The following is a 42,160-nucleotide window of genomic DNA, read 5'->3' as shown; positions in this document are numbered from 1 at the left end:
GCCGACCTGTTTGCGGCCGTGCCGGAACTGGTCAAGGCCCTGTAAACCCCGCCGCCACCCCCAGGGCATCCTTCGCGATGCCCTTTTTTGTATCTGGACAAGCCACGCACCCCGCAGGAGAGACCCATGAGCTATACCGCCCCCACCAAGGACATGCTGTTTGCCATCGAGCACCTGGCCCATATCGACCAGGTCGCGCAGATGCCCGGCTTTGAAGACGCGGGCCTCGACACCGCCCAGGCCGTGCTCGAAGAATGCGCCAAGTTCAACGAGGGCGTGCTCTCGCCGCTGAACTGGGAGGGGGACCAGAACCCGTCGAGCTTCCAGGCCGGCGCCGTCACCACCACGCCCGGTTTCAAGGACGCGTTCCGCCAGTACGCCGAAGCCGGCTGGCAAGGCCTGCAGCACCCGTCCGAGTTTGGCGGCCAGGGCCTGCCCAAGACCATCGGTGCGGCCTGCATCGAGATGTGCAACAGCGCCAACCTGAGCTTTGCACTGTGCCCGCTGCTGACCGACGGCGCCATCGAGGCCCTGCTTACGGCCGGCAGCGATGAACTCAAGGCCACCTACCTCGAAAAGCTGGTGACCGGCCAATGGACCGGCACCATGAACCTCACCGAGCCCCAGGCCGGCTCGGACCTGGCGCTGGTGCGCACGCGCGCCGAGCCGCAGCCCGATGGCCGCTACAAGGTCTTCGGCACCAAGATCTTCATCACCTACGGTGAGCACGACATGGCCGAGAACATCGTGCACCTGGTGCTGGCCCGCGTGCAGGGCGCCCCCGAGGGCGTCAAGGGCATCAGCCTGTTCGTCGTACCCAAGTTCCTGGTGAACCCCGATGGCAGCCTGGGCGCGCGCAACGATGCGCACTGCGTCAGCATCGAGCACAAGCTGGGCATCAAGGCCAGTCCCACGGCGGTGCTGCAGTTCGGCGACCACGGCGGCGCCGTGGGCTACCTGGTCGGCGAGGAGAACCGCGGGCTCGAATACATGTTCATCATGATGAACGCCGCGCGCTACGCCGTCGGTGTCCAGGGCATCGCGATTGCCGAGCGCGCGTACCAGAAGGCCGTGCAGTACGCGCGCGACCGCGTGCAAAGCCGCCCCGTCGACGGCAGCGTGCAGGGCAGCGCGACCATCATCCACCACCCCGACGTGCGCCGCATGCTCATGACCATGCGCGCCTACACCGAGGGCTGCCGCGCCATGGCCACCACGGCGGCGGCCGCCTACGACGCGGCGCACCACCACCCTGATGCCGAGGTGCGCAAGCAGAACGCCACGTTCTACGAATTCATGGTGCCGCTGGTCAAGGGCTACAGCACCGAGATGAGTATCGAAGTGACCAGCCTGGGCGTGCAGGTGCACGGCGGCATGGGCTTCATCGAGGAGACCGGCGCAGCGCAGTACTACCGCGACGCGCGCATCCTGACCATCTACGAAGGCACCACGGCCATCCAGGCCAACGATCTCGTGGGCCGCAAAACCGCGCGCGACGGCGGCCAGGCCGCGCGCGCCATTGCCGCGCAGATCGAGCAGACCGAAAGCCAGCTGGCCGCCAGCGGCACGGCCGCGGCCCAAGCCGTGGCCCAGCGCCTGCAGGCCGCGCGCCTGGCGTTTGTCGATGTGGTGGACTTCGTCGCCCGCCAGACCAAGACCGCGCCGAACGCCGTGTTCGCCGGCAGCGTGCCCTACCTCCTGCTGGCCGGCAACCTGGCGGCCGGCTGGCAGATGGCGCGTGCGCTGCTGGTGGCGCAGCAGCTGTTGCCCCAGGGACAGGACGAGGCCTTCCTGCGCGCCAAAATCGCCACGGCACAGTTCTATGCCGAGCACATCCTGGTCAAGGCCGGTGGCCTGCGCGACAGCATCGTGGACGGTGCCGGCAGCGTGGTGGCGCTGGAGCTGGACGCGTTTTGACGCCCAGGGCAGCCCGCATACGCGGGTTGTTGTGCTATTAATATATGAGCTTGCAGTGCTTGACCAGCAAGCGTTATAGGCCGATTTCATTCAAAATCATAAGGATCCGGAGACGCCATGTCCAAGCTGCCCCCCGTTTTGCAAAAGCTGTCGCTGCCCGTCATCGGCTCGCCGCTGTTCATCATCAGCAACCCGCAGCTCGTGATCGCGCAGTGCCAGGCGGGCATCGTCGGCGCGATGCCTTCACTCAACGCGCGACCGGCCGCGCAGCTCGACGACTGGCTGGCCGAGATCACCGAAACGCTGGCCGCCTACGACCGCGCGCACCCCGACGCGCCTGCGGCGCCGTTCGCCATCAACCAGATCGTGCACAAGAGCAATGACCGGCTCGACCACGACATGGAAGTCTGCGCCAAGTACAAGGTGCCGATCGTCATCACGTCCTTGGGCGCGCGCGAAGACGTGAATCAGGCCGTGCACAGCTGGGGCGGCATCGTGCTGCACGACATCATCAACAACAAGTTCGCGCGCAAGGCGATCGAGAAAGGCGCCGATGGCCTGATTGCTGTCGCCGCCGGCGCCGGCGGCCACGCGGGCGTGAAGAGCCCGTTCGCGCTGATCCAGGAAATCCGCCAGTGGTTCGACGGCCCGATCGCGCTCAGCGGCGCCATCGCCAGCGGCAACGCGATCCTGGCCGCGCAGGCCATGGGCGCCGACTTCGCCTACATCGGCTCGGCCTTCATCGCCACGCAAGAAGCGCGCGCCAGCGAGGCCTACAAGCAGGCCATCGTCAGCGGCAGTTCGGACGACATCGTCTACAGCAACCTGTTCACTGGCGTGCACGGCAACTACCTGGCGCCCTCGATCCGCGCCGCCGGCATGGACCCCGACAACCTGCCCGAGTCCGACCCGAGCAAAATGAACTTCGGCGGCGACGCCAAGAAGGCCTGGAAGGACATCTGGGGCTGCGGCCAGGGCATTGGCGCCGTGACCGAGGTCACCAGCGCTGCCGCGCTGGTCGAGCGGCTGCGCCGCGAGTACCTGGCCGCGCGCGCGCGCCTGGCGCTCTAGCGCGGCTGTGCCCGGCGCTGAAAAAGGCGCCACCCTGGCCTGCCCGACACAAAGGAACGGAACGCGGCACGGCGCTGCTTGATAAGCTCCATGCCCGTCAGTGGTATGTAAGTGGCTGCGCCGAAAGTATGGGCAGCCTTTATCGATCTTCAGGAGACACCACCATGAGTGCGCAACCGTCCGCCATCCAGTCCACATTGGTTGAAAACCGGGTTTTTCCGCCGTCTGAGGCCACCGTGAAGGCCGCCCGGATCTCGGGCATGGCGGCTTATGAGGCCTTGTGTGCGGAGGCCGAGCGCGACTTTGAAGGCTATTGGGCACGCCTCGCCCGCGAACAGCTGCAATGGAGCAAGCCGTTCACCCGCACGCTCGACGAGTCCAATGCACCGTTCTACCGCTGGTTTGACGACGGCGAGCTCAACGCTTCGGCCAACTGCCTCGACCGCCACATGGGCACGCCCACCGAGAACCAGACCGCCATCATCTTCGAAGGCGACGACGGCCAGGTCACGCGTGTGACCTACAAGGAGCTGCTGGCGCGCGTGGCGCAGTTTGCCAATGCGCTCAAGGCCCATGGCATTGCCAAGGGTGACCGCGTCCTGCTCTACATGCCCATGACCGTGGAAGGCGTGGTCGCCATGCAGGCCTGCGCCCGCATTGGCGCGACGCACAGCGTGGTGTTCGGCGGCTTCAGTGCCAAGGCCGTGCACGAGCGCATCCTGGACGTGGGGGCCGTGGCCGTCATCACGGCGAACTACCAGATGCGGGGCGGCAAGGAACTGCCGCTCAAGGCGATCATCGACGACGCGCTCGCCATGGGCGGCTGCGAAGCGGTGCGCAACGTGTTCGTCTATGAGCGCACACCCACCGCGTGCGCGATGCAGGCCGGCCGCGACAAGACTTTCGCGGAAGCACTGGCGGGCCAGAGCAGCGAGTGCGCGCCCGAGCCCGTGGGGGCCGAGCACCCGCTGTTCATCCTCTATACCTCGGGCTCCACCGGCAAGCCCAAGGGTGTACAGCACAGCACGGGCGGTTACCTGCTGTGGGCGAAGACCACGATGGAGTGGACTTTCGATATTCGCCCCAGCGACGTGTTCTGGTGCACTGCCGACATCGGCTGGATCACCGGCCACACCTATGTGGCCTACGGGCCGCTGGCCGCAGGCGCCACCCAGATCATCTTTGAAGGCATTCCGACGTTCCCCAACGCGGGCCGCTTCTGGCAAATGATCGAACGCCACCAGTGCACCGTGTTCTATACCGCGCCCACGGCCATCCGCTCGCTCATCAAGGCGGCCGAAGCCGACCCGGCCGTGCACCCGGCGAGCTCCGACTTGTCGAGCCTGCGCATTCTGGGCAGCGTGGGCGAACCCATCAACCCCGAAGCCTGGATGTGGTACTACAAAAACGTCGGCGGTGAGCGCTGCCCGGTGATCGATACCTTCTGGCAAACCGAGAACGGCGGCCATGTGATCACGCCGCTGCCGGGCGCCACGCCGCTGGTGCCGGGCAGCTGCACCCTGCCACTGCCCGGCATCATGGCCGCGGTGGTCGATGAAACCGGCAACGATCTGCCCAACGGCGCGGGCGGTATGCTCGTCATCAAGCGCCCCTGGCCGAGCATGATCCGCACGATCTGGGGCGACCCGGAGCGATTCAAGAAGAGCTACTTCCCCGAAGAGATGGGCGGCACCGTCTACCTGGCGGGCGACGGCGCCGTGCGCAGTCCCGACCGCGGCTACTTCCGCATCACGGGCCGCATCGACGACGTGCTCAATGTCTCGGGCCACCGCATGGGCACGATGGAGATCGAGTCCGCCCTGGTCGCCAAGACCGATCTGGTGGCCGAAGCCGCCGTGGTGGGGCGCCCCGACGACCTCACGGGCGAAGCGATCTGTGCCTTCGTGGTGCTCAAGCGCAGCCGCCCCACAGGCGAGGAGGCCAAGGCGATTGCGAAAGAACTGCGCGATTGGGTGGCCAAGGAAATCGGTCCCATTGCCAAGCCCAAGGACATCCGCTTTGGCGACAACCTGCCCAAGACGCGCAGCGGCAAGATCATGCGCCGGCTGCTGCGCAGCATTGCCAAGGGCGAGCAGATCACGCAAGACACTTCGACGCTGGAGAACCCGGCGATCCTGGAGCAGTTGTCGCAGGCCAATTGAGCCGTCGCACCCCACCAGGAGGCCGCCCTGCCGCAAGACAGGGCGGCTTTTTGTTGTGGGGAGCACAAGCGCGCTGGTGTAGGAGAGGGGCGGAAATCGCCGAGCTGCGTGCCGCGAGCCCGGCAAGTTGGGGTACAAGGGCGCTTGACCCCGAACACCCCGCGCGCCAAGCGCGCCCACCGCTGGAGCCCCGCCATGAACCTCAGAACCTTTTTCTTGCTGCTGACTGTGGCGGCCATTGCGCTGCTGGCGGCATTGAACTGGAACACGCTGGCGGCACCGTCGCCCGTGTCGCTGGGGCTGGTGTCGTTCACTGCACCATTGGGCTTGCTGATGCTGGGGTTGACCGTTTTGCTGGGCGTGTTCTTTGTGGCCTACGTGCTGTCGCTGCAAGGCACGGTGCTCATGGATGCACGCCGCCATGCCAAGGAGATGCAGGTGCAGCGCGAATTGGCGGACAAGGCGGAGGCTTCGCGTTTCACGGAATTGCGCCAGTACCTCGAAACGCACCACAGCCAAGCGCAATCGGCTTTGTGGGCCCGGCTCGATGCGCTCGACGCACGGATCGCAGCGCGCATGCTGGAATCCGACAACTCCACGGCTGCTTACGTGGGGCAGCTGGAGCAGCAGCTGCGCGCAAGGCGCGACCTCGGCTGAGCCCGGTGGAGTATCGGATGGCATAGCCACGCACCAAAAAAAGGGCCGCGTCCACACAAACTTGCGTGGACGCGGCCCGATGCGCCTTGGCACCCGCAGGGCGCCAAGTGCGGCTGGCAGCCTTACTTCTGTGCCAGCACCCAGTCGGCCAGCTTCTTGGCATCGGCTTCATTGACCTGGGGGTTCGCAGGCATGGGCACCGGGCCCCACACGCCCGAACCGCCCTTCATGATCTTGGCGGCCAGCTTGTCGGTGGCATCCTTCTGGCCGGCGTACTTGGCGGCCACGTCCTTGAAAGAAGGACCGACCAGCTTCTTGTCGACTGCATGGCAGGCCATGCAGTTTTTGGACGTTGCGAGGGCTTGGTCGGCCATGGCCGGGGCGGCCACCGACAGCGTCATGGCAAGAGTGATCAGGGTGCGTTTCATCATGGTTCTTTCCTGTGGTTGGGTTACAGTGCCTTGGACTTTAACGCGATTCGCACGGCTCCAGTTGACGAAGAGCAGAGGACGCAGAGACTGGCGAGGGCAAAGATATGTATATGTTGGGACTGGGGATCATTCTGGTGCTGCTGAAGTCGCTGCACATCGGCCCCCCCGCGGACTGGTCGTGGTGGTGGGTCGTGGCGCCGTTTGCACTGGCGGCCGCATGGTGGGCCTGGGCCGATGCCACTGGCTACACCAAGCGGCGCGCCATGGAAAAAATGGACAAGCGCAAGCGGGACCGCATTGACCGGCACAAGGATGCCCTGGGCATGCGGCCCCGCAAGCCGCGTTGACCGGCAAGATAGCGCCTTCGCCGGCCTCTCTGCAAAAGCGCCTGCGGCATGTTTGCCGCAGGCGCTTTCAGCCCACGCCCTGCGTCAATAGTTGTCCAGCACCGCACCCTTGCTGGCGCTGGCGGCGTTGAACGCGAACTTGGCCTGTACGCCGCGCGTATAGCGCGGGGCGGGGGCCTTCCAACCTGCCCGGCGTTGGGCGATCTCGGCCTCGGGAACGTTGAGCTCCAACACCAGCTGGTGTGCGTCGATGGTGATCGAGTCACCTTCCTCCACGAAGGCAATCGTGCCGCCGGCCGCCGCTTCGGGAGCGACGTGGCCCACCACCATGCCCCAGGTGCCGCCCGAGAACCGCCCGTCGGTGATCAGGCCGACGCTCTCGCCGAGGCCGGCGCCGATCAGCGCGCCCGTGGGTGCCAGCATCTCGGGCATGCCCGGGCCGCCCTTGGGGCCCAGGTAGCGCAGCACCATCACATCGCCGGCCACGATCTTGCCGTCGAGGATGGCTTGCAGGGCCGACTGTTCGTCGTCAAACACGCGCGCCGGGCCGGTGATCACCGGGTTCTTCAGCCCGGTGATCTTGGCGACCGCGCCTTCGGGGCTCAGGTTGCCCTTGAGGATGGCCAAGTGCCCTTGCGCGTACATGGGCTTGTCGATCGGACGGATCACGTTCTGGTCGGCGCGCGGCTGGTCGGGCACGTCTTTCAGCACTTCGGCGATGGTCTTGCCTTCGATGGTCAGGCAGTCGCCGTGCAGCAGGCCGGCGTTGAGCAGTACCTTCATGACCTGCGGAATGCCGCCGGCCTGGTGCAGGTCCACCGCGAGGTACTGGCCGCTGGGCTTCAAATCGCAGAGCACGGGCGTCTTCTGGCGCACGCGCTCGAAGTCGTCGATGCTCCATTCGACGCCCGCTGCGTGGGCAATGGCCAGGAAGTGCAGCACCGCGTTGGTCGAGCCTCCTGTGGCCATGATCACGGCGACGGCGTTTTCGATGCTCTTGCGCGTCACGATGTCGCGCGGCTTGATGTCTTTCTTGATCGCCTCGATCAGCACCTTGGCCGATTCCTTGGCCGAGTTCTGCTTCTCGTCGTGCGGGTTGGCCATGGTGCTGGAGTAGGGCAGGCTGATGCCCAGCGCCTCGAAGGCGCTCGACATGGTGTTGGCCGTGTACATGCCGCCGCAGCTGCCGGTGCCGGGAATGGCGCGCTTTTCGATCTCGTGCAGGTCGAAGTCGCTGAGCTTGCCGGCGGCGTTCTCGCCCACGGCCTCGAACACGCTGACGATGTTCAGGTCCTTGCCTTGGTAGCGGCCAGGCAGGATGGTGCCGCCGTACACGTAGATGGCGGGCACATTGGCGCGCAGCATGCCCATCAGGCCACCGGGCATGTTCTTGTCGCAGCCGCCGACCACCAGCACGCCGTCCATCCACTGGCCTTGTACGCAGGTCTCGATGCAGTCGCTGATGACCTCGCGGCTGACCAGGCTGTATTTCATGCCCTCGGTGCCCATGGCCATGCCGTCCGAAATGGTCGGCGTGCCGAACACCTGGGCGTTGCCGCCGGCTTCCTCGATGCCCTCGATGGCCGCGTCGGCGAGCCTTTGCAGGCCCGAGTTGCAGGGCGTGATGGTGCTGTGGCCGTTGGCCACGCCGACCATGGGCTTGGAGAAATCCGATTCCTCGTAACCCATGGCGTAGTACATGGAGCGGTTGGGCGCACGCGACTTGCCCTGGGTGATGTGGGCGCTGCGCTCGTTGATGGGCCGGATCGGGATGACTGTGCTGTCTGCCATGGGGTTTCCTGTCGGGGGTGGTTTTTCCAGCCACCAGTATGCGGTCATTGGCGCGGGCGATCCAATCCGTTCGAAGGTGCACATTAATATGCAGTGCATATGAGTGAGCCTCTGATTGATATGCGCGCCTGGAAGCAGTTTGCCGCTGTGGCGCAGGAGTTGCACTTTGGCCGTGCGGCCCAGCGCCTGCACATAACGCAGCCTCCGCTCACCCAGGCCATTGCCGGGCTGGAAAAAAAACTGGGCCTGCGCCTGTTCGACCGCAACAAGCGCAGCGTGCAGCTCACGGCCGCGGGCAGGGCGCTGCTGCCCCAGGTGCTGGACCTGCTGGAGCGTGCACAGCTGCTGCCCGGCCATGCGCGCGCCGCCGCCGCGGGCGAACTGGGGCGCCTGCGGCTGGCGTTTGTCTCGACCGTGGGCTTTGGTCCGCTGCCGCAGTGGGTGCGCGCCTTTCGCGCCGAACTGCCGGGGGTGCAGCTGGAATTGATCGAGGCCACGGGCGACGTGCAGCTCGAAGCCCTGCAGCGCGGTGACATCGATGCCGGGCTGCTGCTGCACGCGCCTGGGCAGGCGCCGCCCGCCCTGGAGCGCCTGCGCGTGGCCAGCGAACCCCTGGTGCTGGCGCTGCCCGAGCACCATGCGCTGGCCACGGGCGCGGCGCTGGACTGGCCCATGCTGCTGGACGAGCCCCTGGTGATCTTTCCGCGCCGCATCTTGGTCTCGCTGTACGACGCCATCGCTGCGCTCTACCATGCGGCAGGCCGCGAGCCCCGCGTCGCGCAGGAAGCCATCCAGATGCAGACCATCGTCAACCTGGTGTCGGCCGAGCTCGGCGTGGCCTGGGTGCCGGCCAGCGTGCGCCAGTTCCAGCGGCCCGGCGTGGTGTACCGCGAGGTGCCGGCTGATGCCGGCGTGCCGCATTGCGAAACCAGCCTGGTGTGGCGCGATGCGGCCCCCAGCGTGCCGGCTCTGGCGCGCTGGATCGACTTCGTGCGCGCAGCCCTCCCGGTTCCCTGACCCGCGCAGGGGCGGCTCAAGCCCGCGGGACGCTGCGTGCACAATCGCCCGCATGCTGATGTACCCCCATATCGATCCCGTTGCGCTGCAAATCGGCCCCCTGGCCATCCACTGGTATGGCCTGACCTACCTGGCTGCTTTTGGCCTCTTCATGTTTCTGGGGACGCGGCGCCTGCGCCACGCGCCCTTCGCCTCCCTCACCGGGCCGGGCGCCTGGACGCGCAAGGATGTGGAAGACATCCTGTTCCTTGGCGTGATGGGCGTGGTGGTCGGTGGCCGGCTGGGCTACTGCCTGTTCTACAAGCCCGGTTACTACGCCACGCACCCGCTGGAGATTTTTGCTATCTGGCAAGGCGGCATGAGTTTCCATGGGGGCCTGTTGGGCGTGATCGCTTCCATGGTCTGGTTTGCGCGCTCGCGCCAGCGGCCCTGGCTGCAGGTGGCCGACTTCGTGGCGCCCTGTGTGCCCACGGGCCTCGCGGCAGGGCGGGTGGGCAACTTCATCAACGGCGAGCTGTGGGGCCGCTTTGCAAGCCCCGACCTGCCCTGGGGCATGGTGTTTCCACAAAGCGGCTCGATGCTGCCGCGCCATCCCTCGCAGGTCTACCAGTTTCTGCTGGAAGGCCTGCTGCTGTTCGTGCTGCTGTGGCTGTATGCGCGGCGCGAGCGGCGCCAGGGCCAGGTGGCGGCGGCGTTTCTGTTCGGTTATGGCATCTTCCGTTTCATTGCCGAGTTCTTCCGCGAGCCCGACAGCTTCCTGGGCCTGTTGCCGCTGGGCATGAGCATGGGCCAGTGGCTGTGCCTGCCGATGATCGTCGCCGGGGTGGCCCTGTGGCTGTGGGCGCAGCGCCAGCCCGTGCGCTGAACTGAGGTCAAATAGGCCTCTGGCGCTTGCGTGGCAAGCGCTGACAGCTATCAAATGAGTAGTGGTCTGGCGGCGCAGGCCTGGCGTGGGGACGCAACCGCAGCCCACCCGGCGCCGCGCGGCGCGGTGGAGGCAGTGCTTTCCCCTATGGCGAGGGCCGTGCGGGCTTCCATAATTATGGGAAATTACAACGGAATCCATCCCGATAGCTCTCCCATCGCCCGCCTTTTCACCCTCATGCCCGTCCCGCCCGCCCCTCCTGTCGATTTCCGCTGCAACGCCCGCGCCCCCGCGGCCCGCTGACCTGGGCCATGCGCACCGTTCCCAACTCCCTGCACGACGAAGCCGCTGCACAGTTGCGGGAACAGATTTTTGCCGGTGCGCTGGTGCCGGGCAGCTTTCTGGACGAGGGCGCGCTGTGCGAGCGCCTGGCCATTTCGCGCACGCCGCTGCGCGAGGCGCTCAAGGTGCTGGTGGCCGAGGGCCTGCTGCGCCACGAGCCGCGCCGCGGCTGTTTTGTGGCCGAGGTGACCGAGCGCGACCTCGACGAAATCTTCCCCGTCATCGCCCTGCTCGAAGGGCGCGCCGCGCACGAGGCCACGCGCAATGCGGGCGAGGCCGACATGGCCGCGCTGCAGCTGCTGCACGAGCGCCTGCAGCAGCATGCGGCGGCGGGGCACATCGCGGGTTATTACGAGACCAACTTCGCCATCCACGAGGCCTTCATCGCGCTGGCCGGCAACCGCTGGCTGGCCCAGGTGATTGGCGACCTGCGCAAGATCCTCAAGCTCGCGCGCCTGCAGCAGCTGAGGGCCCCCGGCCGCCTCGAGCAAAGCCTGGCCGAGCACCTGGACATTTTTGCCGCGCTGCAGCGGCGCGACTGCGAGGGCGCTGAGGCCGCCATGCGCACCCACCTGCTGCGCCAGCGCGAGGCGCTGCGCAGCGTTGCCCGCCACCACTCGATACTGCTGCCATGAAAAACGCCCCCGACTGGCTTGCCCGCGGCATGGCCCGCCTTCTGCCTGCGCCGCCCGCAGACGCCACCCAGAGCGCAGCGCCAACCCAGCGTGCCAAGGCCGCCCCCGCGCCGCGCACCACGCACGAGCGCCTGCAGGCCACGCTGCGGCGCGCCCACGAAGCCCTGGCGCCGCGCGCGCTGCGCCGCGTGCTGGCCGATTTGCAGGCAGTCATCGGGCCGCGCACCAGCGAGCTCGAAGGAGGTCGCCGCGCACAGGCCGTGGCCGAGTGGTACGCGCAGGCCCAGCCCGAGGGACGCCGTGACCTGTGGCTGCTGATGTGCGAGCAGTTTGCCCCGGACGCCACGCGCTTTGCCTCGGCGCACGAGCGCTACGAGGCCGCCGCCGGCACCGCCGAAGAGGGCCAGGCCGAAATCGGCCTGCGCCGCGCGCTGGTGTCGCCGCGCACGCGGCTGCTGCAGCGCTTTGCGGTGTTTCCCGAAGGCATGCGCTTTCTGGTCGACCTGCGAGCCGAGCTGCTGCCCCACCTCAAGGGCGACAAGCGCCTGCTGGCGCTCGATGCGGAGCTGGAGCACCTGTTTTCGACCTGGTTCGACGTCGCCTTTCTGGAGCTGCGGCGCCTGTCCTGGGACTCACCGGCCTCGCTGCTCGAGAAGCTCATCAAGTACGAGGCCGTGCACGACATCCGCAGCTGGGCCGACCTGAAGAACCGCCTCGACAGCGACCGCCGCTGCTATGGCTTCTTCCATCCGCGCCTGCCGAGCGAACCGCTGATCTTTGTCGAGGTGGCGCTGGGGGACGGCATCTCCGGCAGCATCACGCCGCTGTTGGACGAAGCGGCGGCGCCCACCGACATCGCGCGCGCCACCACGGCCATCTTCTATTCGATCAGCAACACCCAGGCCGGGCTGCGCGGCGTGAGCTTTGGCGACTCGCTCATCAAGCACGTGGTCGATACCCTGCGCGCCGAGTTCCCGCGCCTGCGCACCTTCGCCACGCTCTCGCCGATCCCGGGCTTTCGCGCCTGGTTGGCCAAGAACGCCGGCGCCATGGTCGAGCGGCTGGGCGACAAGCCGCGTGCCGAACTGGGCCGCGCCGTGGGCGAGCCGCTGCAGGTCGCGCCCTTGCTGGCCGCGGCCGACCAAGCGGCGCAGCTGGACGCCAAATCGCCGGTGCGCCATTGGCTGATGCAGTGCGCCGCCCATTACCTGGCGCGCGAGCTGCCGGGCGGCAAGCCGGCCGACGCGGTGGCGCGCTTCCATTTGGGCAATGGCGCGCGCGTCGAGCGCCTGAACTGGGCGGGCGACCCGTCCGCCAAGGGCCACAAGCAGTCGTATGGCCTGATGGTCAATTACCTTTACGACCTCAAACGCACCGACAAGCACCGCGGCCTGCTCGCGCAGGGCCGCATCGCGGCCTCCAAGGACATCGAGAATCTGTGTGCCGATTGACCTGCGGCCCGACCATTTTTACAACGAGAGGAGACAAGCGATGGCAGAGCATTTGAATCGGCGTGGCATCTTGCGCAGTAGCGCCGCAGCGGGGCTGGCGCTGGCAACGGCCGGCAGTTGGGCGCAGGCCAGCGCCTGGCCGAGCAAACCGGTGACCCTGGTGGTGCCGTTTCCTGCCGGCGGCGGCACGGATGCGTTTGCGCGCCCGCTGGCAGCGCAATTTGCCAAGTCCACCGGCAAGACCCTGATCATCGACAACCGGGGGGGCGCCGGTGGCACCGTGGGCGCGAGCTTCGCCGCCAAGGGCGCGCCCGATGGCTACACGCTGTTCATGGGCGCCGTGCACCACGCCATTGCGCCCTCGATGTATCCCCGGCTCGACTACGACATCGAAAAGGACTTCGTTCCGCTGGCGCTGCTGGCCAACGTGCCCCAGGTCGTGGTGGTCAACCCCAAGGCCGTGCCGGTCGCCAACTTCCAGCAGTTCCTGGCCCACGTCAAGCGCAACCCCGCCAAGCTCAACTACGGCTCGGCCGGCGCCGGCACCTCGCACCACCTCGCGGGCGAGCTGTTCAAGCAGCAAAGCGGCACCTTCATCACGCACATTCCGTACCGCGGCGCGGGCCCGGCGCTGCAGGACCTGATTGCCGGCAACGTCGACATGATGTTCGACGGCCTGGGTTCGTCGGCCGCGCACATCAAGAGCGGGCGCATCAAGGCGCTGATGGTGTCGGGCGCCAAGCGCAACCCGGCCTTCCCCGACGTGCCCTGTGCCGCCGAGGTGGGCCTGCCCGACTACACCGTCACCACTTGGTACGGCCTGTGGGCGCCCAAGGGCACGCCCGCCGACGTGCAGGCGCGCATCGTCGAGGAAATCAAGCGCCTGGGCGCGTCCGACGAGCTCAAGGCCGTGTGGGCCAGCAACGGCGCCGACTACGGCGGCATGATGCAGCAGCAGTTTGCCGCCATGGTCAGCGGCGAAGTCAAGCGCTGGGCCCAGGTGGTCCAGGCCTCGGGCGCGAAACTCGAATAAGGCCCAGAGCAGAGAAAGGCATTGCATGTCCGGGGAAGTTGTCGCGGCGCGGGCCGCAGGGGCGGCGGGCGAGGCCGGGGTGGTGCGGGTCACGCTGCGCCACGAAGGCCGGCTCAATGCCATGTCGCGCGCCATGTGGCGCGAGCTGCGCGCGGTTTTCGAGCGCATCCAATGCAGCACCGAGGTGCGCTGCGTGCTGGTGGCAGGCGAGGGCGGGGCGTTCTGCGCGGGCGGCGACATCTCCGAGTACCCGGCCTTCCGCTTTGACGCAGCCGAGCTGCGCGATTTCCACGAAAACGACGTCTGGGGCGGCCTTGCGGCCATGCTCGACTGCGACGTGCCCATCGTCGCCGAGATTGCCGGTGCCTGCATGGGCGCGGGCGTCGAGATGGCCAGCTGCTGCGACCTCCGCATCGCGGCCCGCACGGCACGCTTTGGCGCGCCCATCGCCAAGCTGGGTTTTCCCATGGCGCCGCGCGAAGCGCAGCTGGTGGCCGGCGCGGTCGGCGAGCTCACCGCGCGTCAGATTCTGCTGGAAGCCGCGACCTTCAGCGCGGGCGACATGCTGGCGCGCGGGTTCCTCAGCCGGGTGGTGGACGGCGACCTGCTGGCCGCCGACGCGCTCGGCACGGCCTGCCGCATCGCCGCGCTGGCGCCCGGTGCGGCGCGCCTGAACAAGCAGACGCTTCGGGCACTGAAAACGCCTCAAACGCCCGTCGGGTCTGCGCAATCAGCTATTGAAAGCATAGTAAATTCCGCGGCGATCGATCCCTATGCCTACGCCGACGGTGCCGAGCACCGTGAAGGCATCACCGCATTCCTGGCCAAACGTTCCCCTGTCTTTTGAATCCCATGACTTTCCAGAACCTGTTCACGGCCCTGCGCGCCGCTTTCCCATCCGACCTGGACCAGACCGCCGTGGAGACCACGGCGCCCGATGGCCAGACCCTGCGGTACAGCTGGCGCGACCTCGAACATGCCAGCGCGCGCATCGCCAACCTGCTGGCGTCGCTGCAGCTGCCCGAAGGCAGCCGCGTGGCCGTGCAGGTCGAGAAATCGGTCGAGGCCATGGTGCTGTACTTGGCGACGCTGCGCGCGGGCTATGTCTTCCTGCCGCTCAACACGGCCTACCAGAGCGGCGAGATCGAATACTTCGTCGGCAACGCCGAGCCCGCCGTGGTGGTGTGCACGCCAGGCAACTTCGGCTGGGTGTCGAAAATCGCGTTCAGGGCCGGCACGCAGCAGGTGTTCACGCTCGGCGATGACCGCACGGGCAGCCTGCTCGAACGCGCGGCGCACCACGGCGACACGCATGAGCCCGCCGCCAAGGGCGCAGACGACCTGGCCGCCATCCTCTACACCAGCGGCACCACCGGCCGCAGCAAGGGCGCCATGCTCACGCACGGCAACCTGCTCTCGAACGCCCTGGTGCTCAAGGACTACTGGGGCTGGACGGCTACCGGAGGGCCTGAAGGTCGTGGCGATGTGCTCATCCACGCGCTGCCGATCTTCCACGTGCATGGCCTGTTCGTGGCGATCCACGCCGCGCTGCTCAATGGCAGCAAGATGATCTGGATGGCGAAGTTCGATCCCAAGGCCGTGCTCGCCGCGATGCCGCGCGCCACCGTGTTCATGGGCGTGCCGACGCTGTACGTGCGCCTGCTGGCCGAGCCGGGGCTCACCAAAGAAGCCGCGAAGAACATGCGCCTGTTCATCGCGGGCTCGGCCCCGCTGCTGATCGAGACTTTCACCGCATGGCAGCAGCGCACGGGCCACACCATCCTTGAGCGCTACGGCATGAGCGAGACCATCATGCTCACCTCCAACCCCTACCGCGCCGATGCACGCCACGGCGGCCAGAGCGAGCGGCGCGGCAGCACCGTGGGCTTTCCGCTGCCCGGCGTCGGCCTGCGCGTGGTGGACGACGCGAACCGGGCGCTGCCCGTGGGCGAGATCGGCAACATCCAGGTCCAGGGCCCCAACGTGTTCAAGGGCTACTGGCGCATGCCGGAGAAGACGGCCGAAGAGTTCACGGCCGATGGCTGGTTCAAGACCGGCGACGTGGGCCAGGTGGATGAGCGCGGCTACGTGAGCATCGTCGGTCGCAGCAAGGACCTGATCATCAGCGGCGGCTACAACGTCTACCCGGCCGAGATCGAGTCCGCCATCAACGAGCTGCCCGGCGTGGCCGAAAGCGCGGTGGTGGGCGTGCCCCACCCGGATTTTGGCGAGGTCGGCGTGGCGGTGGTGATCGCCCGGCCGGGCGCGCAGCCCGAGGGCGAGGCCATCCTGGCCGCCCTCAAGGCGCAGCTGGCCAACTTCAAGATTCCCAAGCGCTGCTTCGTCGCCACCGAGCTGCCGCGCAACGCCATGGGCAAGGTGCAGAAGAACCTGCTGCGCGCGCAGTACGAGAAACTGTTCGCCTGACACCGCACCCACAAAAAAGCACGCACCGACCTTGTTCCGGTGCGTGCTTCACTATTTATAGCTTCTAGCGCTTGCTGTGCAAGCGCTAGGGCCTTGGCTCTTAACGGAGAACCAGCACAGGAATGTGCGAATGGGTCAGCACATGCTGCGTCTCGCTGCCCAGCAGCAGGCGCTTGAGGCCCTTGCGGCCATGCGAGGCCATCACGATCAAGTCGCAATTGTGCTTTTTGGCGGCAGAGATCACGGCCTCGGCCACCAGGTCGGATTTTGCCACCACGGGCTTCACCACCACACCCTGGGCGCCGCCCTCGGCCTTGACGCCATTGACCAGCGTCTGGGCCGCATCGCCCCACTGTTTTTCAATCCGCTTGATATCGTCTGCATCCGTGGGCAGGCCGCCTTCGAAATAGCTGCGCGGGTAGCGTGGCACGACTTTGAGGGCAACAACGGTGGCGCCGGAAAGTGCCGCCAGAGACAGGCCGCTTTCCACGGCTTTCTCGGACAGGGGGGATCCGTCGGTGGCGATCAAAATGCGCTTGTACATGCTTGGCTCCTTTTTTGCAAAATGTAAGCTTACGGCAGCGGGGTGTATTTCAGGATTGATACATATCAAGCAGTATGGCATGCAGAAGCGGTAAGCTTGAGCCATGTCAACGATTTCCAACGCTCTGCTTTCCTCGGCAGACAGCGTTTCTGACACCGCGCAAGAAGCTTCCAGCGCCCGTGTGACCGACGCGCTTTTGGACGATCCGCAGGAGTGGGCGTCCTTCGGGCGGCCGTGTTCCGAGGCGCGCCCGCAGAGCCTGCATGCCGGTGCGTGGGAATCGCACTTGGTGATTGGCGGCATGCACTGCGCCGCCTGCGCCCTGACCATTGAAGAGGCCCTGCGTGCCGTGCCCGGCGTGGCCCAGGCCGACGTCAGCGCCGCCACACAGCGCGCGCGCGTGGTCTGGCAGCCCGGACAGGTGCTGCCGTCGCATTGGCTGGCGGCGGTGCGCCGCGCCGGCTACAGCGCTCTGCCGGCCATGGATGCACTCGCGCGCGAGCAGCGCCTGCGCGAGCACCGCCGCGCGCTGTGGCGCTGGCTGGTGTCGGGTTTTTGCATGATGCAGGTCATGATGTACGCGTGGCCGGCCTATGTGGCCTTGCCTGGTGACCTGACGCTGGAGATGGAAACCTTGCTGCGCTGGGCTTCCTGGGTGATCTCGCTGCCGGTGGTGTTGTTCGCCTGCGGCCCGTTCTTCTCCAGTGCCCTGCGCGACATCCGCCAGCGCCGCGTCAGCATGGACCTGCCCGTGGCCCTGGGCATGGGCATCACGTTCGTGGTCAGCACGATCGGGACGTTCGACCCGGCAGGCCTCTTTGGCCGCGAAGTCTTCTACGACTCGCTGACCATGTTTGTCTTCTTCCTGCTCACCGGGCGCTGGTTGGAGTTGCGCCTGCGCGACCGCACGGCGGGCTCGCTGGAGGCGCTCATGAACCGCCTTCCCGACAGCGTGGAGCGGCGTGCCACCGGCGGGCATTTCGAGCGCGTGTCGGTGCGCCGTCTGGTGGTGGGCGACACCGTGCGCGTGCTGCCCGGCGAGGCATTTCCGGCCGACGGCTGCATCACCCGAGGCCACACCCTGGCCGACGAGGCCTTGCTCACGGGCGAGTCGACGCCCGTGGCGCGTCCCGAAGGCAGCAGCGTGATCGCGGGCAGCTACAACCTGCAGGCGGCCGTGGAGGTGCGCGTGCAGGGCACAGGCCAGAGCACGCGTTTTGCCCAGATCGTGGCGCTGATGGAGAGCGCGTCGCTGCAAAAGCCGCGCCTGGCCCAGCTGGCCGACCGCGTCGCGCGCCCCTTCCTGGTGCTGGTGCTGCTGGCGGCCCTGCTGGCGGCCGTGTGGTGGTGGCCCACCGATCCGGGCCATGCGCTCATGGTGGCCGTGTCGGTGCTGATCGTGACCTGCCCGTGTGCCCTGTCACTGGCCACGCCGGTCGCCATGCTGTCTGCTGCCGGAACGCTGGCGCGCCACGGTGTGCTGGTGCGCAATTTGCAAGGCCTGGAGGCGCTGGCCGAAGTCGACACCCTGGTGTTCGACAAGACCGGCACGCTCACGCGCGACGGCATGGTGGTGCGCGGCGTGCAGGCGCCGGGCCTGTTGTCTGCCGCCGATGCCACGGCCTTGGCGGCCACGCTGGCAGGCCAGTCCTTGCACCCTGTCTCGCGTGCCCTGGTGGCCGCCGCACAGGGCCAGGCCGGGGCTGCGGTGGCGCGCTGGCGCATTGCGCAGCTGCAGGAAACCGCAGGCCATGGGCTTACTGCCTGGCTGCAGGACGGGGACGGCGTTCTGCCCCCGGGGCGTCTGCTGCTGGGGTCGCCCCGCCATACCCGGCAGCGTGCCGCGCAGCACGCCACGGCGCAGCAGGTGGTGCTGGCCTGGCAAGGCGAGGGTGCCGAGCCTGTGGAGCTGGCGCGCTTCGATTTGAGCGAAGACCTGCGCCCCGAGGCCGCGGCTGCGGTGCAGGCGCTGCGCCAGGCAGGCGTCGCGGTGCAGCTGCTGTCGGGTGACCGTCCCCTGGCCGCCGCGCGCATTGCCACCCAGGCCGGCATCGACCAATGGCAGGGCGACTGCACGCCGCAGGACAAGCTCGAGACGCTGCAGGCATTGCAGGCACGCGGGCAGCGCGTGGCGATGGTGGGCGATGGCCTCAACGACGGTCCGGTGCTGGCGGGCGCGCATGTGTCGTTTGCCTTTGGCCGTTCCGTGCCCTTGGCCCAGTCGCGCTCCGATTTTGTCGTACTCGGTGGCGATCTGGCGCTGATTGCACAGTCGCTGCTGCTGGCACGGAACACCCTGCGCGTGGTGCGCCAGAATTTGTGGTGGGCTGCGGGTTACAACGCGCTGGGCGTGCCCCTGGCGATTGCCGGGTACATGCCGGCTTGGTTGGCGGGCCTGGGCATGGCGCTCAGTTCGCTGCTGGTCGTGCTCAATGCGGCGCGGCTGTCGCGGGCCCTTCCCGCATTGAGCCAAGGCGCGGGCAGCATCGTGGCGTCCGCTGCGCCGGCGCCTGTCGCTGCTGTGGCGGCCTGAGGTCTGGAGCTTCCCGATGGACATTCTTTATCTTCTGATCCCGCTGTCGGTGGTGCTCGTGTTGCTGATCATCCTCGGCCTCTGGTGGGCCGTGTACCGGGGACAGTTTGAGAACGTAGAGCAAGAAGGCGAACGCATTCTTCGGGACAATTGACCTCGGTCAAATCCCCTGCAGTCAATCCGGTTAATACTTTCGCTGAAATCAAGAGGTGCCCGATGGATATTCCAAAAAAAGCAGATGCTGCGCACTACAACGACACGGTCGTGCGGCAGTTTTCGATCATGGCCGTGGTATGGGGGGTGGTGGGGATGCTGGTGGGCGTGTTCATCGCTGCCCAACTGGCCTGGCCTGAACTCAACTTCGGCATACCCTGGCTGAGCTACGGTCGCCTGCGGCCCCTGCACACCAACGCGGTGATTTTTGCGTTCGGGGGCAGTGCGCTCATCGGAACGAGCTACTACGTGGTGCAGCGCACCTGCCAGGTGCGACTGTTTGCGGGCCCGCTGGCGGCCTTCACGTTCTGGGGCTGGCAATTGGTCATCGTGGCCGCCGCGATCAGCCTGCCGCTGGGCTACACCAGCGGCAAGGAATACGCCGAACTCGAATGGCCGATCGACATCCTGATCGCGTTGGTCTGGGTGGCCTATGCCATCGTCTTCTTCGGCACGGTGGGCATGCGCAAGGTGCGCCACATCTATGTGGCCAACTGGTTTTATGGCGCCTTCATCTTGGCGATTGCGCTGCTGCATATCGTCAACAGCGCGGCCATTCCCGCAGGCTTCATGAAGAGCTACTCGGCCTATGCCGGTGTGCAGGACGCCATGGTGCAGTGGTGGTACGGCCACAACGCCGTGGGCTTCTTCCTGACCGCAGGCTTCCTGGGCATGATGTACTACTTCATCCCGAAGCAGGCAGGCCGTCCGGTCTACAGCTACCGCCTGTCCATCGTCCACTTCTGGGCGCTGATCTTCACTTACATGTGGGCTGGCCCGCACCACCTGCACTACACCGCGCTGCCCGACTGGACGCAATCGGTGGGCATGGTGTTCTCGCTGGTGCTGCTGGCGCCCAGCTGGGGCGGCATGATCAACGGCGTCATGACGCTGTCGGGGGCCTGGCACAAGCTGCGCGACGACCCCATCCTGCGCTTCCTGATCGTGTCGCTGTCGTTCTACGGCATGGCCACGTTCGAGGGCCCGATGATGTCCATCAAGACCGTCAACGCGCTGAGCCACTACACCGACTGGACCGTGGGCCACGTGCACGCCGGTGCGCTGGGCTGGGTGGGCCTGATCACCATGGGTTCGCTCTACTACCTCGTGCCGCGCCTGTTCGGCAAGGAAAAAATGCATTCCATCAAGGCCATCGAACTGCATTTCTGGCTGGCGACCATCGGCATCGTGCTGTACATCGCCGCGATGTGGATCGCCGGCGTGATGCAGGGCCTGATGTGGCGCGCAGTGAATGCCGACGGCACGCTCACCTACACCTTCGTCGAAAGCGTGAAGGCCACTTATCCGTTCTACGTGATCCGCTTTGCGGGCGGCATTCTCTACCTGGCGGGCATGTTGATCATGGCCTGGAACGTCTGGGTGACTGCCATTTCGGGCCGTTCGGTCACCGTGGCCATTCCCGCCATCAAGCCGGCGCACGCCTGAGATCCGAGGAATTCCTTCATGTCACAACACAACAACAAACCCTCGACCGGTTTCACCCACGAGAAGGTGGAAACCAACAACTTCCTGATGATCGTGCTGATCATTCTGGTGATTGCCGTGGGCGGCCTGGTCGAGATCGTGCCGCTGTTCTTCCAGAAATCCACCACCGAGGCGGTCAAGGGCGTCGAGCCCTACGCGCCGCTGCAGCTGGTGGGGCGCGACATCTATTTGCGCGAGGGTTGCTACAACTGCCATTCGCAAATGATCCGCCCGTTCCGTGCCGAAACGCTGCGCTATGGCCACTATTCGGTGGCCGGTGAATTCGTCTACGACCACCCGTTCCAGTGGGGCAGCAAGCGCACCGGGCCCGATCTGCACCGTGTGGGCGGCAAGTACAGCGACGAGTGGCATCGCATCCACCTGAACAACCCCCGCGACGTGGTGCCAGAGTCGAACATGCCGGCTTATCCATGGCTTGAAAAGAACGCGGTGGACGCCGCCGACGTGGCGCCGCGCATGCGGGCCTTGCGCACCGTGGGCGTTCCTTACACCGACGCACAGATCACGGCCGCCGCCGACGAGGTCAAGGGCAAGACGGAAATGGACGCACTGGTGGCCTACCTGCAGGTCATGGGCCGCGCGCTCAAGTAACGGAGGGTCTGAACATGGACATCACCACCATGCGCGTGGTTGTCACGCTGGCATCGTTTGCCTGCTTCGCCGGCATCTGGGTGTGGGCGTATTCACGGCGCAACCGCGACCGGTTTGACGAGGCCGCCCAGCTTCCCTTCGAACAAGATTGATCCTCACCAGAACGAGAACATCCAATGAGTGACTTCACCAGCAATTTCTGGTCGGTTTATGTGGCCGGGCTGACGCTTCTGAGCATCCTGGCCTGCCTGCTCCTGCTCTGGCTGACGGCCCGCAAGAAAATCGTCTCCGCCAGCGACAACACGACAGGCCACGTCTGGGACGAGGACCTGACCGAGATGAACAACCCCATGCCACGTTGGTGGATGTGGATGTTTGTCCTGACCATCGTCTTTGCGTTTGGCTATCTGGCCGCATACCCCGGGTTGGGCAAGTTTGCCGGCCAGCTGGGCTGGTCCACACAGTCCGAATACAACGCCGAAGTGGCCAAGGCCAATGCCGAGCTCGAGCCGCTGTATGCCCGCTTTGCCTCTATGAAGCCCGAAGACAGGGCGCGCGATCCGCAGGCCATGGCCATCGGCGAGCGTCTGTTCATGAACAACTGTGCGCAGTGCCACGGCTCGGATGCACGCGGCAGCAAGGGCTTTCCCAACCTGGCCGACACGGACTGGCTGCACGGTGGCTCGCCCGAGAAGATCCGCGAAACCCTCGAAAAGGGCCGTGTCGGCAACATGCCGCCCATGGCCGCCGCGGTGGGCACACCCGAAGACGTGCGCAACCTCTCGCACTATGTGCTGAGCCTGTCTGGCAGCCCGCACGATTCGTTGCGTGCGTCGCTGGGCAAGCCCAAGTTTGCTGCCTGCGCGGCCTGCCATGGTATGGACGGCAAGGGCAACCAGGCGCTAGGTGCCCCTAACCTGACCGATGATGTCTGGCTGCACGGCTGGGGCGAAGCCGCCATCACGGCCATCATCAACAACGGCAAGGTCAACGAAATGCCGGCCCAGGCAGGCAAGCTGACCGAAGCGCAGCTGGACGTGCTCACCTCGTATGTGTGGGGTTTGTCAAACCAGCCTGGAGCCGCAGTCCGGTAACCTGGCCGTGTGTCGAGGATGGCGCTGTGCGCCATCCGCTTGGCGCTCACGCGCCATTACCTTTTTGAAGATCGCTGCCCCATGAATGCCCCTCACGGGAAACCACGCAAGGTTATCCCGATTGCCCCAGTCGCCTCCGAACCCTTGGCCGAAGGCGAAATCGTGTCGCTTTATGAGGCGCAGAAGAAGATTTACCCGCGCTCCATCAGCGGGTTTTTTGCGCGCTGGCGCTGGGTCATGGTGTTTGTCACGCAGCTCGTGTTCTACGGACTGCCGTGGCTTGAATGGGGACAGCGCCAGATGGTGCTGTTTGACCTTGGGGCGCGGCGTTTCTATATCTTCGGGTTGGTCCTGTACCCGCAGGACTTCATCTACCTGACAGGGCTGTTGATTATCTCGGCCCTGTCGCTGTTCCTGTTCACGGCGGTGGCGGGGCGGCTGTGGTGCGGTTTTGCTTGTCCGCAGACGGTCTACACCGAAATCTTCATGTGGATCGAGCACAAGGTCGAGGGAGACCGCAGCGCACGCCTGCGCCTCGACGCCAGCGGTTGGACGTTCGAAAAGATCTGGAAAAAGACGGTCAAGCAAAGCCTGTGGATTGCCGTGTCCGCCTGGACAGGCTTCACCTTCGTCGGCTACTTCGTTCCCATCCGCGAGCTGGGTGCCGAACTGATGGCTTGGCAAGGGACATGGCAGATCTTCTGGGTCATCTTCTACGGCTTTGCCACCTACGGCAACGCCGGCTTCCTGCGCGAACAGGTCTGCAAGTACATGTGTCCGTATGCGCGCTTCCAGAGCGCCATGTTCGACAAGGACACGCTCATCGTCACCTACGATGAGGCCCGCGGCGAACCCCGAGGTCCCCGCACCAAAGCCGTAGATTACAAGGCCAAGGGCTTGGGCGACTGCATCGATTGCACGCTGTGCGTGCAGGTGTGTCCTGTCGGCATCGACATCCGCGACGGGCTACAGTACGAATGCATTGGCTGCGGCCTGTGCGTGGACGCCTGCAACACGGTGATGGACAAGATGCACTACCCACGCGGCTTGATTCGTTTTTCGACCCAGAATGGCGTTGCCAGGGGCTGGGGGCAGTCGCAGATCCTGCGCCGCGTGATGCGCCCGCGCGTGCTTCTCTACACGGGGGTGCTGGTGGCCCTGTGCGTGGGCATGCTCGCCAGCCTCGTGATGCGCACGCCCCTGAAGGTCGACGTGGTGCGTGACCGCGCCGCGCTGTCGCGCATCGTGGCAGGCGGCAAGCTGGAGAACATTTACCGGTTGCAGATCATGAATGCCACCGAGCAGCCGCAGCGTTACCGCGTGGGCGCCCGGGGCCTGGAAGGGCTGGAGGTGGTGTCTGATCCGGAGCTGGAGATCGATGCGGCGCAGTCGCGCTGGGTCGCCGTGCGATTGCAGATTCCTTACGGCTCGGCGCAGCCTGGGTCGCACCCGGTGCAGTTTGACATCGAAGCGCTGGGAACTGCAGCGCTGGTGACCGAAAAATCGGTTTTCCTGGTGCCCCGTTGAGCTGCCCATGGGGCCGTTCTGTTCTCTACACAGGAGTATTTTGATGAGCTCACCAAGCGAAAAAGCTTCGGCGCCTCAGCCTCGGCCATGGTGGAAATATGGTTTCGTCTGGCTGGTGATTGCAGGCCCGGCGGTGGTCGTGGTCGCAGGTTTTTACACCCTCTGGCTGGCAGTGCGTTCGCCCGACCCGGTGCTCAGCGAGGACTACTACCGCCAGGGCATAGAGATCAACAAGACGCTCGAAGCGCCGCACAAGAGCCTCGCACCGGCCTTGAAAGGCCGCAACCATGCGGCCACGCCGCCCCAAGACCAGCCTCTGCATTGAAAGGCAACGGCGGCCCCATTTTTTGGTGACAATGGTTGCGGTAAGTCAGTTGTCCAAAAAATATACCAAGGAGATATCGCTGATGTGGAGCCAACGCCTGATGTGGATTGCATGGCCCGCCTTTTTGCTGGCGGGCGTGACTGAAATGCTGGTTTTTGCGATGGTCGATCCCGAGGATTTGCACTGGTTTGGCCAGCCACTGGCACTCTCACGCCAGGGTGTTTACACCCTGGCGTTTTTTGTCTTCTGGCTCATCACGATGGCTTCCAGCGCGCTGACGACCTTGCTCGCCATATCGCCGTTCGAGCTCAACCGATGCCCTGTGCTTCCTGGCGATCGGCCGGAAGACTGCCGCAAAACCCCGGGCTGCGCTTGAGCCACCGGTTGTCGCAGAGGCTGCGGCGGCATCACCGCAGGCCTGTGGCGCGCCGGAGTTCCGGGTGGGGCTGCTGGGTCTGGGATTTTTGGAAAAGTTGTCAAACATGATTGCTCATGCCTCCACGGCGTTCAGCACCTGCGATTTCTGCGATGCCCACAAGGCCGATGACAGTGGCGGATTCCGCGTGCTGCCACCGGTTTTCAAAGCTTTCGGGGGCATGGCTGCATTTGCTGGACCGGTGACCACCGTGAAATGCTATGAAGACAACACCGTTGTGAAGGCGGCAGTGGAGTCTGCGGGCGAAGGCCGTGTCCTGGTCGTCGATGGGGCAGGGTCCCTGCGCCGCGCACTGGTCGGCGGCAACCTGGCCGCTGCGGCGGCCCGCAACGGGTGGGCCGGTCTGGTGGTCGACGGCTGCGTGCGCGATGTGGCCGAACTCAATGCCTGCGCTGTGGGCATCCGCGCCTTGGGACTGGTGCCTTTGCCCACGGACCGGCGCGGCCAGGGCCAGCGCGACGTGGCGGTGCAAATTCAGGGCGTTTGGGTGCACCCCGGAGATTGGCTGTATGCCGACGCCGACGGCATGGTTGTGGCCACACGCGCGCTGAACTGAGCGCGCAGGGCCGGCAGGCCGGCGCTCGCGAGGCGGCGCGTGGCCGCATTGTCCAATGCAGCCCATTGCCCAGAAGTTCCTAGAAATTCTGTGCCGTGTCCGTTTCCACGTGGCGGGTCGGCCCCGTGGGAAGGGTGGCCAGCAGCACGCTGACCAAGGCAACGCAAAACGCCAGCCACTGCATGGGCAAGAGGGTTTCGCCCAGCACCACCACGCCGACCAGCGTGGCACTGACGGGGAGCAGCACTGTGAACACGCCACCTTGCGCCGCGGGCACCGACCGCAGTCCGGTCATCCAGAGCCAGACCGTCCACATGCAGGCCGCCAGCGCATAGAAAAGCAGCAAAAGCCAGGTGCTCCAACCCACGCCGGCAAAGTCGAAATCCCAGGCGATATACAGCCCCAGGGGGGTTGACAGCGCCAGCCCCCACAGGTTGATGAGCGAGGTGATGCGCCGGGGCCCCAGCGATCCCGTGAGCTTCTTGCCAATCACCGAATACGCCGCTTCGCACACCACGGCGCCGACCAGAAGCCATTGGCCCAGCCAGACCTGGTTTGGGGTGTTTTCTGCCCCCAGCCCTTGACTGGTAATCGCTAAATGCTCTTGTTTTGAGAGTGAAAACAAGGCGATGCCTGCCACGGCGCAGGCGACAGCGGACCATGTTCTGGGGGGCACCCTTTCGCGCAGGAAGAGCCAGCTCATGAGCGCGACCGCCGCCGGGATGGCGGACATGATGACGCCCGCCGACACGGCGCTGGTCAGCTTGACGCCGTAGATCATGCACACGGTGAACAAGAAGTTGCCCAGAAAGGATTCAAGGAAAAGCAGCCACCGTGTGCGCGGTGCCATCGGCGGCTCATGGTGCGGTTTCTTGAGCCAATGCAGCATCGCCAGCGCCCCGATGCCAAAGCGCATCCATGCCAGCAGGAACACCGGCAGCACGGCTGCCAGCGGCTTGGACAGTGCAACATAGCTGCCCACCAGCGCCATGCTCAAGGCCAGACAGGCATAGGCCACGGGGCGGCTCGGTGGGGCGGTGCTGGGCATCGGGAAAATCCAAAGGGGGTGGCGCATCATGCCCGATGGCAGGGGGGGTGAGCAGAGCAGTTTTGCATCGCGTCATAAAGATTTTGCAATATGAAAATATGGCGCGTTGCAGTGCGCCATATTTTCGCGACATGAGAATTTTTTCCCCCCATTCAGACGATTTCTCTCCTAAGTCATTGATTTTCAATGGTTAAAAATATGTCTTCTATAAGATATAAGAGATTGCGTATGTCTTATAGAAGACTGTAAAGTGAAGCCATGGGCAACACCTTGTAGCCCGGCAATTTCAACAACCAATGGAGTGATCTGATGCCGCAATCCCTCAACGAACAACTCAGCCGCGAACAGCAAATTGCCGCCCTGGAAAAAGACTGGGCCCAAAATCCCCGGTGGAAGGGCGTCAAGCGCGGTTACAGCGCGGCCGACGTGGTGCGCCTGCGCGGCAGCCTGCAGCCTGAGCACACGCTGGCCAAGCGCGGTGCGGAAAAGCTGTGGGACAAGATCAACGGCGGCGCCAAGAAGGGCTATGTGAACGCGTTTGGCGCGATCTCCGCCGGTCAGGCCATGCAGCAGGCCAAGGCCGGGCTGGAGGCGGTGTACCTGTCGGGCTGGCAGGTGGCGGCCGATGGCAATACCTCCGAAACCATGTACCCCGACCAGTCGCTGTATGCCTACGACTCGGTGCCCACCATGGTGCGCCGCATCAACAACACCTTCAAGCGCGCCGATGAAATCCAGTGGGGCCGCGGCGTCAACCCCGGCGACAAGGAGTTCATCGACTACTTCCTGCCCATCGTGGCCGACGCGGAAGCCGGTTTTGGCGGCGTGCTCAATGCGTTCGAGCTGATGAAGAACATGATCCAGTCGGGCGCGGCCGGCGTTCACTTTGAAGACCAGCTGGCGGCCGTCAAGAAGTGCGGCCACATGGGTGGCAAGGTGCTGGTGCCGACGCAGGAAGCCTGCGAAAAGCTGATCGCCGCGCGCTTTGCTGCCGACGTGATGGGCGTGCCGACCATTGTGCTGGCCCGCACCGATGCCGAAGCCGCCAACCTCATCACCAGCGACCACGATGCCAACGACAAGCCGTTCCTGACCGGCGAGCGCACGCCAGAAGGCTTCTACCGCGTCAAGAACGGCCTCGAGCAGGCCATCAGCCGTGGCGTGGCCTACGCGCCCTACGCCGATCTGGTGTGGTGTGAAACCGGCGTGCCGGACATCGGCTTCGCCCGCGAGTTCGCGCAGGCCGTGCATGCCGCCTGCCCTGGCAAGTTGCTGTCGTACAACTGCTCGCCGTCCTTCAACTGGAAAAAGAACCTCAACGATGCGCAGATCGCTTCGTTCCAGGACGAGCTCTCGGCGCTGGGCTACAAGTACCAGTTCATCACGCTGGCCGGTATCCACATCAACTGGTACAACACGTTCCAGTTCGCCCACGCCTACGCCAATGGCGAAGGCATGAAGCACTACGTGAACATGGTGCAGGAGCCCGAGTTCGCCGCGCGCGAGAAGGGCTACACCTTCGTGTCGCACCAGCAGGAAGTGGGCGCAGGCTACTTCGACGACGTGACCACCGTGATCCAGGGTGGCTCTTCCAGCGTCAAGGCACTGACCGGTTCGACCGAAGAAGAGCAGTTCCACTGATTTGCTGCCCTGTTTTTTGGGCGCCCGAAGCCCGAAGCGAGAGCTTCGGGCTTTTTTGTCGGCGCCATGGGTAAAATGCATGTCAAATCAATGCACAAGAGCGAGAAAGGCAATCTGGTTATGACACCGCGAACTCCCTCGGAGACATCCGCCGGCCGTTGAGGCCGGCCGTTCGCGCCTGCACGAGATCCCAGCCTTTTCCTCTCCAAGCGCGGACCTGTTCCGCGCTTTTTTGCTTTCAGAGCACCGGGCGCGCCGCACCCACCGACACGATTTGACAAGGACTCTTTCCATGATCCACATCACGCTTCCCGACGGTTCCCAGCGCGAATACCCCGGCCCCGTCACGGTCGGCGAAGTAGCCGCTTCGATTGGCACAGGCTTGGCCAAGGCGGCCCTGGCCGGCAAGATCGGTGACCAGGTCGTGGACACCAGCTACCAGATCACACAGGACAGCCCGCTGTCCATCGTCACCGCCAAGGACGCCGACGGCCTGGAGGTGATCCGCCATTCCACGGCGCACTTGCTGGCGTATGCGGTCAAGGAGCTGTTTCCCGAGGCGCAGGTCACCATCGGCCCCGTGATCGAGAACGGCTTCTATTACGACTTCGCCTACAAGCGCCCCTTCACACCCGAAGACCTGGCCGCCATTGAAAAGCGCATGGCGGAACTCGCTGCCAAGGACGAGCCCGTGGTGCGCCGCGTGCTGCCGCGCGACGAGGCCGTGGCGTACTTCAAGGGCTTGGGGGAGCACTACAAGGCCGAGATCATCGCCAGCATCCCGAGCAACGAAGATGTCTCGCTCTACCGCGAAGGCGCCTTCGAAGACCTGTGCCGTGGCCCGCACGTGCCCAGCACCGGGAAGCTCAAGTTCTTCAAGCTCATGAAGGTGGCGGGCGCGTACTGGCGCGGTGACCACCGCAATGAAATGCTGCAGCGTGTCTATGGCACGGCCTGGGCCACGAAGGACGAACTCCAGCAGTACCTGACCATGTTGGAGGAGGCCGAAAAGCGCGACCACCGCAAGCTCGGCCGCGAACTCGACCTGTTCCATATCGACGACCATGCGCCGGGTCTGGTGTTCTGGCATCCCAAGGGCTGGACGCTCTGGCAGGAAGTGGAGCAGTACATGCGCCGCGTGTACCGCGACAACGGCTACCAGGAAGTCAAGGGCCCGCAACTGCTGGACAAGACGCTGTGGGAAAAGACCGGCCACTGGGACAAGTACCGCGACAACATGTTCACGACCGAGTCGGAAAAGCGCGATTACGCGCTCAAGCCGATGAACTGCCCGGGCCATATTCTGATTTTCAAGCAGGGCATCAAGAGCTACCGCGACCTTCCGCTGCGCTACGGCGAGTTCGGCCAATGCCACCGCAACGAGCCCACGGGAGGGCTGCACGGCATCATGCGCGTGCGCGGTTTCACGCAGGACGACGGGCACATCTTCTGTACCGAGGACCAGATCCAGCCCGAAGTGCTGGCGTTCACCCACCTGCTGCAAAAGGTCTACAAGGATTTCGGATTCACCGACATCATCTACAAGGTGGCCACGCGTCCCGACGCGCGCATTGGCTCGGACGAGATCTGGGACAAGGCCGAAGCTGCACTCATCCACAGCCTCGATGCATCGGGTTGTGCGTATGAGCTGTCCCCGGGCGAAGGGGCGTTTTACGGACCCAAGATTGAGTACACGCTCAAGGACGCGATTGGTCGCCAGTGGCAGTGCGGCACCATCCAGGTGGATTTTTCGATGCCCGAACGCCTGGATGCCGAGTTCGTGGGTGAAGACGGGAATCGCCATCGCCCTGTGATGCTGCACCGCGCCATCGTCGGCAGCCTGGAGCGCTTCATCGGCATCCTGATCGAGCAGCATGCAGGTGCCTTGCCGGCCTGGCTTGCGCCCACCCAGGTGGCCGTACTCAACATCACCGATGCGCAGTCGGACTACTGTCGCGAAATTGCCGAAAAACTCGAAAAAGCACTGCCCCAGCATCCGCTGCGCGTGGCCCTGGATCTGCGCAACGAAAAGATTACGTATAAAATACGCGAGCATTCCATGCAAAAGCTGCCATTTATCCTCGTCGCAGGCGACAAGGAGCGTGCAGCTGGTGCCGTCGCAGTGCGCGCCAGGGGAAACAAAGACCTCGGTGCAATGTCCATCGAGTCGTTCATCGACCTCCTCGTTCAGGACATTGCCTCTAAAGCTTGATTGAGAAACCATGCTTTAAAGCGCACCGGTTGTGCCAAGGCAGCTACGCTTTTTGTAGCATTTTGATTTAAGGGTGATAGCCATAGCTACTGAATTTCGTGATCGTCGCCACCGCGAGGAGCGCAAGCACCGTCTGAACCGTGAAATCATGGCGCCTGAAGTGCGCCTTTCGGGTCCGGACAACGAGCCGCTCGGTGTGGTCAGCTTGATGGAGGCCCTGCGCATGGCCGGCGAGTTGGATGTGGACTTGGTGGAAATCGCCGCCACGGCCAGCCCGCCTGTGTGCCGTTTGATGGACTACGGCAAGTTCAAATACCTTGAGCAAAAGCGTGCTGCGGAAGCCAAGGCCAAGCAGACGGTCATCGAGATCAAGGAAGTCAAGTTCCGTCCGGGCACGGACGATGGCGACTACAACATCAAGATGCGCAACATCCGCCGCTTTCTGGCGGACGGAGACAAGTGCAAGATCACGCTGCGGTTTCGCGGTCGCGAGATCACGCACCAGGAACTGGGCCTGGCCCTGCTCAACCGCATTCGCGACGACTTGGCCGACACCATTCTGGTCGAGCAGTTCCCGCGTCTGGAAGGCCGCCAGATGATCATGATGATCGCTCCGGCCCGCAAGAAGCCAGCCGCAGCCAAGTCCGTGGCGGATGCGGCAGGCGCCGCGACCGCTGATTGAGCGGCGCCCGCAACAACTTGCAGGTTTTGAATTGACTGGCGTGGCCCCGCAAGGGGCCATGCTATTCATGGGAAGGGGTGTTGTGCCTCTCCCGGGTGGGCGTTAAGCCCGCCGCTAAAAGTGGCTCGGGGCCAACAAGTTTGCAAATCGGTTTGCAAACGCCTCACGAGCACAATCAAAGGAGCATTCACATGCCCAAAATGAAGACCAAGAGCAGCGCCAAGAAGCGCTTCCGCGTTCGTCCGGGTGGTACCGTCAAGCGCGGCCACGCCTTCAAGCGTCACATCCTGACCAAGAAGACCACCAAGAACAAGCGCCAACTGCGTGGTATCACGTCTGTTCATGAGACCAACATGGGTCACATGGCACAGATGCTGCCATTCGCTGGCCTTTAATAACGACGAACAAGGAGTACACACATGCCTCGCGTCAAACGTGGTGTAACGGCTCACGCCCGTCACAAAAAGGTTCTGGCCCTCGCCAAGGGTTTTCGCGGTCGCCGCGGTAATGTCTATCGCATCGCCAAACAGGCGGTGATGAAGGCTGGGCAATATGCCTACCGTGACCGTCGTAACCGCAAGCGCGTGTTCCGCCAGCTGTGGATCGCCCGTATCAATGCCGGTGCGCGTGAATTGGGCCTGACCTACAGCCAGTTCACCAACGGCCTGAAGAAGGCTTCCATCGAGATCGACCGCAAGATGCTGGCCGACCTCGCAGTGCACGACAAGGCTGCCTTCGGCAGCATCGTGGAGCAGGTCAAGGCCAAGCTGGCTGCCTGAGTTCACGGCGGGTAACTATCATTTCGATAGCTGCCAGCGCACAAACAGAAAGGGCTAGCGCTTGAAAAGGCACTAGCCCTTGTTTCTTTTGAAGAGCGAATATGAACGAGTTGGACTCTCTGGTCGAAAGCGCGCAGCAGCTGTTTGCGCAAAGCGCCACCCCCGCCGATCTGGAAAATGCCAAGGCCCAGTTCCTGGGCAAGTCCGGTCGCGTGACCGAGCTCATGAAGGGCATGGCGCAGCTTTCCGTCGAGGAAAAGAAGTCGCGTGGCGCCGCCATCAACGTCGCCAAGCAGGCCATCGAGGCAGCGCTCACGGCGCGCCGGCAGGCCCTGGCGGACGCCGAACTGCAGCTGCAGCTCCAGGCCGAGGCGCTCGATGTGAGCCTGCCCGGACGCCAGCGCGGCCAGGGCGGCTTGCACCCGGTGTCGCTGACCCTCGAGCGCATCGAAGCCATTTTTGGCTCCATGGGCTTCGACGTGGCCGAAGGTCCCGAGATCGAAACCGACTGGTTCAACTTCACCGCGCTCAACACCCCGGAAGACCACCCTGCGCGCTCAATGCACGACACTTTCTATGTCGAAGGCGGTACTGCGCGGGCACCCAACCTGCTGCGCACGCACACCAGCCCCATGCAGGTGCGACACGCCGTGCAGCACGTGAAGAAATACCGTGCGCTGATCGATGCCGGCCAGGCCATGCCCGAGATCCGCGTGATCGCGCCGGGCCGCACCTACCGCGTGGACAGCGACGCCACCCACTCGCCCATGTTCCACCAGTGCGAAGGCCTGTGGATCGGCGAGAACGTCAGTTTCAAGGACCTGAAGGTCACGTTCACCGAGTTTTGCCGCACCTTCTTCGAGTCGGACGACCTGGTACTGCGCTTCCGCCCCAGTTTCTTTCCGTTCACCGAGCCCAGCGCCGAGATCGATATCCAGTTCCAGACCGGCCCGCTGGCCGGCAAGTGGCTGGAGGTTGCGGGCTCGGGCCAGGTGCACCCGAATGTGGTGCGCAACATGGGGCTGGATCCCGAAAAGTACATCGGCTTTGCCTTTGGCATGGGGCCCGACCGCCTGACGATGCTGCGCTACGGCGTCAACGATCTGCGCCTGTTCTTCGACGGCGACATCCGCTTCCTGTCGCAGTTCCAATAATCAAAAAAGTGAGCTGTCAGCGCTTGCTGTGATTGGATTTCAGATACTTTTATATCTGAAATTAAGCATTGATCAGCGCGAGTAGCTCATCTTTTGAAAGCACGCATGCCCAGCCGGCTGTAGGCCTTGAAGGTACAGCCAGCCATGAACGCCAAAGAGTCTGACTATGCAATTTCCTGAATCCTGGTTGCGCGAATTCTGTAACCCGCCTCTGACGACCGCCGAATTGGCCGAGACCCTGACCATGGGCGGCCTGGAGGTCGAAGAACTGCAGCCCGTAGCGCCGCCGTTCACGCGCATCGTGGTCGGCGAGATCAAGGACGCCCAGCAGCACCCCAATGCCGACCGCTTGCGCGTGTGCCAGGTGGATGTAGGCCAGGCCGAGTTGCTGACCATCGTCTGCGGTGCGCCCAATGCGCGCGTGGGCATCAGGGTGCCGTGCGCCCTGGTGGGCGCCGAGCTGCCGCCCGGTGAGGAAGGCAAGCCTTTCCTGATCAAGGTGGGTAAGCTGCGCGGCGTGGAGAGCCAGGGCATGCTGTGCTCGGCGCGCGAGCTCAAGCTGTCGGAAGACCATGGCGGCCTGCTCGAGTTGGCAGCCGACGCGCCCCTGGGCGAGGACATCCGCGTGCACCTGGACCTGGACGACACCTTGTTCACGCTCAAGCTCACGCCCAACCTGGCCCACGCGCTGAGCGTGTACGGTGTGGCGCGCGAGCTGGCGGCCCTGACGGGCGCGCCGCTGCAGGCGCCGGCCTTCGCGCCCGTGCCGCAGGCCCATGCCGACCGCCTGCCGGTCAAGGTCAGCGCCCCCGACCTGTGCGGCCGCTTTTCGGGCCGCATCGTGCGCGGCGTGAACCCGAAGGCTGCCACTCCGCAGTGGATGGTCGATCGGCTTGCGCGCTGTGGCCAGCGCAGCGTGGCGCCGCTGGTCGATATCTCGAACTACGTGATGTTCGAACTGGGGCGGCCTTCGCATATTTTCGACCTCGACAAGATCCATGGCGGCCTCGAGGTGCGCTGGGGTTTGCCGGGCGAGCAGCTCAAGCTGCTCAATGGCAGCACCGTCGCGGTCGATGGGCAGGTCGGCGTGATTGCCGACGGGCGCCAGGTCGAGTCGCTGGCTGGCATCATGGGTGGCGACGCCACGGCCGTCTCGGACGACACGCAAAACGTCTACATTGAAGCCGCATTCTGGTGGCCCAAGGCGATTGCAGGCCGTTCGCGCCGCTACAACTTCTCCACCGACGCCGGCCACCGTTTCGAGCGCGGCGTGGATCCGAGCCACACGGTGGAGCACATCGAGCGCATCACGGCGCTCGTGCAGCAGATCTGCGGCGGAGCTGCTGGTCCGATCGACGACGTGCAGGTCAATCTGCCGGTGGCGCGGCCCGTCACCCTGCGCATTGCGCGCGCCGCGCGCGTGATCGGCATGCCGCTCACCCAGGCGCAGTGCGCCGATGCGCTGGCCCGCCTGGGTTTGCCGCTGGAGCAGGGCGAGGGCACCGTGACCGTCACGCCGCCGTCGTACCGCTTCGACCTCACGCTGGAGGAAGACCTGATCGAGGAGGTCGCCCGCATGGTGGGCTACAACCACCTGCCGACCACGCCGCCGCTGGCGCCCATCACCCCGAAGCTGCGGGCCGAAAGCCGGCGCAGCGCCTTTGCCGTGCGCCGCCACCTGGCTGCGCTGGGCTACCAGGAAACCATCAATTTCAGTTTTGTCGACGAGCGCTGGGAGCACGGCCTCGCGGGCAACCCGCAGCCCATCAAGCTGCTCAACCCGATTGCAAGCCAGATGGGCGTCATGCGCTCATCCCTGCTGGGTTCTTTGCTGCAGGTTTTGAAGTTCAACCTGGACCGCAGGGCCGAGCGCGTGCGCGTGTTCGAGCTCGGGCGGGTGTTCCTGCGCGATGCATCGGTGGCCGATACCGACACCACCGTGGAAGGCTTCGACCAACCGATGCGCGTCGCAGGCCTGGCCTGCGGGCCGGCCGACATGCTGCAATGGGGCCGCAAGGACCAGGCGGTGGACTTTTTTGATGCCAAGGGCGATGTCGAGGCCTTGCTGGCGCCACGGCAGGCGCGGTTCGAGCCTGCGACCCATCCGGCCATGCACCCGGGGCGCTGCGCGCGCGTGGTGCTGGACGGCCGTGCGATCGGTTACGTTGGCGAGCTGCACCCGCAGTGGCGCCAGTCGTGGGAGCTGGCCCAGGCGCCTGTGATGTTCGAGCTGGAGCTCGACGCCGTGCTGGAGCGCAGCGTGCCGCAGTTCAAGGCGGTGCCCAAGCACCAGAGCGCGCAGCGCGATCTGGCCGTGGTGGTGGCCGAGCGCACTACGCATGCCCGGCTCCAGGCCGCCATCGCGTCGGCCGTGCCGGCCACGCTGCTGCGCAGTGCCATACTGTTCGACGTGTACCGGGCCAAGCCGGTCAAGGCGGGCGATGCCGCGCCGGCGACCGCCATGGCGGCGGGGGAAAAGAGCCTGGCGGTGCGCCTGACGCTGGGCAGCGGCGACGCCACGCTGACCGAGACGGACATCGACGCTGCGGTACAGGCCGTGGTGGCGCAGCTGGTGGCGCAGTGCGGCGCAAGGCTGCGCGTGTAATGAGCAACCGGAGCAACGACGTGATCGAATTTGCCGTAGAAAGCCTGGACACGCCGACGCTGACCAAGGCGCAGCTGGCCGACCTGTTGTTTGACCACATCGGGTTGAACAAGCGCGAGTCCAAGGACATGGTCGATGCGTTCTTTGACCTGATCGCCCAGCGCCTGGTCGAAGGCGCGGATGTGAAGCTGTCCGGATTTGGCAATTTCCAGATCCGCACCAAGGCGCCGCGCCCCGGACGCAACCCGCGCACGGGCGAAGCCATTCCGATCGGGGCCCGCCGCGTGGTCACCTTCCACGCCAGCAGCAAGCTCAAAGAGCAGATCCAGAGCCCCGCAGGTGCGTGACTGCCAGGGGGCGGCCGGGCGCGCAATGGTTGCAACCCCATGGCTGCCGCGGCGCGGCTGCGCTACCCTTGGCCACTGCCTGCTTCTTTCGCACTGACTTTCCCCTACCTCGCTCCCCCGGTATGCCGCTTCCTTCCATCCCTGCCAAGCGCTATTTCACGATCGGTGAAGTCGCCGAGCTGTGCGGCGTGAAGCCGCACGTGCTGCGCTATTGGGAACAGGAGTTCACCCAGCTGCGGCCCATGAAGCGGCGCGGCAACCGGCGCTATTACCAACACCACGAGGTGCTGATGATCCGCCGCATCCGCGACCTGCTGTACGAACAGGGCTTCACCATCAGCGGGGCGCGCAACCAACTGCAGGACACCTCCCCCACGCGCATGCACGAGGCCCTGCAGCCTGCGTTGGCAGAGCACGATGTGCCGGTGATCCAGTTGGCACCACCGGACAACGCAGGCTACAGCGCGCCGGTGTGGGGCGACATGGGCAGGGTACGGCAGGAATTGTTTGAAATCCGTTCACTTCTTTCCGATCAGTGAATATTTTCAGCATATAATCTAAAGCTTGTCGGCGTGTGGCGCAGCCTGGTAGCGCACTTGCATGGGGTGCAAGGGGTCGAAGGTTCGAATCCTTTCACGCCGACCATTGATCTAAAGAAACCAACGGGTTAGCTCTTCCAAGAGCTAGCCCGTTTTTCTTTCTGCCGACCGGGGCGAAGCCCCTGCACTTTGCTTCGCGATTGTTCAAGCCAGATTTTGCGGGTTGCCACCCAGTGGCCCAGTCCAGCCACCCGCCTGTTGCATGCCGGGGAGATGGCGCCACACCATCCCATCCGGCGCCTGTTTGAGTCCTGCGCACACCCTGTGGGCTGCGCGGCAGCCCACCGCCGCAGGTCTGGCGCCGGCCCACGCCCCCTCCCTTTGTCCTCCCACCGGTGTCCCCGCAATGCGGGGCGCCGCGTGTTCGCTTGGTGAAAGAGTTTTCCGAATCCGTGCCGTCCGCCAAAACAAGTAAAACGCGCAAAACGTCCCAGCGCATCCGCCGTCCCTCCAAACACCGCCGAATTTTTGCGCTGCTGCTCGCGGCAGTGGGGCTGTCGGTGAGTTCCTGTGCCGACCGCCTGCTGCAGGAAGGCCGCGAGCTGGAGCAACTGGTCAGAGAACTCGGCACGCCAAAGCAGAACCACCAGCGTGTGTCCCGCGTTGGCTCCGGCCATCAGCGCAACGCGTCAGGAGATTTTGCGGCGTGCCGGCAGTTTTTTGCGAACGGAAGGCCGCCCGTGCTCGCGCCTCAGCCCACGCAGCGGGCACTGTGCTACGACGCCTTTGCCATCCTCCATTCGGGCGCCAGCAAAACACCGGTGTATGTCGCAGAAAAGCTCAATCGGGCCGCGGTCGCGGATGCCGACGAGGTGCGCACCAACCGGTTTTTCGCCGATGCCCGGCTGCGCCCTGCAGAGCGGGCCACGCTCGGCGATTACAAGGGCAGCGGCTTCGATCGCGGCCACATGGCCCCGGCCGGCAACATGCCCACGGCGCAGGCGATGGCGCAGAGCTTTTCGCTGGCCAACATAGTGCCCCAGGCGCCCCAACACAACCAGGGCGCCTGGAGGGTGTCGGTCGAGGCCGCCACCCGAAAATATGCGGCCAAGGCAAGCGGGGATGTGTACGTCATCACCGGCCCGGTCTTCCTGCCCAGCATTGATGAAAGCCAGGGCATCGGCCCGGGGAATGTGCGCGTGCCACGCTATTTGTTCAAGCTCGTCTACGACGAAGACCGGAACCGTGCCTGGGTGCACTGGCATCGCAACGACAACGCCACGCGGGCTGCGCAGCCGATCAGCTATGAAGAGCTGGTGCGGCGCACGGGGATCGAGTTTTTGCCAGGGGTGTACCCGCGCGGATGACGCCTGCGGGGGACGCCCAGGCAGCACCGTGCCGCCCTGTGCGGCACGGGCGTTGGGCTTGGGTGGGCGCCGCCATGCACCATGTTTTGGCGTTGCAGGAGTGCAGGCCGCATTCCACGGAGTGCGGGTGCCGCGTTGCACACGGCTGCGGTAACCCATCTGGACGCCGCACCCAATTTGGGAGGATCATGCGTGCGGGGCAGATCCCCGCGGTGCAAGCGTTTGGGAAGTCTGCTCACAACCCGGTTCACTTTGCCAAGGGAGGTTTGCCATGGGGTTCCGTTTCTTTGAGCACCGCCGCGACACCCACCTGCGTCGCTCGCGTGAATACCTGGAAGAGGCCAACGTCGCTCGGGTCGAGCACCAGGCCGCGGCAGAGCACCATGCGGCATTGGCCAAGATGTACGCGCAGCGCATCGTGCGCATCGAGGAAGAAATCCTCAGCGCACTGCATTCGCCCTCCATGGTGGTTCCCGCTTCCGCGGATGCGCTGAGCGAGGACGGGAACCGGGGCAAGGGCGAGTCGGTGCTGGCCTACCCGTCCCGCGCATTTCGCACGTGAACCAGTACGCCGGCTGAGGCGCGCCGGGGGAGGGTGCGCCCCCGGCGGCTGTGCCAGCGTGGCGATGTCGCCTGCGGCGGTCGGGGCATACGCATAATGGTCTCCAGGCCGGTCACCGGCCCGGAGACCCGCATGAAGAAAACCCTCACTTTGACCGCTGCCATCCTGTGGCTCGGCCTGGCGGCACCCGCCGCCCACGCCGCCTGCTACCTGGTTTACGGACCGGGGCAGCAGCTCGTCTACCGCGCGCCCGAACCGCCCGTGGATCTGTCGCGCCCGCTGCACGAAACCCTGCCGGCCGTTGCACCCGGCGGCACGCTGGTGTTCTCGCTGGATTCGCATGGCTGTGAGCGTGAAATACGCCAGTTGCCGCCGCGCAGCGGGGCGAGCGCGGTGCCGGCACGCCCTGGGCGCGGGGCGGCACCGGTGCGCCGCAACGGCGCCTGAACTCCCGCTGCGCGGGCCTTTCGGGCCTGAGACAATCGGGGCATGAGCGATGATCTGAACGACAAACAAACCCCTTACCCGAGCGACTGGCTGCAGGTGGAATCCGTGGACCTGGACGCGCAGGGCGTGGCGCACAGGCCGGACGGCAAGGTGGTCTTCATCGACGGCGCACTGCCGTTCGAGTGGATCACGGCCCACACCCACAAGCGCAAGAACAATTGGGAGCAGGCCAGCCTGACGGCCGTCCACCGCGAGTCGCCCCAGCGCGTGCGCCCGGGGTGCCCGCACTTTGGCCTGCACGCGGGCGCCTGCGGCGGCTGCAAGATGCAGCACCTGCACGTGGGCGCCCAGGTGGCGGTCAAGCAGCGCGCCCTGGAAGACAACCTGTGGCACCTGGGCAAGGTCAAGCCCGAGATGCTGCTGCGCCCCATCGAAGGCCCCGCCTGGGGATACCGCTACCGGGCACGCCTGTCGGTGCGCCACGTGGTCAAGAAGGGCACGGTGCTCGTCGGTTTCCACGAGCGCAAGAGCCGCTATGTGGCCGACATGCAGGTCTGCCCGGTGCTGCCGCCGCACGTGAGCCGCATGCTGATGCCGCTGCGGGCGCTGATCGCTTCCATGGACGCGCGCGACACCTGCCCGCAGATCGAGCTGGCCTGCGGCGACAGCGTCACCGCCCTGGTGCTGCGCCACCTCGAACCCCTGTCGGCCGACGATCTGGCGCGCCTGCGCACGTTTGCCGCCGCGCACGGCGTGCAGTGGTGGCTGCAGTCCAAGGGGCCGGAGACGGTGAAGCTGCTCGACGAGGGCGGGGCGCAGCTGTCGTATGCGCTGCCCGAGTTCGGCATCACGATGCCGTTCAAGCCGACCGATTTCACCCAGGTCAACCCACAGATCAACCGCGTGCTGGTGTCGCGCGCACTGCGCCTGCTCGACGTGCAAAAAACCGAGCGCGTGATCGACTGGTTCTGCGGCCTGGGCAACTTCACGCTGCCGCTGGCGACGCAGGCGCGCGAGGTGCTGGGCATCGAGGGCAGCGAGACCCTGGTGGCGCGCTCGCGCGAGAACTATGCCTCCAATCAGGCCCAAACGCACGGTGGTAAAGCGCTGGCAGCTACTGATTTTGTAGCTCGCAACCTGTTCGAGATGACGCCCGAAATGCTGGTCGCCGATGGCGCGGCCGACAAGTGGCTGGTCGATCCGCCGCGCGAGGGTGCTTTTGCGCTGGCCAAGGCGCTGGCCGACCTGGAGCAGTCGCGCATCGGCGCCGAAGGGGCGGCCCCGCTGCCCGTGGGCTTTGATGGCTGGACGCCGCCGAAGCGCATTGTCTACGTCAGCTGCAACCCCGCCACGCTGGCGCGCGATGCCGGCCTGCTGGTGCACCTAGGCGGTTACCGCTGCACGGCGGCGGGTATGGTCAACATGTTCCCGCACACGGCGCATGTGGAGAGCATGGCGGTGTTCGAGCGCGCCTGAGCGCGGGGGCGGAGGGCAGAGCGGGCACCCGCGCCGCCGCCCGCTGGCGCGCTTCAGCTGCGGCGGGCGCTGTTCGCGCTGCGCAGATCGCGCGGTTCGGTTTCGATGGCGTCTTCGCGCGCCGCCTTGCCAGGCTTGTCGGCCTGGCCCAGCATCGACGGCGTGCCCTCGATCTTGTTCTCGCGCATGTAGCCGTCCATGTCTTTCCAGCCGGCAAACACCGCCGCCTTGGACGACTTGGGGTTGAGCGTGTAGCAGTCTTCGAGCCCGCGCAGCGCGTGGCGGCAGGCGCCGCCAATGGCCTTGGCTTCGGCCTCGCGCTGGACGATGCGCGGATCGGGGCCCAGCCCCGGAATATCGCAGCCGGCGAGCAAGAGGACCAGCACAGCGGCAGCGCTGCGTTGCGGCAGGGAGGGGGCTTTCTGGAACATGTCCTTCCATTATCGGCAGGCGGGCGCGCCGGTTGAGCCCTATTCGCTTGGGTTCGGTCATGAAAAAGGCCCCTTGCGGGGCCTTCTTGGCGGGACTGCAGTCCGGATTTTACTCGCGCTCGCCGCCCATGATGCCGAGCAGGGCCAGCAGGCTCTGGAACACGTTGAAGATGTCCAGGTACAGGGCCAGCGTGGCGCTGATGTAGTTGGTCTCGCCGCCGTCGAGGATCTGCTTGAGGTCGTACAGCATGTAGGCGCTGAAGATGCCAATGGCGGCAACCGAGATCGCCATCATGCCGGCCGACGAGCCGACAAATACGTTGACGACCGCGCCGACCATCAGCACCAGGGCGCCGACGAACAGCCACTTGCCCATGCCCGAGAGGTCGCGCTTGATCACGCTGGCCATGCTCGCCATGACGAAGAACACGCCGGCCGTGCCGCCCATGGCCGTCATGATGAGTTCCGAGCCATTCTTGAAGCCCAGCACCATGCCGATCAGGCGCGAGAGCATCAGGCCCATGAAGAAGGTGAAGCCCAGCAGCACGGGCACGCCGGCGGCCGAGTTTTTGGTCTTTTCGATGGCGTACATGAAGCCGAAGGCGCCGCCCATGAAGACGATCAGGCCCAGGCCGCCGCGCAGCGACTGCGTGATGCCGGTGGCCACGCCGATCCAGGCGCCCAGCACGGTGGGCAGCAGGCTCAGCGCGAGCAGCCAGTAGGTATTGCGCAGCACCTTGTGCCGCTGTTCCTGCGAGATGCCGTAGCCAGTGTCCGCAGAGGAGTGGAGGGCCGTTACCCGGTCGTTCATGAAGTCTCTCCTGAGTGACCTGCACAGCGCAGGCCCGTGGATTCTAGGTGGTGACGGCGGACCGCTATGCAATACCTGGGTGCAGTTGCCTACTTTTGGTAAGGGTTCTTTTGCGTTGGGCGGACATAGCGCAATGGCGGTGCAGGGGTATGCTGTGGCGCTTTTAACCACGGGCTTTACGGCCCCCACTGGTCCACAAGACCTTGCACGCATGAAAAACACCGTAGAACTCGAATGGGCAGACGTTCAGAAGATCGCTGCCGCCGCCCAGGCCGAAGCCCTGCAAAACCAGTGGGCCGTGACCATTGCCATCGTCGATGCGGGCGGGCACCTGCTGTCGCTGCAGCGCCTGGACGGCGCCGCACCGCTGTCGGCGCATGTGGCGCCGGCCAAGGCTCGCACGGCTGCTCTGGGCCGGCGCGATACCAAGGGCATCGAAGACATGATCAATAACGGCCGCACGGCGTTCCTTAGCGCGCCGACCATCAATGGCATGCTCGAAGGCGGCCTGCCGATCGTGCACAACGGCCAGTGCATCGGCGCCGTGGGCGTGAGCGGCGTCAAGGCGCCCGAAGACGCCCAGGTGGC

General features: G+C 65.2%; 42 protein-coding genes and 1 tRNA gene. 37 read left to right on the top strand and 6 right to left on the bottom strand.

The features are described 5' to 3' along the window. Positions 1-126: 126 nt before the first annotated feature. The 4 genes from B2J89_RS12745 to B2J89_RS12730 all read left to right on the top strand — a co-directional run bounded on the left by B2J89_RS12745 (position 127) and on the right by B2J89_RS12730 (position 5,807). Complete coding sequence (locus B2J89_RS12745) at positions 127-1,917, top strand: acyl-CoA dehydrogenase (protein WP_169169462.1); 1,791 nt, start codon at positions 127-129, stop codon at positions 1,915-1,917. A gap of 117 nt (positions 1,918-2,034) precedes the next feature. Beyond that, positions 2,035-2,988: a nitronate monooxygenase family protein gene (locus B2J89_RS12740; protein WP_169169461.1), complete on the top strand. Its 954-nt coding sequence runs from the start codon at positions 2,035-2,037 to the stop codon at positions 2,986-2,988. Between the two features lie 164 nt (positions 2,989-3,152). Further along, positions 3,153-5,150: an acetate--CoA ligase gene (acs, locus tag B2J89_RS12735; RefSeq protein ID WP_169169460.1), complete on the top strand. Its 1,998-nt coding sequence runs from the start codon at positions 3,153-3,155 to the stop codon at positions 5,148-5,150. 195 nt (positions 5,151-5,345) lie between these two features. Further along, the gene (locus B2J89_RS12730; RefSeq protein ID WP_169169459.1) at positions 5,346-5,807 is read left to right on the top strand and encodes a LapA family protein; all 462 of its coding nucleotides are present in this window, start codon (positions 5,346-5,348) and stop codon (positions 5,805-5,807) included. Between the two features lie 122 nt (positions 5,808-5,929). Here the strand turns inward: B2J89_RS12730 and B2J89_RS12725 are convergent, their stop codons facing one another. Continuing rightward, entirely contained in the window at positions 5,930-6,235 is a 306-nt protein-coding gene (locus tag B2J89_RS12725; RefSeq protein WP_169169467.1) for a c-type cytochrome, read from the bottom strand. 107 nt (positions 6,236-6,342) lie between these two features. Here B2J89_RS12725 and B2J89_RS12720 point away from each other — a divergent pair, with 107 nt between their 5' ends. Continuing rightward, entirely contained in the window at positions 6,343-6,585 is a 243-nt protein-coding gene (locus B2J89_RS12720) for a TIGR04438 family Trp-rich protein (protein ID WP_169169458.1), read from the top strand. Between the two features lie 84 nt (positions 6,586-6,669). Here B2J89_RS12720 and ilvD read toward each other — a convergent pair whose 3' ends face one another. Next, the gene (gene ilvD, locus B2J89_RS12715) at positions 6,670-8,376 is read right to left on the bottom strand and encodes a dihydroxy-acid dehydratase (protein ID WP_169169457.1); all 1,707 of its coding nucleotides are present in this window, start codon (positions 8,374-8,376) and stop codon (positions 6,670-6,672) included. A gap of 99 nt (positions 8,377-8,475) precedes the next feature. Between ilvD and B2J89_RS12710 the strand changes: the two genes are divergently transcribed. The 7 genes from B2J89_RS12710 (at position 8,476) to B2J89_RS12680 (ending at position 16,146) form a co-directional block, all read left to right on the top strand. Next, a complete protein-coding gene (locus B2J89_RS12710; RefSeq protein WP_169169456.1) occupies positions 8,476-9,393 on the top strand; it encodes a LysR family transcriptional regulator in 918 nt (305 codons plus the stop codon). A 52-nt stretch (positions 9,394-9,445) separates the two neighbouring features. Further along, entirely contained in the window at positions 9,446-10,258 is an 813-nt protein-coding gene (gene lgt / locus B2J89_RS12705) for a prolipoprotein diacylglyceryl transferase (protein ID WP_169169455.1), read from the top strand. Between the two features lie 311 nt (positions 10,259-10,569). Further along, positions 10,570-11,235, top strand: coding sequence for a GntR family transcriptional regulator (locus B2J89_RS12700; RefSeq protein WP_169169454.1), 666 nt, complete (start codon positions 10,570-10,572; stop codon positions 11,233-11,235). Next, positions 11,232-12,686 (top strand): malonyl-CoA decarboxylase, encoded by a 1,455-nt coding sequence (locus B2J89_RS12695; RefSeq protein WP_169169453.1) that lies wholly within the window; start codon positions 11,232-11,234, stop codon positions 12,684-12,686. Before B2J89_RS12700 ends, B2J89_RS12695 begins: the two co-directional genes overlap by 4 nt. Positions 12,687-12,726: 40 nt before the next feature. Then, positions 12,727-13,719 carry a tripartite tricarboxylate transporter substrate binding protein gene (locus B2J89_RS12690; RefSeq protein WP_169169452.1) on the top strand — a complete coding sequence of 331 codons (993 nt, stop codon included), beginning with the start codon at positions 12,727-12,729 and terminating at the stop codon, positions 13,717-13,719. A gap of 25 nt (positions 13,720-13,744) precedes the next feature. Next, entirely contained in the window at positions 13,745-14,566 is an 822-nt protein-coding gene (locus B2J89_RS12685) for an enoyl-CoA hydratase/isomerase family protein (RefSeq protein ID WP_169169451.1), read from the top strand. Between the two features lie 5 nt (positions 14,567-14,571). Further along, positions 14,572-16,146, top strand: coding sequence for a malonyl-CoA synthase (locus B2J89_RS12680; RefSeq protein WP_169169450.1), 1,575 nt, complete (start codon positions 14,572-14,574; stop codon positions 16,144-16,146). 100 nt (positions 16,147-16,246) lie between these two features. Here B2J89_RS12680 and B2J89_RS12675 read toward each other — a convergent pair whose 3' ends face one another. Next, the gene (locus B2J89_RS12675) at positions 16,247-16,690 is read right to left on the bottom strand and encodes a universal stress protein (protein WP_169169466.1); all 444 of its coding nucleotides are present in this window, start codon (positions 16,688-16,690) and stop codon (positions 16,247-16,249) included. 103 nt (positions 16,691-16,793) lie between these two features. Here B2J89_RS12675 and B2J89_RS12670 point away from each other — a divergent pair, with 103 nt between their 5' ends. The 10 genes from B2J89_RS12670 (at position 16,794) to rraA (ending at position 25,471) form a co-directional block, all read left to right on the top strand. Then, a complete protein-coding gene (locus tag B2J89_RS12670) occupies positions 16,794-19,223 on the top strand; it encodes a cation-translocating P-type ATPase (RefSeq protein ID WP_169169449.1) in 2,430 nt (809 codons plus the stop codon). Positions 19,224-19,239: 16 nt separating this feature from the next. After that, the gene (gene ccoS, locus B2J89_RS12665; protein ID WP_169169448.1) at positions 19,240-19,377 is read left to right on the top strand and encodes a cbb3-type cytochrome oxidase assembly protein CcoS; all 138 of its coding nucleotides are present in this window, start codon (positions 19,240-19,242) and stop codon (positions 19,375-19,377) included. 62 nt (positions 19,378-19,439) lie between these two features. After that, complete coding sequence (ccoN, locus tag B2J89_RS12660) at positions 19,440-20,882, top strand: cytochrome-c oxidase, cbb3-type subunit I (protein WP_169169447.1); 1,443 nt, start codon at positions 19,440-19,442, stop codon at positions 20,880-20,882. A gap of 18 nt (positions 20,883-20,900) precedes the next feature. Beyond that, positions 20,901-21,533 carry a cytochrome-c oxidase, cbb3-type subunit II gene (ccoO, locus tag B2J89_RS12655; RefSeq protein WP_169169446.1) on the top strand — a complete coding sequence of 211 codons (633 nt, stop codon included), beginning with the start codon at positions 20,901-20,903 and terminating at the stop codon, positions 21,531-21,533. A gap of 14 nt (positions 21,534-21,547) precedes the next feature. Further along, the gene (locus tag B2J89_RS12650; RefSeq protein ID WP_169169445.1) at positions 21,548-21,685 is read left to right on the top strand and encodes a cbb3-type cytochrome c oxidase subunit 3; all 138 of its coding nucleotides are present in this window, start codon (positions 21,548-21,550) and stop codon (positions 21,683-21,685) included. Positions 21,686-21,709: 24 nt separating this feature from the next. Further along, positions 21,710-22,627 (top strand): cytochrome-c oxidase, cbb3-type subunit III, encoded by a 918-nt coding sequence (ccoP, locus tag B2J89_RS12645; RefSeq protein WP_169169444.1) that lies wholly within the window; start codon positions 21,710-21,712, stop codon positions 22,625-22,627. An 81-nt stretch (positions 22,628-22,708) separates the two neighbouring features. After that, positions 22,709-24,154: a cytochrome c oxidase accessory protein CcoG gene (gene ccoG, locus B2J89_RS12640; RefSeq protein ID WP_169169443.1), complete on the top strand. Its 1,446-nt coding sequence runs from the start codon at positions 22,709-22,711 to the stop codon at positions 24,152-24,154. Between the two features lie 43 nt (positions 24,155-24,197). After that, on the top strand, positions 24,198-24,479 hold the full coding sequence (locus B2J89_RS12635; protein WP_169169442.1) for a FixH family protein: 282 nt from the start codon (positions 24,198-24,200) through the stop codon (positions 24,477-24,479). An 82-nt stretch (positions 24,480-24,561) separates the two neighbouring features. Further along, the gene (locus B2J89_RS12630) at positions 24,562-24,855 is read left to right on the top strand and encodes a hypothetical protein (protein ID WP_169169465.1); all 294 of its coding nucleotides are present in this window, start codon (positions 24,562-24,564) and stop codon (positions 24,853-24,855) included. A gap of 106 nt (positions 24,856-24,961) precedes the next feature. Next, positions 24,962-25,471, top strand: a complete 510-nt coding sequence (rraA, locus tag B2J89_RS12625) for a ribonuclease E activity regulator RraA (protein ID WP_169169464.1) — start codon at positions 24,962-24,964, stop codon at positions 25,469-25,471. Between the two features lie 79 nt (positions 25,472-25,550). Here the strand turns inward: rraA and B2J89_RS12620 are convergent, their stop codons facing one another. After that, complete coding sequence (locus tag B2J89_RS12620) at positions 25,551-26,519, bottom strand: DMT family transporter (protein WP_240965010.1); 969 nt, start codon at positions 26,517-26,519, stop codon at positions 25,551-25,553. Between the two features lie 309 nt (positions 26,520-26,828). On the opposite strand from B2J89_RS12620, the gene aceA reads away from it, so the two are divergent. The 14 genes from aceA (at position 26,829) to rlmD (ending at position 40,330) form a co-directional block, all read left to right on the top strand. Next, on the top strand, positions 26,829-28,160 hold the full coding sequence (gene aceA, locus B2J89_RS12615; protein ID WP_169169440.1) for an isocitrate lyase: 1,332 nt from the start codon (positions 26,829-26,831) through the stop codon (positions 28,158-28,160). A gap of 292 nt (positions 28,161-28,452) precedes the next feature. After that, positions 28,453-30,372 carry a threonine--tRNA ligase gene (gene thrS, locus B2J89_RS12610; protein ID WP_169169439.1) on the top strand — a complete coding sequence of 640 codons (1,920 nt, stop codon included), beginning with the start codon at positions 28,453-28,455 and terminating at the stop codon, positions 30,370-30,372. A gap of 73 nt (positions 30,373-30,445) precedes the next feature. Then, on the top strand, positions 30,446-31,054 hold the full coding sequence (gene infC, locus B2J89_RS12605; protein ID WP_169169438.1) for a translation initiation factor IF-3: 609 nt from the start codon (positions 30,446-30,448) through the stop codon (positions 31,052-31,054). A 191-nt stretch (positions 31,055-31,245) separates the two neighbouring features. After that, entirely contained in the window at positions 31,246-31,449 is a 204-nt protein-coding gene (gene rpmI / locus B2J89_RS12600; protein WP_169169437.1) for a 50S ribosomal protein L35, read from the top strand. Between the two features lie 24 nt (positions 31,450-31,473). Continuing rightward, on the top strand, positions 31,474-31,833 hold the full coding sequence (gene rplT / locus B2J89_RS12595; RefSeq protein WP_169169436.1) for a 50S ribosomal protein L20: 360 nt from the start codon (positions 31,474-31,476) through the stop codon (positions 31,831-31,833). Positions 31,834-31,934: 101 nt separating this feature from the next. Further along, positions 31,935-32,987 (top strand): phenylalanine--tRNA ligase subunit alpha, encoded by a 1,053-nt coding sequence (gene pheS / locus B2J89_RS12590; protein WP_169169435.1) that lies wholly within the window; start codon positions 31,935-31,937, stop codon positions 32,985-32,987. A 166-nt stretch (positions 32,988-33,153) separates the two neighbouring features. After that, positions 33,154-35,592 (top strand): phenylalanine--tRNA ligase subunit beta, encoded by a 2,439-nt coding sequence (gene pheT / locus B2J89_RS12585; RefSeq protein ID WP_169169434.1) that lies wholly within the window; start codon positions 33,154-33,156, stop codon positions 35,590-35,592. Beyond that, entirely contained in the window at positions 35,592-35,939 is a 348-nt protein-coding gene (locus B2J89_RS12580) for an integration host factor subunit alpha (protein ID WP_169169433.1), read from the top strand. The genes pheT and B2J89_RS12580 overlap by 1 nt, the downstream gene beginning before the upstream one ends. A gap of 122 nt (positions 35,940-36,061) precedes the next feature. Further along, on the top strand, positions 36,062-36,478 hold the full coding sequence (locus B2J89_RS12575) for a MerR family transcriptional regulator (protein WP_169169432.1): 417 nt from the start codon (positions 36,062-36,064) through the stop codon (positions 36,476-36,478). 29 nt (positions 36,479-36,507) lie between these two features. Beyond that, positions 36,508-36,584 (top strand) — tRNA-Pro (locus B2J89_RS12570). Between the two features lie 547 nt (positions 36,585-37,131). Further along, complete coding sequence (locus B2J89_RS12565) at positions 37,132-37,845, top strand: DNA/RNA non-specific endonuclease (RefSeq protein WP_371809067.1); 714 nt, start codon at positions 37,132-37,134, stop codon at positions 37,843-37,845. A gap of 271 nt (positions 37,846-38,116) precedes the next feature. Continuing rightward, a complete protein-coding gene (locus B2J89_RS12560) occupies positions 38,117-38,407 on the top strand; it encodes a hypothetical protein (RefSeq protein ID WP_169169431.1) in 291 nt (96 codons plus the stop codon). A gap of 132 nt (positions 38,408-38,539) precedes the next feature. Further along, positions 38,540-38,854 carry a hypothetical protein gene (locus tag B2J89_RS12555; protein WP_169169430.1) on the top strand — a complete coding sequence of 105 codons (315 nt, stop codon included), beginning with the start codon at positions 38,540-38,542 and terminating at the stop codon, positions 38,852-38,854. A gap of 42 nt (positions 38,855-38,896) precedes the next feature. Continuing rightward, positions 38,897-40,330 carry a 23S rRNA (uracil(1939)-C(5))-methyltransferase RlmD gene (gene rlmD, locus B2J89_RS12550; protein ID WP_169169429.1) on the top strand — a complete coding sequence of 478 codons (1,434 nt, stop codon included), beginning with the start codon at positions 38,897-38,899 and terminating at the stop codon, positions 40,328-40,330. A gap of 53 nt (positions 40,331-40,383) precedes the next feature. Here rlmD and B2J89_RS12545 read toward each other — a convergent pair whose 3' ends face one another. Both B2J89_RS12545 and B2J89_RS12540 read right to left on the bottom strand, forming a co-directional pair. After that, positions 40,384-40,761: a hypothetical protein gene (locus B2J89_RS12545; RefSeq protein WP_169169428.1), complete on the bottom strand. Its 378-nt coding sequence runs from the start codon at positions 40,759-40,761 to the stop codon at positions 40,384-40,386. A 109-nt stretch (positions 40,762-40,870) separates the two neighbouring features. Beyond that, on the bottom strand, positions 40,871-41,572 hold the full coding sequence (locus B2J89_RS12540; RefSeq protein WP_169169427.1) for a Bax inhibitor-1/YccA family protein: 702 nt from the start codon (positions 41,570-41,572) through the stop codon (positions 40,871-40,873). Positions 41,573-41,783: 211 nt separating this feature from the next. On the opposite strand from B2J89_RS12540, the gene B2J89_RS12535 reads away from it, so the two are divergent. Beyond that, a partial coding sequence (locus B2J89_RS12535) for a heme-binding protein (RefSeq protein ID WP_169169426.1) occupies positions 41,784-42,160 on the top strand: 377 nt, incomplete at its 3' end.

The organism is Acidovorax sp. SRB_24 (assembly GCF_012931925.1).
This window is presented reverse-complemented; position numbering and strand designations above follow the sequence as displayed.

Coding starts and splice junctions, on each gene's coding strand:
- B2J89_RS12745 (WP_169169462.1), top strand. CDS start 127: ATGAGCTATACCGCCCCCACCAAGGACATGCTGTTTGCCATCGAGCAC.
- B2J89_RS12740 (WP_169169461.1), top strand. CDS start 2,035: ATGTCCAAGCTGCCCCCCGTTTTGCAAAAGCTGTCGCTGCCCGTCATC.
- acs (WP_169169460.1), top strand. CDS start 3,153: ATGAGTGCGCAACCGTCCGCCATCCAGTCCACATTGGTTGAAAACCGG.
- B2J89_RS12730 (WP_169169459.1), top strand. CDS start 5,346: ATGAACCTCAGAACCTTTTTCTTGCTGCTGACTGTGGCGGCCATTGCG.
- B2J89_RS12725 (WP_169169467.1), bottom strand. CDS start 6,235: ATGAAACGCACCCTGATCACTCTTGCCATGACGCTGTCGGTGGCCGCC.
- B2J89_RS12720 (WP_169169458.1), top strand. CDS start 6,343: ATGTATATGTTGGGACTGGGGATCATTCTGGTGCTGCTGAAGTCGCTG.
- ilvD (WP_169169457.1), bottom strand. CDS start 8,376: ATGGCAGACAGCACAGTCATCCCGATCCGGCCCATCAACGAGCGCAGC.
- B2J89_RS12710 (WP_169169456.1), top strand. CDS start 8,476: ATGAGTGAGCCTCTGATTGATATGCGCGCCTGGAAGCAGTTTGCCGCT.
- lgt (WP_169169455.1), top strand. CDS start 9,446: ATGCTGATGTACCCCCATATCGATCCCGTTGCGCTGCAAATCGGCCCC.
- B2J89_RS12700 (WP_169169454.1), top strand. CDS start 10,570: ATGCGCACCGTTCCCAACTCCCTGCACGACGAAGCCGCTGCACAGTTG.
- B2J89_RS12695 (WP_169169453.1), top strand. CDS start 11,232: ATGAAAAACGCCCCCGACTGGCTTGCCCGCGGCATGGCCCGCCTTCTG.
- B2J89_RS12690 (WP_169169452.1), top strand. CDS start 12,727: ATGGCAGAGCATTTGAATCGGCGTGGCATCTTGCGCAGTAGCGCCGCA.
- B2J89_RS12685 (WP_169169451.1), top strand. CDS start 13,745: ATGTCCGGGGAAGTTGTCGCGGCGCGGGCCGCAGGGGCGGCGGGCGAG.
- B2J89_RS12680 (WP_169169450.1), top strand. CDS start 14,572: ATGACTTTCCAGAACCTGTTCACGGCCCTGCGCGCCGCTTTCCCATCC.
- B2J89_RS12675 (WP_169169466.1), bottom strand. CDS start 16,690: ATGTACAAGCGCATTTTGATCGCCACCGACGGATCCCCCCTGTCCGAG.
- B2J89_RS12670 (WP_169169449.1), top strand. CDS start 16,794: ATGTCAACGATTTCCAACGCTCTGCTTTCCTCGGCAGACAGCGTTTCT.
- ccoS (WP_169169448.1), top strand. CDS start 19,240: ATGGACATTCTTTATCTTCTGATCCCGCTGTCGGTGGTGCTCGTGTTG.
- ccoN (WP_169169447.1), top strand. CDS start 19,440: ATGGATATTCCAAAAAAAGCAGATGCTGCGCACTACAACGACACGGTC.
- ccoO (WP_169169446.1), top strand. CDS start 20,901: ATGTCACAACACAACAACAAACCCTCGACCGGTTTCACCCACGAGAAG.
- B2J89_RS12650 (WP_169169445.1), top strand. CDS start 21,548: ATGGACATCACCACCATGCGCGTGGTTGTCACGCTGGCATCGTTTGCC.
- ccoP (WP_169169444.1), top strand. CDS start 21,710: ATGAGTGACTTCACCAGCAATTTCTGGTCGGTTTATGTGGCCGGGCTG.
- ccoG (WP_169169443.1), top strand. CDS start 22,709: ATGAATGCCCCTCACGGGAAACCACGCAAGGTTATCCCGATTGCCCCA.
- B2J89_RS12635 (WP_169169442.1), top strand. CDS start 24,198: ATGAGCTCACCAAGCGAAAAAGCTTCGGCGCCTCAGCCTCGGCCATGG.
- B2J89_RS12630 (WP_169169465.1), top strand. CDS start 24,562: ATGTGGAGCCAACGCCTGATGTGGATTGCATGGCCCGCCTTTTTGCTG.
- rraA (WP_169169464.1), top strand. CDS start 24,962: ATGATTGCTCATGCCTCCACGGCGTTCAGCACCTGCGATTTCTGCGAT.
- B2J89_RS12620 (WP_240965010.1), bottom strand. CDS start 26,519: ATGCCCAGCACCGCCCCACCGAGCCGCCCCGTGGCCTATGCCTGTCTG.
- aceA (WP_169169440.1), top strand. CDS start 26,829: ATGCCGCAATCCCTCAACGAACAACTCAGCCGCGAACAGCAAATTGCC.
- thrS (WP_169169439.1), top strand. CDS start 28,453: ATGATCCACATCACGCTTCCCGACGGTTCCCAGCGCGAATACCCCGGC.
- rpmI (WP_169169437.1), top strand. CDS start 31,246: ATGCCCAAAATGAAGACCAAGAGCAGCGCCAAGAAGCGCTTCCGCGTT.
- rplT (WP_169169436.1), top strand. CDS start 31,474: ATGCCTCGCGTCAAACGTGGTGTAACGGCTCACGCCCGTCACAAAAAG.
- pheS (WP_169169435.1), top strand. CDS start 31,935: ATGAACGAGTTGGACTCTCTGGTCGAAAGCGCGCAGCAGCTGTTTGCG.
- pheT (WP_169169434.1), top strand. CDS start 33,154: ATGCAATTTCCTGAATCCTGGTTGCGCGAATTCTGTAACCCGCCTCTG.
- B2J89_RS12580 (WP_169169433.1), top strand. CDS start 35,592: ATGAGCAACCGGAGCAACGACGTGATCGAATTTGCCGTAGAAAGCCTG.
- B2J89_RS12575 (WP_169169432.1), top strand. CDS start 36,062: ATGCCGCTTCCTTCCATCCCTGCCAAGCGCTATTTCACGATCGGTGAA.
- B2J89_RS12560 (WP_169169431.1), top strand. CDS start 38,117: ATGGGGTTCCGTTTCTTTGAGCACCGCCGCGACACCCACCTGCGTCGC.
- B2J89_RS12555 (WP_169169430.1), top strand. CDS start 38,540: ATGAAGAAAACCCTCACTTTGACCGCTGCCATCCTGTGGCTCGGCCTG.
- rlmD (WP_169169429.1), top strand. CDS start 38,897: ATGAGCGATGATCTGAACGACAAACAAACCCCTTACCCGAGCGACTGG.
- B2J89_RS12545 (WP_169169428.1), bottom strand. CDS start 40,761: ATGTTCCAGAAAGCCCCCTCCCTGCCGCAACGCAGCGCTGCCGCTGTG.
- B2J89_RS12540 (WP_169169427.1), bottom strand. CDS start 41,572: ATGAACGACCGGGTAACGGCCCTCCACTCCTCTGCGGACACTGGCTAC.